At 72.4% G+C, this 52,653-nt stretch carries 60 protein-coding genes and 2 pseudogenes (2 of these 62 cut by a window edge); 26 read left to right on the plus strand and 36 right to left on the minus strand.

Annotated features, from left to right (window positions below; genetic code table 11):
- From sirA to ACFC1X_RS00280, 6 genes are all read right to left on the minus strand, one after another.
- A protein-coding gene (sirA, locus tag ACFC1X_RS00255; protein ID WP_376347352.1) for a sulfite reductase SirA crosses the window boundary here: on the minus strand, nucleotides 1-49 show its 5' end (the start). 1,649 nt of this gene lie to the left of the window's left edge; only the first 49 of its 1,698 coding nucleotides appear in the window; the start codon lies at nucleotides 47-49; its stop codon lies off the left edge, out of view.
- A 128-nt stretch (nucleotides 50-177) separates the two neighbouring features.
- Nucleotides 178-261, minus strand: coding sequence for a putative leader peptide (locus ACFC1X_RS00260; RefSeq protein WP_310887545.1), 84 nt, complete (start codon nucleotides 259-261; stop codon nucleotides 178-180).
- Nucleotides 262-434: 173 nt separating this feature from the next.
- Nucleotides 435-1,007, minus strand: a complete 573-nt coding sequence (locus ACFC1X_RS00265; protein WP_376347354.1) for a GNAT family N-acetyltransferase — start codon at nucleotides 1,005-1,007, stop codon at nucleotides 435-437.
- 90 nt (nucleotides 1,008-1,097) lie between these two features.
- Nucleotides 1,098-2,405 carry a hypothetical protein gene (locus ACFC1X_RS00270; RefSeq protein ID WP_376347356.1) on the minus strand — a complete coding sequence of 436 codons (1,308 nt, stop codon included), beginning with the start codon at nucleotides 2,403-2,405 and terminating at the stop codon, nucleotides 1,098-1,100.
- A gap of 183 nt (nucleotides 2,406-2,588) precedes the next feature.
- A complete protein-coding gene (locus tag ACFC1X_RS00275) occupies nucleotides 2,589-3,878 on the minus strand; it encodes a GAF domain-containing protein (protein ID WP_376347357.1) in 1,290 nt (429 codons plus the stop codon).
- Between the two features lie 242 nt (nucleotides 3,879-4,120).
- Nucleotides 4,121-5,764 (minus strand): acyl-CoA dehydrogenase family protein, encoded by a 1,644-nt coding sequence (locus tag ACFC1X_RS00280; protein ID WP_376347358.1) that lies wholly within the window; start codon nucleotides 5,762-5,764, stop codon nucleotides 4,121-4,123.
- A gap of 99 nt (nucleotides 5,765-5,863) precedes the next feature.
- Here ACFC1X_RS00280 and ACFC1X_RS00285 point away from each other — a divergent pair, with 99 nt between their 5' ends.
- Nucleotides 5,864-6,997, plus strand: coding sequence for a YihY/virulence factor BrkB family protein (locus tag ACFC1X_RS00285; RefSeq protein WP_376347360.1), 1,134 nt, complete (start codon nucleotides 5,864-5,866; stop codon nucleotides 6,995-6,997).
- 31 nt (nucleotides 6,998-7,028) lie between these two features.
- Here ACFC1X_RS00285 and ACFC1X_RS00290 read toward each other — a convergent pair whose 3' ends face one another.
- A complete protein-coding gene (locus ACFC1X_RS00290) occupies nucleotides 7,029-9,395 on the minus strand; it encodes a SpoIIE family protein phosphatase (RefSeq protein WP_376347362.1) in 2,367 nt (788 codons plus the stop codon).
- Nucleotides 9,396-9,529: 134 nt separating this feature from the next.
- Nucleotides 9,530-10,390, minus strand: coding sequence for an NmrA family transcriptional regulator (locus ACFC1X_RS00295; protein WP_376347364.1), 861 nt, complete (start codon nucleotides 10,388-10,390; stop codon nucleotides 9,530-9,532).
- A gap of 82 nt (nucleotides 10,391-10,472) precedes the next feature.
- On the opposite strand from ACFC1X_RS00295, the gene ACFC1X_RS00300 reads away from it, so the two are divergent.
- The gene (locus ACFC1X_RS00300) at nucleotides 10,473-11,405 is read left to right on the plus strand and encodes an AraC family transcriptional regulator (RefSeq protein WP_376347366.1); all 933 of its coding nucleotides are present in this window, start codon (nucleotides 10,473-10,475) and stop codon (nucleotides 11,403-11,405) included.
- A 10-nt stretch (nucleotides 11,406-11,415) separates the two neighbouring features.
- Nucleotides 11,416-12,105 carry a helix-turn-helix domain-containing protein gene (locus tag ACFC1X_RS00305; protein WP_376347368.1) on the plus strand — a complete coding sequence of 230 codons (690 nt, stop codon included), beginning with the start codon at nucleotides 11,416-11,418 and terminating at the stop codon, nucleotides 12,103-12,105.
- Here ACFC1X_RS00305 and ACFC1X_RS00310 read toward each other — a convergent pair.
- The gene (locus ACFC1X_RS00310; protein ID WP_376347370.1) at nucleotides 12,085-12,489 is read right to left on the minus strand and encodes a VOC family protein; all 405 of its coding nucleotides are present in this window, start codon (nucleotides 12,487-12,489) and stop codon (nucleotides 12,085-12,087) included. The two genes, ACFC1X_RS00305 and ACFC1X_RS00310, sit on opposite strands and share 21 nt — an antisense overlap.
- A gap of 119 nt (nucleotides 12,490-12,608) precedes the next feature.
- Here ACFC1X_RS00310 and ACFC1X_RS00315 point away from each other — a divergent pair, with 119 nt between their 5' ends.
- Complete coding sequence (locus tag ACFC1X_RS00315) at nucleotides 12,609-12,938, plus strand: hypothetical protein (RefSeq protein WP_376347372.1); 330 nt, start codon at nucleotides 12,609-12,611, stop codon at nucleotides 12,936-12,938.
- 12 nt (nucleotides 12,939-12,950) lie between these two features.
- Here ACFC1X_RS00315 and ACFC1X_RS00320 read toward each other — a convergent pair whose 3' ends face one another.
- Entirely contained in the window at nucleotides 12,951-13,361 is a 411-nt protein-coding gene (locus tag ACFC1X_RS00320; RefSeq protein WP_376347374.1) for a hypothetical protein, read from the minus strand.
- Complete coding sequence (locus ACFC1X_RS00325) at nucleotides 13,358-13,810, minus strand: SHOCT domain-containing protein (protein WP_376347376.1); 453 nt, start codon at nucleotides 13,808-13,810, stop codon at nucleotides 13,358-13,360. The genes ACFC1X_RS00320 and ACFC1X_RS00325 overlap by 4 nt, the downstream gene beginning before the upstream one ends.
- A gap of 87 nt (nucleotides 13,811-13,897) precedes the next feature.
- On the opposite strand from ACFC1X_RS00325, the gene ACFC1X_RS00330 reads away from it, so the two are divergent.
- Both ACFC1X_RS00330 and ACFC1X_RS00335 read left to right on the plus strand, forming a co-directional pair.
- Complete coding sequence (locus ACFC1X_RS00330) at nucleotides 13,898-14,470, plus strand: potassium channel family protein (protein ID WP_376347378.1); 573 nt, start codon at nucleotides 13,898-13,900, stop codon at nucleotides 14,468-14,470.
- Nucleotides 14,471-14,503: 33 nt separating this feature from the next.
- Complete coding sequence (locus tag ACFC1X_RS00335; RefSeq protein ID WP_376347380.1) at nucleotides 14,504-14,701, plus strand: hypothetical protein; 198 nt, start codon at nucleotides 14,504-14,506, stop codon at nucleotides 14,699-14,701.
- A 9-nt stretch (nucleotides 14,702-14,710) separates the two neighbouring features.
- Here ACFC1X_RS00335 and ACFC1X_RS00340 read toward each other — a convergent pair whose 3' ends face one another.
- From ACFC1X_RS00340 to ACFC1X_RS00365, 6 genes are all read right to left on the minus strand, one after another.
- Nucleotides 14,711-17,308 carry a LuxR C-terminal-related transcriptional regulator gene (locus ACFC1X_RS00340; RefSeq protein WP_376347382.1) on the minus strand — a complete coding sequence of 866 codons (2,598 nt, stop codon included), beginning with the start codon at nucleotides 17,306-17,308 and terminating at the stop codon, nucleotides 14,711-14,713.
- 270 nt (nucleotides 17,309-17,578) lie between these two features.
- Nucleotides 17,579-18,472, minus strand: a complete 894-nt coding sequence (locus ACFC1X_RS00345; protein WP_376347383.1) for an ABC transporter permease — start codon at nucleotides 18,470-18,472, stop codon at nucleotides 17,579-17,581.
- Nucleotides 18,469-19,389 (minus strand): ABC transporter ATP-binding protein, encoded by a 921-nt coding sequence (locus ACFC1X_RS00350; RefSeq protein ID WP_376347385.1) that lies wholly within the window; start codon nucleotides 19,387-19,389, stop codon nucleotides 18,469-18,471. Before ACFC1X_RS00350 ends, ACFC1X_RS00345 begins: the two co-directional genes overlap by 4 nt.
- On the minus strand, nucleotides 19,386-19,742 hold the full coding sequence (locus ACFC1X_RS00355) for a transcriptional regulator (protein ID WP_376347387.1): 357 nt from the start codon (nucleotides 19,740-19,742) through the stop codon (nucleotides 19,386-19,388). The genes ACFC1X_RS00350 and ACFC1X_RS00355 overlap by 4 nt, the downstream gene beginning before the upstream one ends.
- On the minus strand, nucleotides 19,739-20,236 hold the full coding sequence (locus tag ACFC1X_RS00360) for a hypothetical protein (protein ID WP_376347388.1): 498 nt from the start codon (nucleotides 20,234-20,236) through the stop codon (nucleotides 19,739-19,741). The genes ACFC1X_RS00355 and ACFC1X_RS00360 overlap by 4 nt, the downstream gene beginning before the upstream one ends.
- Before the next feature lie 103 nt (nucleotides 20,237-20,339).
- Complete coding sequence (locus ACFC1X_RS00365) at nucleotides 20,340-20,678, minus strand: STAS domain-containing protein (RefSeq protein WP_376347389.1); 339 nt, start codon at nucleotides 20,676-20,678, stop codon at nucleotides 20,340-20,342.
- A gap of 145 nt (nucleotides 20,679-20,823) precedes the next feature.
- Between ACFC1X_RS00365 and ACFC1X_RS00370 the strand changes: the two genes are divergently transcribed.
- Nucleotides 20,824-22,329 (plus strand): carboxylesterase/lipase family protein, encoded by a 1,506-nt coding sequence (locus ACFC1X_RS00370; RefSeq protein WP_376347391.1) that lies wholly within the window; start codon nucleotides 20,824-20,826, stop codon nucleotides 22,327-22,329.
- Here ACFC1X_RS00370 and ACFC1X_RS00375 read toward each other — a convergent pair.
- Nucleotides 22,286-22,468: a DUF397 domain-containing protein gene (locus tag ACFC1X_RS00375; RefSeq protein ID WP_376347392.1), complete on the minus strand. Its 183-nt coding sequence runs from the start codon at nucleotides 22,466-22,468 to the stop codon at nucleotides 22,286-22,288. The genes ACFC1X_RS00370 and ACFC1X_RS00375 overlap by 44 nt on opposite strands.
- Complete coding sequence (locus ACFC1X_RS00380; RefSeq protein ID WP_376347394.1) at nucleotides 22,465-23,283, minus strand: helix-turn-helix domain-containing protein; 819 nt, start codon at nucleotides 23,281-23,283, stop codon at nucleotides 22,465-22,467. Before ACFC1X_RS00380 ends, ACFC1X_RS00375 begins: the two co-directional genes overlap by 4 nt.
- Before the next feature lie 85 nt (nucleotides 23,284-23,368).
- On the opposite strand from ACFC1X_RS00380, the gene ACFC1X_RS00385 reads away from it, so the two are divergent.
- Nucleotides 23,369-23,803 (plus strand): ATP-binding protein, encoded by a 435-nt coding sequence (locus ACFC1X_RS00385; RefSeq protein WP_376347395.1) that lies wholly within the window; start codon nucleotides 23,369-23,371, stop codon nucleotides 23,801-23,803.
- Between the two features lie 6 nt (nucleotides 23,804-23,809).
- On the opposite strand, the gene ACFC1X_RS00390 is transcribed toward ACFC1X_RS00385, so the two are convergent.
- Nucleotides 23,810-24,082 carry a hypothetical protein gene (locus ACFC1X_RS00390; protein WP_376347397.1) on the minus strand — a complete coding sequence of 91 codons (273 nt, stop codon included), beginning with the start codon at nucleotides 24,080-24,082 and terminating at the stop codon, nucleotides 23,810-23,812.
- A 527-nt stretch (nucleotides 24,083-24,609) separates the two neighbouring features.
- Here ACFC1X_RS00390 and ACFC1X_RS00395 point away from each other — a divergent pair.
- Together ACFC1X_RS00395 and ACFC1X_RS00400 are read left to right on the plus strand one after the other, a co-directional pair.
- Nucleotides 24,610-25,638, plus strand: coding sequence for a YdcF family protein (locus ACFC1X_RS00395; protein WP_376347399.1), 1,029 nt, complete (start codon nucleotides 24,610-24,612; stop codon nucleotides 25,636-25,638).
- A 41-nt stretch (nucleotides 25,639-25,679) separates the two neighbouring features.
- A complete protein-coding gene (locus ACFC1X_RS00400) occupies nucleotides 25,680-25,901 on the plus strand; it encodes a hypothetical protein (RefSeq protein WP_376347400.1) in 222 nt (73 codons plus the stop codon).
- Here the strand turns inward: ACFC1X_RS00400 and ACFC1X_RS00405 are convergent.
- Complete coding sequence (locus ACFC1X_RS00405) at nucleotides 25,867-27,330, minus strand: MFS transporter (protein ID WP_376347402.1); 1,464 nt, start codon at nucleotides 27,328-27,330, stop codon at nucleotides 25,867-25,869. The two genes, ACFC1X_RS00400 and ACFC1X_RS00405, sit on opposite strands and share 35 nt — an antisense overlap.
- Nucleotides 27,331-27,530: 200 nt before the next feature.
- Between ACFC1X_RS00405 and ACFC1X_RS00410 the strand changes: the two genes are divergently transcribed.
- Entirely contained in the window at nucleotides 27,531-28,178 is a 648-nt protein-coding gene (locus ACFC1X_RS00410; RefSeq protein ID WP_376347404.1) for a TetR/AcrR family transcriptional regulator, read from the plus strand.
- A 155-nt stretch (nucleotides 28,179-28,333) separates the two neighbouring features.
- The gene (locus ACFC1X_RS00415; protein ID WP_376347406.1) at nucleotides 28,334-28,462 is read left to right on the plus strand and encodes an LPFR motif small protein; all 129 of its coding nucleotides are present in this window, start codon (nucleotides 28,334-28,336) and stop codon (nucleotides 28,460-28,462) included.
- A gap of 113 nt (nucleotides 28,463-28,575) precedes the next feature.
- Here ACFC1X_RS00415 and ACFC1X_RS00420 read toward each other — a convergent pair whose 3' ends face one another.
- Together ACFC1X_RS00420 and ACFC1X_RS00425 are read right to left on the minus strand one after the other, a co-directional pair.
- Nucleotides 28,576-29,466: a S1 family peptidase gene (locus ACFC1X_RS00420; protein ID WP_376347408.1), complete on the minus strand. Its 891-nt coding sequence runs from the start codon at nucleotides 29,464-29,466 to the stop codon at nucleotides 28,576-28,578.
- A gap of 155 nt (nucleotides 29,467-29,621) precedes the next feature.
- The gene (locus tag ACFC1X_RS00425) at nucleotides 29,622-30,206 is read right to left on the minus strand and encodes a DinB family protein (protein ID WP_376347410.1); all 585 of its coding nucleotides are present in this window, start codon (nucleotides 30,204-30,206) and stop codon (nucleotides 29,622-29,624) included.
- Between the two features lie 190 nt (nucleotides 30,207-30,396).
- Between ACFC1X_RS00425 and ACFC1X_RS00430 the strand changes: the two genes are divergently transcribed.
- Entirely contained in the window at nucleotides 30,397-30,903 is a 507-nt protein-coding gene (locus ACFC1X_RS00430) for a DUF6624 domain-containing protein (RefSeq protein WP_376347411.1), read from the plus strand.
- Nucleotides 30,904-30,950: 47 nt separating this feature from the next.
- Nucleotides 30,951-31,355 (plus strand): DUF6336 family protein, encoded by a 405-nt coding sequence (locus ACFC1X_RS00435; RefSeq protein WP_376347413.1) that lies wholly within the window; start codon nucleotides 30,951-30,953, stop codon nucleotides 31,353-31,355.
- Nucleotides 31,356-31,362: 7 nt separating this feature from the next.
- On the opposite strand, the gene ACFC1X_RS00440 is transcribed toward ACFC1X_RS00435, so the two are convergent.
- Nucleotides 31,363-32,544 (minus strand): epoxide hydrolase, encoded by a 1,182-nt coding sequence (locus ACFC1X_RS00440; protein WP_376347414.1) that lies wholly within the window; start codon nucleotides 32,542-32,544, stop codon nucleotides 31,363-31,365.
- 82 nt (nucleotides 32,545-32,626) lie between these two features.
- On the opposite strand from ACFC1X_RS00440, the gene ACFC1X_RS00445 reads away from it, so the two are divergent.
- On the plus strand, nucleotides 32,627-33,202 hold the full coding sequence (locus ACFC1X_RS00445; protein ID WP_376347416.1) for a CGNR zinc finger domain-containing protein: 576 nt from the start codon (nucleotides 32,627-32,629) through the stop codon (nucleotides 33,200-33,202).
- Nucleotides 33,203-33,217: 15 nt separating this feature from the next.
- On the opposite strand, the gene mmuM is transcribed toward ACFC1X_RS00445, so the two are convergent.
- The gene (gene mmuM / locus ACFC1X_RS00450; protein ID WP_376347418.1) at nucleotides 33,218-34,126 is read right to left on the minus strand and encodes a homocysteine S-methyltransferase; all 909 of its coding nucleotides are present in this window, start codon (nucleotides 34,124-34,126) and stop codon (nucleotides 33,218-33,220) included.
- Between the two features lie 163 nt (nucleotides 34,127-34,289).
- Here mmuM and ACFC1X_RS00455 point away from each other — a divergent pair, with 163 nt between their 5' ends.
- The 3 genes from ACFC1X_RS00455 to ACFC1X_RS00465 are packed head-to-tail and all read left to right on the plus strand — an operon-like array spanning nucleotide 34,290 to nucleotide 36,966.
- Nucleotides 34,290-35,129, plus strand: a complete 840-nt coding sequence (locus ACFC1X_RS00455) for a lysostaphin resistance A-like protein (RefSeq protein ID WP_376347420.1) — start codon at nucleotides 34,290-34,292, stop codon at nucleotides 35,127-35,129.
- Nucleotides 35,130-35,143: 14 nt separating this feature from the next.
- Nucleotides 35,144-36,310, plus strand: a complete 1,167-nt coding sequence (locus tag ACFC1X_RS00460; RefSeq protein WP_376348499.1) for a sensor histidine kinase — start codon at nucleotides 35,144-35,146, stop codon at nucleotides 36,308-36,310.
- A complete protein-coding gene (locus tag ACFC1X_RS00465; RefSeq protein WP_376347421.1) occupies nucleotides 36,307-36,966 on the plus strand; it encodes a response regulator in 660 nt (219 codons plus the stop codon). The genes ACFC1X_RS00460 and ACFC1X_RS00465 overlap by 4 nt, the downstream gene beginning before the upstream one ends.
- A 9-nt stretch (nucleotides 36,967-36,975) precedes the next feature.
- Here ACFC1X_RS00465 and ACFC1X_RS00470 read toward each other — a convergent pair whose 3' ends face one another.
- Nucleotides 36,976-37,512, minus strand: coding sequence for a hypothetical protein (locus tag ACFC1X_RS00470; protein WP_376347423.1), 537 nt, complete (start codon nucleotides 37,510-37,512; stop codon nucleotides 36,976-36,978).
- Nucleotides 37,513-37,629: 117 nt separating this feature from the next.
- On the opposite strand from ACFC1X_RS00470, the gene ACFC1X_RS00475 reads away from it, so the two are divergent.
- Nucleotides 37,630-38,121, plus strand: coding sequence for a hypothetical protein (locus tag ACFC1X_RS00475; RefSeq protein WP_376347425.1), 492 nt, complete (start codon nucleotides 37,630-37,632; stop codon nucleotides 38,119-38,121).
- Nucleotides 38,118-38,873, plus strand: a complete 756-nt coding sequence (locus tag ACFC1X_RS00480) for an isocitrate lyase/phosphoenolpyruvate mutase family protein (RefSeq protein ID WP_376347427.1) — start codon at nucleotides 38,118-38,120, stop codon at nucleotides 38,871-38,873. Before ACFC1X_RS00475 ends, ACFC1X_RS00480 begins: the two co-directional genes overlap by 4 nt.
- Here the strand turns inward: ACFC1X_RS00480 and ACFC1X_RS00485 are convergent.
- Nucleotides 38,870-39,442, minus strand: coding sequence for a TetR-like C-terminal domain-containing protein (locus ACFC1X_RS00485; protein ID WP_376347428.1), 573 nt, complete (start codon nucleotides 39,440-39,442; stop codon nucleotides 38,870-38,872). The two genes, ACFC1X_RS00480 and ACFC1X_RS00485, sit on opposite strands and share 4 nt — an antisense overlap.
- Before the next feature lie 74 nt (nucleotides 39,443-39,516).
- Between ACFC1X_RS00485 and ACFC1X_RS00490 the strand changes: the two are divergent.
- From ACFC1X_RS00490 to ACFC1X_RS00500, 3 genes and pseudogenes are all read left to right on the plus strand, one after another.
- Nucleotides 39,517-39,747 (plus strand): annotated as a pseudogene (locus ACFC1X_RS00490) (MFS transporter); the annotation flags it as partial.
- 108 nt (nucleotides 39,748-39,855) lie between these two features.
- On the plus strand, nucleotides 39,856-40,026 hold the full coding sequence (locus ACFC1X_RS00495) for a hypothetical protein (RefSeq protein ID WP_376347429.1): 171 nt from the start codon (nucleotides 39,856-39,858) through the stop codon (nucleotides 40,024-40,026).
- Complete coding sequence (locus ACFC1X_RS00500; RefSeq protein WP_376347431.1) at nucleotides 40,019-40,912, plus strand: sigma-70 family RNA polymerase sigma factor; 894 nt, start codon at nucleotides 40,019-40,021, stop codon at nucleotides 40,910-40,912. The genes ACFC1X_RS00495 and ACFC1X_RS00500 overlap by 8 nt, the downstream gene beginning before the upstream one ends.
- A gap of 5 nt (nucleotides 40,913-40,917) precedes the next feature.
- Here the strand turns inward: ACFC1X_RS00500 and ACFC1X_RS00505 are convergent, their stop codons facing one another.
- On the minus strand, nucleotides 40,918-42,183 hold the full coding sequence (locus tag ACFC1X_RS00505) for an FAD-binding protein (protein ID WP_376347432.1): 1,266 nt from the start codon (nucleotides 42,181-42,183) through the stop codon (nucleotides 40,918-40,920).
- 106 nt (nucleotides 42,184-42,289) lie between these two features.
- Between ACFC1X_RS00505 and ACFC1X_RS00510 the strand changes: the two genes are divergently transcribed.
- Together ACFC1X_RS00510 and ACFC1X_RS00515 are read left to right on the plus strand one after the other, a co-directional pair.
- Entirely contained in the window at nucleotides 42,290-43,609 is a 1,320-nt protein-coding gene (locus ACFC1X_RS00510; RefSeq protein ID WP_122618221.1) for a radical SAM protein, read from the plus strand.
- A 110-nt stretch (nucleotides 43,610-43,719) separates the two neighbouring features.
- Nucleotides 43,720-44,733, plus strand: coding sequence for a polysaccharide deacetylase family protein (locus tag ACFC1X_RS00515; protein WP_376347434.1), 1,014 nt, complete (start codon nucleotides 43,720-43,722; stop codon nucleotides 44,731-44,733).
- A 67-nt stretch (nucleotides 44,734-44,800) separates the two neighbouring features.
- Here the strand turns inward: ACFC1X_RS00515 and ACFC1X_RS00520 are convergent, their stop codons facing one another.
- The 7 genes and pseudogenes from ACFC1X_RS00520 to ACFC1X_RS00550 form a co-directional block, all read right to left on the minus strand.
- Nucleotides 44,801-45,499 (minus strand): polysaccharide deacetylase family protein, encoded by a 699-nt coding sequence (locus ACFC1X_RS00520; protein WP_376347435.1) that lies wholly within the window; start codon nucleotides 45,497-45,499, stop codon nucleotides 44,801-44,803.
- A gap of 368 nt (nucleotides 45,500-45,867) precedes the next feature.
- Nucleotides 45,868-46,692: pseudogene (locus tag ACFC1X_RS00525) on the minus strand (class II fructose-bisphosphate aldolase); the annotation flags it as partial.
- Between the two features lie 59 nt (nucleotides 46,693-46,751).
- Nucleotides 46,752-47,525, minus strand: coding sequence for a DeoR/GlpR family DNA-binding transcription regulator (locus ACFC1X_RS00530; protein ID WP_376347437.1), 774 nt, complete (start codon nucleotides 47,523-47,525; stop codon nucleotides 46,752-46,754).
- Entirely contained in the window at nucleotides 47,515-48,546 is a 1,032-nt protein-coding gene (locus ACFC1X_RS00535) for a D-2-hydroxyacid dehydrogenase (protein WP_376347439.1), read from the minus strand. The genes ACFC1X_RS00530 and ACFC1X_RS00535 overlap by 11 nt, the downstream gene beginning before the upstream one ends.
- Nucleotides 48,546-49,418: a carbohydrate ABC transporter permease gene (locus ACFC1X_RS00540; RefSeq protein ID WP_122618215.1), complete on the minus strand. Its 873-nt coding sequence runs from the start codon at nucleotides 49,416-49,418 to the stop codon at nucleotides 48,546-48,548. The genes ACFC1X_RS00535 and ACFC1X_RS00540 overlap by 1 nt, the downstream gene beginning before the upstream one ends.
- 47 nt (nucleotides 49,419-49,465) lie before the next feature.
- A complete protein-coding gene (locus ACFC1X_RS00545) occupies nucleotides 49,466-50,419 on the minus strand; it encodes a carbohydrate ABC transporter permease (protein ID WP_376347441.1) in 954 nt (317 codons plus the stop codon).
- A gap of 35 nt (nucleotides 50,420-50,454) precedes the next feature.
- Nucleotides 50,455-51,759 (minus strand): ABC transporter substrate-binding protein, encoded by a 1,305-nt coding sequence (locus ACFC1X_RS00550; RefSeq protein ID WP_376347443.1) that lies wholly within the window; start codon nucleotides 51,757-51,759, stop codon nucleotides 50,455-50,457.
- 198 nt (nucleotides 51,760-51,957) lie between these two features.
- Between ACFC1X_RS00550 and ACFC1X_RS00555 the strand changes: the two genes are divergently transcribed.
- Nucleotides 51,958-52,299 carry a hypothetical protein gene (locus tag ACFC1X_RS00555; protein ID WP_376347444.1) on the plus strand — a complete coding sequence of 114 codons (342 nt, stop codon included), beginning with the start codon at nucleotides 51,958-51,960 and terminating at the stop codon, nucleotides 52,297-52,299.
- Nucleotides 52,300-52,362: 63 nt separating this feature from the next.
- Here ACFC1X_RS00555 and ACFC1X_RS00560 read toward each other — a convergent pair whose 3' ends face one another.
- Nucleotides 52,363-52,653, minus strand: partial view of a DeoR/GlpR family DNA-binding transcription regulator gene (locus tag ACFC1X_RS00560; protein WP_376347446.1) — the 3' portion only. Its footprint extends 465 nt past the window's final position; only the last 291 of its 756 coding nucleotides appear in the window; its start codon lies beyond the right edge, outside the window; the stop codon is at nucleotides 52,363-52,365.

Raw genomic sequence — 52,653 nt, forward strand, 5'->3', positions numbered from 1 at the left:
CCTTGCGGCGGGGGGTCGCGGCGGAAGGCTCGGGTGGCGTGGCGGCCATGGTGTGACACGTCCTTCAAGGCAGACGGAAAGCGGCTCTGGCCTGCGCGCACGGGCGCATGGCAGACATGCGCGTCCTTGCGCGGGCGGAGGCTGATGCGGGGAATCCGGTAGTGCTGGAGGGGGCTCTCAGCGGGCCGGACAGATGGCGCTGGACATGCGGCCGAGGTCGACGTGCCGCCGACTCACCAAGGCAATTCCAGTTCCAGGCATGACGGAAGACTGGCACGGCGATCTGGACACAGTCCAGCTTCGTCCAAGATGCGGACACCCTTGTCCCGTAGAGCGAGACAAGGGTGTTGTGGATCACAGCGGGCGCCCGCCGGGCGGGAGGCCGGCCGGTCGGGCGGGGAGCAGGCGGGGACCGGGCGCGGATCGGGCGGGGATCAGGCGGGGAACGCCCCAGGCCAGGGCCCCGGCGTGGCCACGTCGGCCTCCTCCTCGACCTTGGTGTCGAAGAGGCGGAAGCCGCGGCGCTGGTAGTTGTCCATGGCGTGCTCGCCGTCCTTGCTGCACGTGTGCAGCCACACCCGTTTGGTCGTGGCCAGCCCCGGCCAGCGCTCCGCGAGGTCCCACGCCCGGGCGGTGCCGTACGAGAGGAGGTGGCCGCCGATGCGCCGGCCGCGGAACGCGGGGAGCAGTCCGAAGTACTCGATCTCCACCACGCCGTCGTCGCCGGCCGTCAGCTCCACGTACCCGGCGGGCGTGCCCCGGTCGTACGCGACCCAGGTCTCCACGCCGGGCCGGTCCAGGTGCTCCCGCCAGCGGGCGTGGCTCCAGCCGAGCCGGTCCGTCCAGCGGATGTCGCCGCCGACCGAGGCGTAGAGGAAGCGGCTGAACTCGGGGGAGGGCACCGCGGAGCGGACGATCCGCACGTCCCCCTCCGGGGCGGCGGCCGGCAGCAGGTCGGTGGGCGCCGTCTGCTCCAGGGACCAGGTGGTCACGGCGATGTTGGTCATGCCGGTCAGGGAATCATCCGGTTCGCGGATCTGTCGATCCCGGGCGGGCGGCCTCCCTTCCCGGGCGGGCGGCCCCCCTCGCCGCGCAGATCAGTCGAGCGCGTCCTCGATCGACCTCAGCGGCAGGGCGAACAGCATGCTGCCGGACTGGGACCAGACCTCGCCGGTCCGCGCCCAGTAGGAGAGGGAGCCCGCCTGTCCGCTCCAGCAGCGCTGCGAGCCGTCGGAGCCGCACTCGGTGGCCCGGGCGCCCTCGGTGTCCTGGCGCCACAGGGTGCCGCGTCCGTCGTGGCCGCCGGCCGCGCGGTCCAGGTACCAGTCGGCGCGGTCGGCGCCCGCCGGGCGGTGCGACAGCACGCCGCCGACCTCGGCCGCCCCGGTCTCGTACGCCTCCACCGCGGCCACGCGTCCGGCGGAGTCGGTGGCCGGGAGGCCGGTGCGGTCCGGGTCGGTGCTCAGCGGGTAGCGCCACAGCCGGGTGGGGCGGTCGCCGTCCGCGGCCACCCGCTCGCTCGCCACCAGGCTGTCGGGGCTGGTGCCGCGGTCCAGGGAGATCGCGCCGGGCCGTGCGGCGTCGTCGGTGTCGGGGAGGCGGTAGGAGGCGACGGCGGGCAGAACGTAGCGGTGTCCGTTGGCGGCCCAGCCGCCCGGCACCCGTCCGACGGCGGAGGCCGCGGTGGTGGCGCGCTGGACGCGGTCCACCTCGTACACGTACAGCGCGTCGCGGTCCCCGGCGGCGGTGGTGACCAGCAGCTTGTCCTGGTACCAGACCATGCCGGTGACGGGGGAGGCGAGCCCCCGGTAGTCGTGGCCGCCGTCGACCGGGACGGCGAGGAGTGCCGAGGTGTAGCCGAGGTGGTCGGGGTCGTCGGCGTCGACGAACGAGACCCGGGCGAGGCCCCCCTGGGGGGTGCCGTCGTCGCGGGACCAGGCGGAGACGATGACGCGGTGGGCGCCCCAGGTCCCGTCCTCGTCGGCGTCCCCGGAGGTGGTGACCGCGCCGGGCAGCCAGCCCTCGGTGTCGGCCTCGTCCCAGCAGTAGGCGCGGGTGGCTGCGGGGGAGACCGGCAGCGACTCCTTCTCTCCCGCGGTGCAGTCGGCGGCGTCGCGTAGGGTGCGGTCGGCGGAGTCGAGTACGGCGTCGACGCCCACCGGTTCGCCCATGGCGTCGGAGAGCCGGTCGAGCCAGGGCCCGGGGACGCGGTGCTCCGTGAGCCGCAGGGCGTCGGTCTCGGCGGCGGAGGTGAGGGGCTTGAGGGTGCCGGGGTCGTCGGCGACCGTGGCCTGCGAGGCGCTGATCAGCGTGGCGGCGCCGGTCAGGGCGAGGGCCGCCCCGGTCAGGGCCGCGCGCAGCGCCCGTCCCCGCCTGCGCCGGCGGTGTCTGCCGCGATGCTTCATGGAACCTCCACGGACACCGGACCAACTGCGCTCGACGGTGGACGCGTTGACCGAGGAGCGGATGGGACGGTCCGTAGAGGATGCTACGGCAGTCGGCGGGGTCCGCGGACGCGGACGTTGCAATTATGCGAAATCAACCCGTCTTTACGGCCAACCGGGGCGTTTGCCGGGATACCGCGTGCGTCAAGGCACGCCCAGCGTCGCCCGGCCCTCCCGGACCGCCGGAGCCGTGGAGTGGGGGAGCAGGTCGCGGGGGTCGGGTGGGAGGAGTAGCTCCACCTCCGCGGCTTCGCAGAAACGATACGGCCGGTGTTCCAGGTACGGGCCCAGATACCTGCGGACCCGGGACATCTCGGCCCGTACCGTCACCGTGCGGGCCGGGTCGCCGAACACGTCCTCGGCCAGGCCCGCGGCGCTGCGACCGCCCCGGTGCACGGCCAGCAGGTACAGCAACTCGGCGTGCCGGGGACTCAGTTCCCGGGTCCATTCCCCCGCTCCGCCCAGCACCCGCACCGACCAGCGGCGCGGCTCTCCGAGGTCCAGCACGATCCGGGTGGCACCCCGCGGCACCGGCCCCTCGGCGGCCCGCACCAGCCAGCCCCCGGCCAGCGGCTCCACGGTGCACGCCCCGACCGCCGGCAGCCACCTCGTCCCCGCCTCCGGCGACTTGGGCAGCGCCACCCGGTCCACGTACGGCATCCCCGTCACCGCCGCCGTCCAGCCGTTCCGGTCCGTCACCAGCGCCCGCCCCTCCAGCCGGGCCAGCACCGGCGCGGCCACCGCCCGCAGCCGCTCCAGCGACCGCGCGTGCAGTTCGCGCAGCCGGGCCTCGGCGAGCTTGGCCACCGAGTCGACCCAGGCGAGCGTCGCCGGGTGCATCGTCTCCAGCGGCCCGCTCACGTCGACCACGCCGAGCAGCCGGCCGCTGCGCGGGTCGGTGATCGGCGCCCCGGCACAGGTCCAGGTCGCCTGGGACCGGACGAAGTGCTCGGAGGCGAAGACCTGTACGGGCCGCCGGGTCACCGCGGGCGTCCCCACGCCGTTGGTGCCGACGACCTCCTCCCGCCAGTCCGCGCCGAGTTCGAACCCGAGCCCGTCCGCCCTGCGCAGCACCGGCGCGCTGCCCTCCCGCCACAGCACCCGGCCGTCCTCGTCGGCGACCACCATGATGTGGTGGGCGACGTCCGCGACCGAGAGCAGCGCCTCCCGCAGCACCGGCAGCACGTGCCGCAGCCCCGAGGACTCGCGCCGCCGCCGCACCTCCTCCGGCGACAGCAGCCCGGAGCGGACGTCGTGGTCGGGATCGACGCCGCTGCGCAGCACCCGCTCCCAGGACTGCTCGATCACCGGCCGCGGCGCCACCGGGGCCTGTCCGCCGGAGAGTCTGGCGGAGCGGACCTCACTGAGCATCCGGGCCGCACGCGCCGCGTCGACCGCGGCGAACTGCGTCACGTCCATCGGCGAGAGCGCCACAGGTCCTCGTCCTCCCGGAAGCCGGATGTTCGTCTCATAATGACCGCTTGCCCGTACTAGTGAGGGCACAGTCCGCACACAACCGACAGCAAGTTGCAACCCCCTGCAACCCTGGTGGACGGCCGGGCGGATGGCCAGACTTGAACCACGCCGCCCCGAGCGGCGTACGCGGCCTGAACAGGCCCGTGTGGCGGAGGTGGTGCCGTGTCGGCGCAGCACCACCTCCGCACCACCTGGCCGGATCAGGCCCCCGGCCGGGCCCGCTCCACCACCGACGCCAGGTCCAGGGTCGGCGGCAGCGTGCCGAAGGCCGCGCCCCCGTCGCCGCCCAGCCGCGCGGCACAGAACGCGTCGGCCACCTCCGGCGGCGCGTACCGGACCAGCAGCGAGCCCTGGAGCACCAGCGCCAGCCGCTCCACCAGCCGCCGCGCCCGCCCCTCGGCGTCCGCCAGGTCCGCCAGTTCCGTCAACAGGCCCCGGATCGCCGCGTCCAGCCGGTGATCGGCGCCGCGCGCCAGGCCCACCTCCGTCAGGTACGCGTCCATCGCCAGCGGCTCCCGCCCCAGCGCCCGCAGCACGTCCAGCGCCTGTACGTTGCCGGCGCCCTCCCAGACCGAGTTGAGCGGCGACTCGCGCACCAGCCGGGGCATGCCGGACTCCTCGACGTAGCCGTTGCCGCCCAGGCACTCGGCGGCCTCCACCACCACCGGAGCGCACCGCTTCGTCACCCAGTACTTCGCCGCCGGCACCGCCAGCCGCAGCAGCGCCCGCTCCCGCTCGTCGCCGTCGCCCGCGGCGTCCTGGGCCGCCGCCAGCCGCAGCGCGAGGGTGGTCGCCGCCTCCGACTCGATCGCCAGGTCGGCGAGGACGTTGCGCATCAGCGGCTGGTCGGCCAGCTTCGCGCCGAACGCCTCCCGGTACCCGCAGTGGTGCACCGCCTGCGCCACGGCCTGCCGCATCAGACCCGCCGAGCCCAGCACGCAGTCGACCCGGGTCGCCGCCACCATGTCGATGATGGCGGGCACCCCGCGCCCCTCCTCGCCCACCCGGCGGGCCCAGGTGCCGTCGAACTCGACCTCGGCGGAGGCGTTGGACCGGTTGCCCAGCTTGTCCTTGAGCCGCTGGATCAGGAACACGTTGCGGGTGCCGTCGGCCAGCACGCGCGGGACGAGGAAGCAGGTCAGCCCGCCCGGGGCCCGCGCCAGCACCAGGAAGCCGTCCGACATCGGGGCCGAGCAGAACCACTTGTGCCCGGTCAGCTCGTACGTGCCGTCCTCGGCCAGCGGCCGCGCCGACGTGGTGTTCGCCCGTACGTCGCTGCCGCCCTGCTTCTCCGTCATGCCCATGCCGAACAGGGCGCCGGCCTTCAGCCGGGCCGGCCGCAGCTCGCGGTCGTACACCTGCGAGGTCAGCCGCGGCTCCCACTCGGCGGCCAGGTCCGGGTCGGCACGCAGGGCCGGCACGGCGGCGTGCGTCATGGACAGCGGGCAGCAGTTGCCCGCCTCCACCTGGGTCCACATGAGGAACCCGGCCGCGCGCCGTACGTGCCCGCCCGGCCGGGTCCAGGCCGCGGTCAGACCGGCCGCGACGCCCTTGCCGAGGAGCCGGTGCCAGGCCGGGTGGAAGTCGACCTCGTCGACGCGGTGGCCGTACCGGTCGTGGGTGCGCAGGACCGGCGGGTTCGTGTTGGCCTGCTCGCCCCACTCCTGCGTCTGGAGCGACCCGCAGCTGCGGCCCAGGCCCGACAGCTCGGCCAGCGCCTCCTCGCGCAGCTCCGGTGCCAGGTGCCGTTCGACGGCGGCCGTCAGGGCCCGGTCGCCGGTGAAGACGTCGTGGCCGACCAGCGGCGGCGCCTGATTCGTCACGGTGTGGGTGCTGCCTGCCATGAACGTGAACCTATCGTGCCGGGGACCTGCGCGGAGTCGGCACCGGTCGGTGGGCGTCCGCGGATGAGTGCGACCCCCGGCGGCGGATACCTTTAGGTCGTGCAGCCAGCAAGTGAATCCCCCGAACGGCCCTCCGGCCGGCTTCATCGTGCCCGGGTCCTGTACCGGAACGTCTCCAAACGCAGGACCGCCTGGCTGCTGCTCAAGGACACGGTCAACTCGTGCATGGAGTACCGCATCCTCGGCCTCGCCGCCGAGGCCGCGTTCTTCACGCTGCTGTCGGTGCCGCCCCTGCTGCTGAGCCTGCTGGGACTGCTCGGCTACGTCGACTCCTGGATCGGCGCCGACACCACCGAGAGCCTGCGCAACAACATCCTGGACGCCTCCCGCGCCGTGCTCTCCGAGAAGGGCGTCCAGCAGATCACCGAGCCGATCCTGGACGACGTGATGAAGGGCGGCCGGCCCGACGTCATCTCCATCGGCTTCCTGTTCGCCCTGTGGTCGGGCTCCCGCGCGGTGAACGTCTTCATCGACACCATCACCGTGATGTACGGCCTCGACGGCGTCCGGGGGATCGTCAAGACCCGCCTGATGGCCTTCCTGCTCTTCCTGGTGGCGCTGCTGATCGGGTCCATCGCGCTGCCGCTGATGGTGGCCGGACCGGACGCGGTGGTGCGGATCGTGCCCTGGTCGACGACGGTCGTGCAGGTCCTGTACTGGCCGGTCGTGATCCTCCTGTCAGTGGCCTTCCTGACCACGCTGTACCACGTCTCCGTGCCGGTGCGCTCGCCGTGGATCGAGGACGTGCCCGGCGCGCTGGTCGCCCTCGGCATGTGGGTGCTGGGCAGCTTCCTGCTGCGCATCTACCTCACCAGCACCGTCGAGGGCCCCACGATCTACGGCTCGCTGGCCGCGCCGGTCGCCGTGCTGCTGTGGATCGGTGTGTCCGCGTTCGCGGTGCTCGTCGGGGCCGCGGTCAACGCGGCCATCGACCGGGTCTGGCCGGCCGCCGCCACCGCCGCGGCCCGCGAGGCAAACGAGCGGCTGCGCCAGGCCCAGGTCGCCGACTACGTGGCCCGCGCCTCCGCCAGCGGCGAGTCGGACCCCGACATGCCCTCGGAGTTCCCGGAACGCTGGTCCCGCTTCCTCCCCCCGGAGGACGTCACGGCCCGCCTGCGCACCCACGCGAAGCACACACCCCCCGCGAACCACGACAAGCCGGAGGCCTCGTGACCGGCGTCGTCCGCGCGGGCACCGGGCAACGCTAAAAGGCCTGCTCGGTCCAGATGGTCTTGCCGGAGTGGGAGTAGCGGGTGCCCCACCTCTGGACGAGCTGCGCCACGATGAACAGGCCGCGCCCACCCTCGTCGTCCTCGCCACTGTGGCGTAGATGCGGGGACGTGTGGCCCGCGTCGGCGACCTCGCACAAGAGGGTGCGGTCCCGGATGAGCCGTACCTGGATCGGTCCTTCGGCGTATCTGACCGCGTTGGTCACCAGTTCGCTGACGACCAGCTCGGTCGTGAAGGACAGTTCCTCAAGGCCCCAGTGGTGCAGTTGTCGGGTGGCAAGGTCCCGGACGCGGCCCGCGGCGACCGGTTCGGCGGGCAGTTCCCATTCGACGACCTGCGAAGTGTCGAGTTCGCGGGTACGGACGAGCAGCAGGGCGGTGTCGTCTGCCGTCGAGGCGCTCGGCACGAGCTCCGCCACGGCACGGTCGCACAGTTCTTCGAGGGGGGCGTGCCGGTCGCTGAGTACCTGCCCCAGGGTGTCGAGGCCGTGATCGATGTCATGGTCGCGGGCCTCGACCAGACCGTCGGTGAAGAGGGCCAGCAGGCTGCCCACCGGAAGTTCGATCTCCAGGGACTCGAACGGCAGGCCGCCGAGACCCAGGGGCGGGCCGGCCGGCAGATCCGGAAAGGTCACCCGGCCCTCCGGGTCGACGACCGCCGGTGGCAGGTGCCCGGCCCTCGCCATGACACAGCGTCGCGAAACCGGGTCGTAGACCGCGTACAGGCAGGTCGCTCCCGTGGTCACATCCGCATGGGTGCTGTCCGGCACACCCATCCCGCCCCACTGCTCCTCCGCCGACTGCGCCACCAGATCGTCGAGTCGCGACAGCAGCTCGACGGGGTCCATGTCCATCTGGGCGAACGCGCGTACGGTCGTACGCAGCCGCCCCATGGTGGCGGCTGCCTGCAGGCCGTGACCGACCACGTCCCCGACCACGAGTCCGACCCGGGTCCCGGAGAGCGGAATGACGTCGAACCAGTCACCACCGACTCCTGTCACGTCATCCGTGGGAAGGTAGCGGTAGGCCAGGTCGACGGCTGACGCCTCGGGCAGCTGCTGCGGCAGCAACTGACGTTGCAGCGCCAGGGCGGCGGTGCGCTCACGGGTGAACCGGCGGGCGTTGTCGATGGACACAGCCGTGCGGGCGACCAACTCGTCGGCCAGTGCGACTTCTCCGCCGTCGAAGGTGGCCGACTCCGCGTCGCGAATGAAGGTGACGAGTCCCAGCAGGCCGTTCCCGGCCCGAAGCGGTACGACCAGGGTCGTGTTGTCGAGCACGAGGCCGCCCGAGGAGAGGCTGCGGTCCTGCGGCGAACCGGCGGCGTACTCCACGGGTGAGCGGGCGGTGTCGGGCTGCCCGGTGTCCGCCCCCTCGGCCGAGCGGGCGGACACCCGCACCAGAGGCATGGCCGCGGTGCCGCTGGTGGCCGGTACCTCGCCCTCCAGGACCACCCGCGCGAGGTCGACCGTGACCGTGGAGGCGAAGGCCGGTACCGACACCTCGGTGATCTTCTCAGCGGTGACCACCACGTCGAGGGCGGTTCCGATCCCCCGACCCGCCTCGACGAGCAGCGCCAGTCGCCGCTGCGCCCTGTACCGATCGGAGATGTCGAACGCGTCCTCGCACACTCCGACGACCTGGCCGTCGGCGTCCTGGAGCCGGTAGTAGGCACAGGACCAGAGGTGCTCCGTGGCCGGATCGCTCGGCGGGCGGCCCTGGAAGTGCAGGTCGAGAAAGGGCTCGCCGGTGTCCAGTACGTGACGCATGACCGCGTCGAGCGTGGGCGGATGCCCCTTGGTCACGAATCTTCCGTCGGAGTACAGCTCATCGGCCCGGAGGCCGCGGAACTCGGCGAACGGTCGTCCGATCTCCCGCTCGAAGGCCGTGTTGCACCAGGTCAGGCGCAGATCGGCGTCGTAGATGGCCAGGCCGACGGGGGACTGGGTGGCCAGTCCGTGCAACAGTGCCAGTCGGGAGTCCCAGAGCCGGAGATCCTTCAGCTCCGTCGCGACGAGGACACGCACCGCCGTTCCGGCGCCCGGCAGCGGGCACCCGTCGACGGCGACGATCACCTCGGTTCCGTCCCGGTGCCGGGCGGCGCGTACGTCGTTCCCCCGGTAGTGGGGGAGGAGAGGGGGGAGGGAGGGCGTCGGGCCGGGCGGCAGGAACGTGGTCAGGGGGCGGCCGACGATCTCCTGCGACGGGTAGCCGAAGAGCCGCTCCGCGCCGAGGCTCCATCCGATGACCGTGTTCTGCGCGTCGGCGACCACCGTGGCCGCCCTGGTGACGTCGAGAGGGCCACGAAAGTCAGCACTCTGGTCCGTATTCCATGCGCTCATGGCGCCACACCAGCCCCGTTCGTCCCCTACAGAATCCGCTGTCTCCCGGGCAGGCACAACCGCAGCACCCATGCCCAGGCCGCATACGCCCGTGTCCGACCTACGCAGACGCGTCATCCGTCAAGGCGGCAGACCTAGGCCCCGCCGGACCGCTCCGGGTCCCACGTCCCCGTCGCCGCGCCCTCGCGGACGAAGTCCCCGAAGTCCCTCGGCGCCCGGCCCAGCACCTCCTCGACGCCGTCCGACAGATGGGCGTTGCGGCCGTCGAGCAGCGAGCCGAACAGCTCCACGAGGAACGCGGCCTCCTCCTCGGGCACGCCGAAGGCGGTCAGGTTCTCGCCGTACTCCCGCGCCGAGACCGCCCGGTACGTCAGCGCGCGGCCCGTCTCCTTCCCGATCTCCGCGACCGCCTCCCCGAAGGTCAGCAGCCGGGGCCCCGAGACCTCCAGTATCCGCCCGGCGTACCGGTCACTGGAGGTCAGCGCCGCCACCACAACCTCCGCGACGTCCCGCAGGTCCACGAACGGCTCCGGGACCCCGCCGGCCGGGAAGACCAGCTCCCCGCGCTCGCGCACCTCCGCGACCAGCGGGCCCTCGCTGAAGTTCTGCGCGAACCACGCGGACCGCACGACCGTCCAGTGCGCCCCCGCCTCCGCCAGCGCCTCCTCGGCGGGCCGCGCCCACTCCTCGCCCCGCGCCGACAGCAGCACCAGCCGCCGTACGCCGAGCCCGGCCGCCTCCCGCGCGAACGCGCCGACCGTGTCGGCGGCGTCGGGGGCGCCGACATCGGCGGGATGGACCAGGTAGGCCGCGTCGGCGCCGCGCAGGACGTCCGCCCAGGTCGACCGGTCCCACCAGTCGAAGCCGGTCGCCCGGGACGCCGCCCGCACGGCGTGCCCGCCCGCCCGCGCCGCCTCGGCCACCCGCCGTCCGGTACGCCCGGAGGCCCCCGTCACGACGATCGTCGTCTTCTCTCGCCTGCTCGTCTGTGTCATGACCTCAGTCAACTGCCGGGTGTCGCCCGCTCCCATCGTCGAACGGCTCGGCCGCATGTGCGTGCGTCTACGCTGTCCCGTCATGGACGCACTCGCCGGTCTGCTGGAAGGCCCCCGGGCTCGTGGGGCGTTCATGATCCGTGCCTGCTTCGATCCGCCGTGGGCCGTGCGGGTCGAGGACCGGGCGCCGTTGACGGTCATGCTCGTGGTCCGCGGGGACGCCTGGGTCGTGCCGGACGCGGGGGAGCGGGTGCGGCTGCGGGCCGGTGATCTCGCCGTCGCGCGCGGGCCCGAGCCGTACACCTGCGCCGACGACCCGGCCACCGCCCCGCAGGCGGTGATCCTGCCGGGCGGGGCGTGCAGTTACCCGGACGGGCGGCCCCTCAACGGCTCGATGGACCTCGGCGTACGCGCCTGGGGCGACCGGCCCGACGGCGCGGCGGTGCTGCTGATCGGCAGCTACCTGGTGCGGGGCGAGATCGGCGGGCGGCTCCTCGACGCCCTGCCCCCGCTGCTGTCCCTCACCTCCGACGCGTGGGACAACCCGCTCACCCCCCTGCTCATGGCGGAGGTCGCGCGCGACGAACCCGGCCAGGAGGTGGTCCTGGACCGCCTCCTCGACCTGCTGGTCATCGCCGCGCTGCGGGCCTGGTTCGCCGGGCCGTCCGGCGAGGCGCCCGCCTGGTACCGGGCCCTGGGCGACCCCGTCGTCGGCCCCGCGCTGCGGCTGCTCCAGGACGACCCCGCGCACCCGTGGACGGTGGCGTCCCTCGCCGCGAAGTCCGGGGTGTCCCGTGCCGCCCTGGCCCGGCGCTTCACCGACCTGGTGGGCGAACCCCCGATGGCGTACCTCACCGGCTGGCGCCTCGCCCTCGCCGCCGACCGGCTGCGCGACAGCGAGGACACCCTCGGCGCGATCGCCCGCCAGGTCGGCTACGGCAGCGCCTTCGCCCTGTCCACCGCCTTCAAGCGGGTGTACGGCGTCAGCCCGCAGGAGTACCGGACACCGGCGTAACCTGGCACGCGTGTACGCGGAACGGGCCTCCCGCCTGACCGGCGCCGTGGTGTGGACCAACACCCCGACCGAGCCGGAACCGGGACGGGTCCTGCCCGACGGCTGCATGGACCTGCTCTGGCACGACGGCCGCCTCCTGGTCGCCGGACCCGACACCCGCGCCCACGTCACCGAGGGCACCCCGGCCCCCTGGGCGGGCGTCCGCTTCCCGCCCGGCACCGCCCCCGCGCTCCTCGGCGTCCCCGCCGGCGAGCTGCGCGACCGCCGCGTCGACCTCACCGACCTCTGGCCGGCCGCCCGCGCCCGGCAGCTGACCGCGCGGGTGAACGCGGCCGCCGACCCGGCGAGCGGACTGGAGGAGGCCGCGCTGTCCCGGGCCGCCGAGGCGGCGCCCCCCGACCCGCTGCTGCGCCGGATCGTGGCCGCCCTCGACGCGGGCCGCCCGGTCGCCGCCACCGCCGACGAACTCGGCATCGACGCGCGCCTGTTGCACCGGCGCTCCCTGGCCGCCTTCGGCTACGGCCCCAAGACCCTGGCCCGGGTCCTGCGCCTGCAACGCGCCCTCGCCCTGGCCCGCGCCGGCACGCCCCTCGCCGAGACGGCCGCCCGGACCGGCTTCGCGGACCAGGCCCATCTGACGCGGGACGTGCGGGAACTGGCCGGCGTCACCCCTGGCGAACTACTCGGCGGCCGCGGCTAGCGGCGCGAACAGGTCCACACCGTGGCCGTCGGGGTCGCCCAGTACCGCGTACCGCTGGCCCCAGTCGGCGTCCCACGGCTTCTGCTCGCCGTGGCAGCCGGCGGCGGTCAGTTCGGCGTAGAGCGCGTCGACCTCGGCGGGGGTGTCGCACAGCAGGGCGAGCGAATGGCGCCCGCCCCCGGCCGGCGGCTGCCACCCGGGCATGAAGGACTGGACGGACTCCTCGGTGTCGAGCAGCAGCCGGATGCCGCCCGGCAGTTCGGCCTCCGCGTGCGGCTGCCCCTCGCAGCCGTCGGGGAACGCGAAGCCGAGCCGGCGGTAGAAGGCCACGGAGGCGGACATGTCGGAGACGACGAGGCTGATGGCGTTGAATCGTGCGGTCATGGCGCCACCGTAGGCAGGGTGCGCCGCCCGGGTCTTGAAGGAAACGGACACGGGCGCGTTGGCTCAGGAACTCCTCAAGCGATTTGATCCGGACGGGCCGTGGCATCGACGATGACCGCATGTTCGGACTTAGCAAGCCACCGGAACTCAACGTCCTCGTCCTGCGCGACGCCGACGTCATCGCCCACGGGATCCGCCAGGCGCTCGCCACGGCGACGCCCGAGGAACGGCCCGGCCTGGAGGCGGCCGCCGCCGTCGCCGAGCGGGCCGCCGCGGCCTCCGACGCGGAGCTGCGCGCCCGCTGGGTCCACGAACGCCTCGCCGCGGCCGGCCACGAGGGCCCCGTCGACTCCGTGCGGGCCGTCAAGACGCTGCGCGAGGCGGCACCCGGCCTCACCCTGCTCGCGGCCGTCCAGCTGACCAAGGACGCGGCGGCGCACCGCCCTTGAGGGGCGGCCGGCTCACTCGTCCTGCCGGACCACGCACAGCGCCCAGATGATGAACGCCGACATCGCGATCACCACGATCGACCAGACCGGGTAGTAGGGCAGGGAGAGGAAGTTCGCGATGAGGACGAGCGCCGCGACGCCGACCCCGACCACCCGCGCCCACAGCGAGGCGCGGAAGAGACCCAGCGCGACGAGCACCGCCACGACGCCCAGCGCGAGATGGATCCAGCCCCAGCCGGTGAGGTCGAACCGGAAGACGTACTCGGGCGTCGTGACGAACACGTCGTCCTCGGCGATCGCCATGATGCCCCGGAAGATCCCGAGCAGACCCGAGATCATCAGCATCACGCCCGCGAAGGCCGTCAGCCCGCCGGCCAGCGCCCCCCGGGACGTGTGCGCGCGTGCGCCGTGGGTCGCGGTCATCGTGCCTCCTCCGGTCCGGCCGGCCCGGAGCCGCTGAGCACCAGCTCCTTCGCCCTGCGGAACTCGTCCTCCGTGATGTCGCCGCGGGCACGGATCTCGGAGAGCCTGGCCAGCTCGTCCACGCTGCCGCTCCGCCCGTGCCCGCTCCCCGCCGTCTTGCGGATGTAGTCGTCGATCTCCTCCTGCCGGGCCCGTACATGGGTGTGCTCACGGCGGCCCATGCCCCTGCCCCGGGCGATCACGTAGACGAGGACGCCGACGAAGGGCAGGACGATGACGAACACCATCCATCCCGCCTTGGTCCAGCCACCGAGGTCGTCGTCGCGGAAGATGTCGGTCACGATGCGGAAGAGCAGGATGAACCACATGATCCACAGGAAGAACCAGAGCAGCGACCAGAAGACGCTGAGCAGCGGATAGTCGTACGCCAGAAACACCTGTCCGTCCATGTCCCACAGTGTCGCGACGGCGCGGGCGCACGGGATCACCCGCTCCGGGTGATCCGGCACGGCCGTGCCCGGCGGTGTGATGACGCTGTGGACGGACCGGTGGACGACCGGGCGGGTCCCGACCCGCCCACCGGGTCGGTGCCCCGTCGGCGGCGGGCGACGGCCGTGGCCCTCGCGCGGGCCGCGGCCGTGACGACCGGTCTGTTCGCCGCCTACTACCTGCTGCCGCTGGACGAGCGCCCCTCGGCCGCCACCTGGGCGGCGTTCGTGTGCGGCCTGGTCGCGGTCGTCCTGGTCTTCCTGTGGGAGATCCGGGCCATCCTGCGCTCCCCGCACCCCCGGCTGCGGGCCGCCGAGGCGCTCGCCGCCACGGCCGTGCTGTTCCTGGTGCTGTTCGCCGCGTTCTACTACCTGCTGGAGCGGGCCAGTCCGGGAACCTTCAGCGAGGCGCTGACCAAGACGGACTCGCTGTACTTCACGCTGACCACGTTCGCCACCGTCGGGTACGGCGACATCGTCGCCCGCTCCCAGACGGGCCGGCTGGTGGTGATGATCCAGATGGCCGGCGGCCTGCTCCTGGTGGGTGTGGCCGCCCGGGTGCTGGTGGGCGCCGTACAGACCGGTCTGCGGCGGCAGGGCAGGGAGACGCCGCCCGACTGACGCGGGCGCGCATCGCAGGAGGGAGGCGGTGTGATGCGCTACGAGATTCGTGTCGACGGCCATCTGTCGACAGCGCTGGCCAGGGCCTTCCCCGAGCTGGAGCACGTGGAGATGGACGGCCAGACGGTGCTGTACGGAGCCGTCGTGGACGAGGCGCAGCTGTACGGGCTGCTCGACCGCTGCCAGTCGCTCGGCCTGCGGGTCCTGGAGCTGCGCCAGCGCCCGGTGTGAGCCGCCGCCTCACAGCAGGTGCAGCTCCCGCGCGCGGCGCACGGCGTCGGAGCGCCGGTTGACGGACAGCTTGCGGTAGGCGTTCTTGAGGTGGGTCTTGACCGTGTTCACCGAGATGAACAGGTCGGCGCCGATCTCCTCGTACGACATCAGCCGCGCGACCCCGCTCAGCACCTCCCGCTCCCTCGGGCTGAGGTCCGGCACGACCGGTGCGGCGAGCGGCGGTGCGGGCGCCGGGGCCAGCAGCGGACGCACCCACGGGCCGGTGTCGAGCAGCGGGCGCCGCAGCCGCTCGCGCCGCGCCTCCCGCACGGCGTGGCCGACGAGCCGGCGGGCGGCGACGGCGTCCCCGGCGGCAGCGGCCGCCCGTGCCCTGAGCAGCGCGGCCCGCACCCGCACGGCCGGACCGGGATCGCCCCGCACGGGGAGCGCGTCGAGCCGCCTCAGCGCCGCCTCGGGAAAGCCCGCGGCGAACTGGACGCCTGCCGCTTCCACGGCGCACATCGCCAGGCCCGGCGGCACGCGTCGCAGCAGCGCGCAGGCCGCCCCACGGTCTCCTTCGGCCTGGTGCGCGGCGGCGGTCAGCACGGTGCGGTGCGCCTCCAGCCAGGGTGAGGCGGTCACCTCGGGCACCGGCCGCCGCAGGGCGTCGAACGCGGCGCGGGGCCGGCCGCGGGCCAGCAGCAGCCGGGCCGTGGTGGCGGCCCGGACCCCCGCGCACACCGGGTCCCGCACCGCCGGCTCCCCGCCGTCCGGCACGTCGAGCAACGCCTCGGCGCGTGCGAGTTCGTCGCGTTCCACGGCGACCGCCGCGAGCACCACGAGGGCGATGCCCGATCCGGACCGCGCCGGCAGACTGAACCGCCGCCGGACCGCCTTGGCCGCCAGGGCCCTGCTCTCGGCGGCCGAGGGGCGCCCGTTCAGGTAGTCGATCAGGGCGAGGTGGCCGAGCGCGTCCTCGCGGGCCGGTGCCGTCGCCGCCCGCTCGTCGCCGCCTGCCACGGCCGCCAGTTCGGCCCGTGCCTCGTCCAGCCGGCCGGCCCACAGCAAGGCGCAGCCCACATGGGCCCGCAGGAGGGCGACGACCTCGGGGTGCTCGTCCAGCAGCCCCTCCGGTACCTCGCCGAGCAGCTTCCCCGCGGTCCCGGCCGCCGTCGCCGCCCGCTCCGGCGAACCGGTCAGCCGCGCCGCCAGCGCCTGGAGCAGCGCCCCGCACATCCGGGTGGCCGCCGGGGCGTCCGCCGTCAGGGCCGGTTCGGCGTGCCGCAGATGGGTCAGACCGCCGTCGAGGTCGGACCGGGCCAGGCCGCGTGCCGCGCGGACCAGCTCCGCGGCCGGGGTGGTGGCCGTGGCGGGCATCCGCGCGAACAGGGCGGAGAGGTCGGCGGACCGCAGCCCGGTGAACAACTGACCGACGGCGAGGTCCCCGAGCAGCGCCCCGGCCGTGAACTCCCAGTCGTCGGCGGCGGCTCCGTGCCGCAGCGCCTCGGTGAGCCGCCCGTGCCGCCGCAGCCACACCGCCGCCCGCCGGTGCAGCTCCGCCTCCAGGCCGGGCAGCCGCTCACGCAGGTGGGCGCGGAGGATCTCCGCGAACAGCGGGTGCAGCCGGTACGAGACGTCTCCCAGGTACTCGACGAACGCGTTCTGCCGCCGCAGCCCTTCCAGTGCGGACTCGGCGTCCCGGCGCCCGGTCAGCGCGTCCGCCAGCTCGGGCCGGAAGTCGTCGAGCACGCTCACCCGCAGCAGCAGGCCCCGGGTGCCGGGGCCCTGCCGGTCGAGCACCTCCGCCAGCAGGAAGTCGGCGACGGCGGAGTGGCCCGCCTCGAACTCCTTCAGGTACCGCTCCGGATCGGGACTGTCCCGGGCCGCCAGCGCGCACAGCCGCAGCCCCGCGGCCCAGCCGCGCGTGTGCTCCACGAGCCCGAGCGTGGCGTGCCGGGCGAGCCGAAGGCCGTGCTGTTCGAGGAGCGCGGCGGCCTCGTCGGGGGTGAAGGCCAGGTCCGCGTTCCTGATCTCGGTCAGTCCACCGGACGCCCGGTAGCGGTGCAGGGGGAGCCGGGGCTCGTTGCGGGTGACGAGGAAGAGGCGCAGCCCCGGGCCCGCGTGGCGCAGGACGAACTCCAGCTGTGCGGCGATCTCCGGGTCGGTCACCCGGTCGTACTCGTCCAGCACCACGACCACCGGCCGGTCCCGCTCGCACAGCGCGCCGGCCAGGCGCGAGGGGAACATCGGGTCGACCCGGTCCCCGCAGGCGGGGGCCCCGACCTCCGGGGGCACCGGTTCACCGGCGCCGCGCAGTGCCTGCAGCAGGTAGGCCCAGAACGTTCCGCCGCCCTGGTGCCCGGCGTCGTTGGTGAGCCAGGCGACGGGCCGGCCGGCCCGGGCCGCCCAGTCGGCGACCAGCAGGGTCTTCCCGGCCCCCGCGGCGCCGCTCACCAGCGTCAACGGCGTGTCCAGGCCGTCGTCGAGGCGCCGGGACAACCGCCCGCGTCGCAGGAACGTCGGGGGGAGGGCGGGCACCGCCGTGCGGGTGCGCAGGAACGGGCCCGCCCGGGGCTCGTGCCCCGGCGCCGCCGGCTCTCGACCACTCTGCCTCTCCCCGGCCATGGCCCAGCACCACCTTCGTCGCCCCGTCAGAAGCGCGCCTGATCTCTCAGCATCGCAGCGTTCGCACGGCCCGGCGCGGCGACGGAAGCGCCGCCCGGCCCGGCCAGGGCCTGCCTGGGCAGGTCTGGTGCGCCCAGCGGCAAGCCGGAGGCGGGAGCCGACGCGATAGCGCCCCGCGAGCGCAGTCGAGCGCGGGGGAGTCGGCGCGTGACGACAACGCCGCAGGCGCGCGTGCCGGCCCCGCGTCCGCCGCGTGATCCGCCGGAGGCGCTACGCGGGCAGCGCGCCGCTCTGTTCCGCCTTGCGGTGGCGCGCGGTCAGGCGGGAGCCGGACTCGCGGCGGGCGGCGCGGCGCAGGAGGGGCACGGCGAGGAGGAAGCCGAGCACGGCCCAGGCGGTCAGGACCAGCGCGACCATGGGCAGCTCCCAGGAACCGGCGGCCTCGGCGGCCCGCGCGCTGTCCGGCAGCAGGGACGAACGCAGGCCCTGCGCCATCCACTTGAGCGGGAAGACGGAGGCCACCTGCTGGACCGGCACGGGCAGCGACGTCAGCGGGAACACCGCCCCGGAGGTGAACAGCAGCGCCATCGCGGGCAGCATGATCAACGCCAGTGCCTCGCGCGGGTTGGGCAGCACCGCGCCGATGGCCGCGCCCAGCGGTACGACGGCGAGCAGCCCGAGCGTGGTGACCCACAGCAGCGTCACCCAGCCGCCCGGCCCCTGCGGCAGCGGCCCGTCCACCAGCAGCGCGGCGAGTCCCAGCAGCACGGCCAGGGTCGCGACCGTCGTGACAACCACCAGCAGGCACTTGGCCACCAGGTAGGCCGGGATCCCGCCGGGCGTCGCGCGCAGCCGCAGCAGGGCGCCCTCCTCCCGTTCGGTCACCAGCATCTGCGGGAGGTTGATCAGCCCGATCTGGAACATCAGGTAGGCGGCGAAGCCCGCGAGCACCAGGTGCGCCATCGGCGTCTGGGTCCCGGGCACGTCGTCGCTGATGTATCCGGCGATGACCAGGGCCACGACCACGTTGCTGAGGTGGCCGGACATCTCCTTGGGGTTGCGCAGGAGGTGGCGCAGCTCGATGCCGCCGCGCAGGAACCCGGCCCGCCAAGGGGCGCGGACGGCGCGGCGCGCGCCCTCCCGCTCCAGGTGTGTCTCCGTCATGCGGCCCGTGCCTCGCTCTCCGCGATCCCGTCGGCACCGTCCGCACCGTCGGTACCGACGTCCGACCGGTGCACCATGTGCAGATACGTGTCCTCCAGCGTCGGACGCCGGACCTCCAGGTCGGCGATCGGGCCGTCGGCGTCCCGGTGCAGCTCCCAGACCAGCCGTGAGGGGTCCTCGGTGCGTTCGCGGCGGGGCGTGCCGTCACCGGCCGTCCAGCGGACCTCGGCGCGCGCGGCGGCCCGCCGGGCCAGCTCGGCGGGGGTGCCGTGGGCCCGGATCCGGCCGCCGACCAGCATGGCGATCCGGTCGGCGAGCCGCTCGGCCTCGACCAGGTCGTGCGTGGTGAGCAGGACGGTGACGCCCTCCTCGCGGGCCAGCCGTTCGACCAGGAGGTGGAACTCGCGGCGGGCCTCGGGGTCGAAGCCGGTGGTCGGCTCGTCCAGGAACAGCAGCTCCGGGCGGCCGACGATGCCGAGCGCCACGTCCAGCCGCCGGCGCTGGCCGCCGGACAGCCGCTCCACCTGCCGCCCGGCCTGCTCGGTGAGGCCGACCAGGTCCAGCAGCTCGGCCGGGTCGCGCGGGTCGGCGTAGTACGCCGCGAAGTGGGTCAGCAGTTCGGCGACCCGCCAGCGGCGGTGGTCGCGCCAGGACTGGAGGACCAGCCCGATCCGCGCCCGCCAGGCGTCGTCGCCCCGCTCCGGGTCGGTGCCCAGCACGCGGACCTCTCCGCCGGAGCGCTGCCGGAAGCCCTCCAGGATCTCGACGGTGGTGGTCTTGCCCGCGCCGTTGGGCCCGAGCAGGGCCAGGACCTCGCCGCGGTGCACGTCCAGGTCGACCCCGTGCAGGATGTCGACGTCGCCGTACGTCATGGTCAGGGCGCGTGCCTGGACCACGGGGGTGGGCCGCCCGGTCATCGTGCCGCCTCCGTGGGCCGCTGCGCCTGCGCATCAGCCGTCTCCGAGGCGTCGGGCGGCCCGGCGCCCTCGACGATCGCCCGGAGCGCCGCCACGTGCCCCTCGAAGGCGGTGCGCCCCCGGTCCGTCAGCCGTACCTTGGTGCGCCGCTTGCGGCCGGCACCCTCCTTCCGGATCTCCAGGTACTCGGCCTCCTCCAGGGTGTGCAGCTGCTTGGAGAGCGCGGAGTCGCTGAGCGAGAGGCTGTCGCGGACGAACGCGAAGTCCGCCCACTCGGTGGCGGCGAGCAGGGCGACCACCGACAGCCGGGTGGCGGGGTGGATCAGCTCGTCGAAGCCGCTGGGGACGCTCATCGGCCCGCCTCCGCACCGGCGCCACGGCCGCGCAGCGCGCCGGTCGACCAGCGCGTCGCCGGCCCGACGAACAGCACGAAGACGGCCGCCGACGCCGTCGCCTGGATCAGGCTGCCCACCAGCGGCGCCAGGGGCTCCACCAGCCAACCGGCCAGCAGCGTCGTCCCGCCGATCACCGCCGCGCCCCCGGCGAACGTCGCCAGGGAACGCCAGTCGTAGCGGGAGTGGTGCAGCCGCACCCTGCTCCTGCTGGTGTGCGTCACGGCCAGCCAGGCCAGCAGCGACAGGTACGCGACGGCGGCGAGCGCGACGCCCCACGGGGGCAGGTCCAGGCCTTGGGCAGCCAGGAAGAGCCACATGAGCGCGGCCGTGCCGTACGTCGCCCGGGGACCCCCGGACGCGGACCGCTCGACCTCGTCGTAGACCCGCTCCTGCGGCACCCGGATGCGCTGGAGGTCCTGCCATGCCTGTTCGGCGTTCACCGGTGTGCTCACAGCCACCGTCTCCTCTCCCCTGTTCTACTTGCCTGGCGGGAAAGTTACCTTTAACTTTCCCGCCAGGCAAGTCATGTTGGGTGAGGGAGTGGGACGCTGCGCGTCACCCCGTGTAGGTGACCACGGTGTCAAGACCGGCCTGTCGCAGGACCCGGTGGACGGCCGGGCGGGCACCCCGGACCGTGAGGCTGACCGGCTGGGACGCCCGGGTCACCGCCCGCATCAGCGCGTAGGCGGACGCCAGGTCGATGTGGTCCAGGCCGCTCATCTCCAGGGTCCAGTCGGTCGGCTGCCGCAGCCGCGGGTCCAGGAGCAGCTCCTCCAGGACCTGAAGGGCGTGGGAATCCAGGGTGCCGGAGAAGGCCAGCGCGGCGTGCTGCCCGCCGACCTCGACGATCCGGACGGGCGTGTTCTCGGTGGAGCGATGAGGGTCGGCGGTCACGACGGCCTCCTCGGCGGCACAGTGCGGGCGTGCGTGGCTTCCATTGTCCCCCAGCGTCGCCGAAGCGGACGGTCCGGAATAGACACGGTCGTCGTGACGCTGTGCCATGAGCGGTACGAGAGTGCGGCGAAGGGCTGGTGGGCGCATGACGGCAGACCGGACGAAACCCGTGGTCAGCACAGCACACGGGGCCGTACGCGGCCGCTACGAGGACGGGGTCGCCGTCTTCCGCGGCATCCCGTACGCGGCGCCGCCCTTCGGTCCCCGCCGGTTCCGCCCGCCCGTGCCGCCCGAGCCCTGGGACGGGGTGCGCGACGCCGGTTCCTTCGGCCCCACGGCGCCGAAACCGCCGTACTCCGAGGCCTTCGCCCAGTACCTCTCCGACCCGGCGATCGCCGGCGACGACTGCCTCAACCTCAACGTCTGGACCCCCGAGCCCGGCCCCGGCGCCCGGCTGCCGGTCCTGGTCTGGCTGCACGGCGGCGCCCTGACCAGGGGCTCCTCCGCCGTCCCCGTCTACGACGGTGCCACCTTCGCCCGGGACGGCGTGGTCTGCGTCTCGGTCAACTACCGACTCGGCGTCGAGGGCTACGGCCTGTTCCCGGACGCCCCCGCCAACGCCGGCCTGCGCGACCAGATCGCCGCCCTGGAGTGGGTGCGGGCGTCGATCGCGGCCTTCGGCGGCGACCCCGACCGCGTCACCGTCGCCGGCCAGTCCGCCGGTGCCATCAGCACCGGCGCCCTGCTCGCCGCGCCCCGGGCCCAGGGGCTGTTCCGCCGCGCGGTGCTCCAGAGCGGCGCACCCGAGGCCGCCGACCGCGACAAGGTACGGCGCATGGTCCGCCGGATGGCCGCCCGCCTCCGGATCCCCGCCACCGCCGAGGCCTTCGCCACCGCCGACCGGGGCCAGTTGCTGCGCGCCCAGGCCGAGGTGGGCCGGTTCAGCAGCCCCGTACTCGGCGGACCCGCCTTCGGCATCGTCGTCGACGGCGACGTCATGCCCGGCGACCCGCTGGACGCCCTCGTCGAGGGCGACGCCGCCCGCGACGTCGACCTGATGATGGGCTGGACCCGCGACGAGTACCGGCTCTGGCTGGTCCCCGGCGGCCTCCTCGAACGCGTCGACCGGCTCGGCGCGGTGGCCCTCGCGGGCGCGCGCGCCCGCTGCCACTGCGGCAACGAGGTCGTACGCGGCTACCGCGCGGCGCGCCCCGACGCCGGTGCCGCCGAGACGGTGGGTCAGCTGGTCACCGACCACCTGCTCCGCATCCCGCTGCACCGCGTGGCCGACGCGCGGCCCGGATCCTCGTACGTCTACGAGTTCGCCTGGCCGTCCAGCCTGCCCGGCCTCGGCGCCTGCCACGCCCTGGAACTGGGCTTCGTCTTCGACTCCGGCGACCTCCCCGACTCCCGCAAGCTCGCGGGCGAAGGTGCTCCGCAGGAGTTGGCGGACGCGATGCACGGGGCGTGGGTCCGGTTCGCGGAGTCCGGCGACCCGGGCTGGACGGCCTGGGACGCCACGCATCCCGTGCGGGTCTTCGGCGAGGGCGAGCCCTATGTGGCGTACGGCCCGCGCGACGCGGAGTTCGACCTGTGGAAGGCGGACGTCACCATGCGAGGAATGCGGTCCAGGCGCTTGGTGCGACGGTGATGTGCGGGGTGGTGTCGTCGGGGGGCGTTTTGGAGTCGCGGATGTGGATGGTGGTGGGTTCGGTGGCGACCTCTACGCAGTTGCCGCCTTCGCTCCCGCTGTAGCTCGACTTGAACCACCGAAGTGCGGTGCTGCTCATTGCTCTCCCAGGAGACGGTCCAGTAGACCCCGCGTGTCCTCGGGCGTGAGGGCCTGTGATCGCAGCATCGCACACTTCTGAGTGAGGATCGCCACCTCGTCGGGGTCAGCGATCAGTTGGCTGCCGCGCTGGTTCTCGGTGTAGGCGAGCCTCTGGTGTTCAGGGGTCTCCAGCAGCACGAACGGGCCGTCGAGTGACGCGTGGCTGCTGCGTTCCAGGGGCAAGACCTGAAGCATCAGACCCGGAAGCTCGGAGCAGGTGCGCAGATACCGGAGCTGCTCGGACCACACCTCCCTGCCCCCGATGGGTGCCTGCACGACCGGTTCCCAGACCACGAAGCAAGTGATCGGGGCATCCTTGCTCTGCAGAATCCCCTGGCGTTCGATGCGCGCCCCCACCAACCGGGCGATCGTGTCATCGTCATAGAACGGCACGCGGCTGCGGAACACCGCCCACGCGTACGCCTCCGTCTGGAGCAGACCCGGCAACACCTGGTTCTCGTACGACGAGATCACGATGGCCTCGCGCTCCATGTCCAGGAACTCCTCCGCCCACAGCGGGACCAGGTCCACCTCCGGCAGCTTGCTCAGGGCGATGGACAACGCGCCCTTGGTATCGAGGAGTTCGTCGAGTTGCTCGGCGAGATCCGGCTTCAGTGGGCGTCGGCCCTGCTCGATCGACGCGATCTGCTGCTCGCCGATGACGAAGCGCTCGCCCAGTGACCTCTGGGTGTGACCCGCGGCCTGCCGGTAGAGGGCGAGCAGCGCCCCCACCATCTTCATCGCGGAGGCGTTCCTCCGTGTCGTCGTCCCCATGAGGTCGAACTCCCCACCCACGCCCGTACGTCCACCATCGCGCGCCCGTACAAACCGGCCGTACGGCCCTGCGCACTGTCTCATCATGACCACGGAGCGTGACCCTCGTCACGTGAACACCGAAACTCAACCCCCGTCCCCACGCGAGCGCTTCTACCGTCGGGAGCGCCGGTCCGTCCCCGCCGCGAGGGCGTTCGCGAGGGAGGCCCTTGCCGCGTGGGGCGTACGCGGGCGCGTGGACGACGTCCTGCTGTGTGTCAGCGAACTGGCGACCAACGCTCTGGTGCACGGCGTACCACCCGGCCGGGGCTTCCTGCTGAGATTGGCACCCTGCGGAGACGGCGTACGCGTGGAGGTCCACGACAGCGGGGACGGCGTACCGGCGGTACCGCAGGCGGACGTCCGGGAGCCCGGGGAGGGCGGCCGCGGGCTGCTGCTCGTGTCGGAGCTGGCGGACAAGTGGGGCGTGGGGGAGCGGGATCCCGGCAAGGTCGTGTGGTTCGAGGTGGGTGACGCGTAGGGCGGGTCAGGCGGCCTGGTCCCAGTCCTCTGCCGGTAGGTCGTTGTGATCGTCGCAGGGCGGCCGGCCCGCGGCCTTCTCGCGCAGGCGCAGGAGGCCCCAGGCGAGCGCGGCGGCCGGGGTGAGGTACCAGGGCGCGGGCCAGATGAAGGGCCACCACGCGGCGCCCGGGTGGAAGAGCGCTTCGACGCCGGCGGTGACCATGGCGATAGCCAGGCTCCAGCACAGCAGCCGACCGGCCCACTGGACGGCGGTTCTGCGTCTTCCGGGCGCACTCATGGGGCGGGTCCTTTGCAGCAGGGGCGATTGCCGCGGGCTGGGGGACCACGCATGCAGGCGCGGCAAGTGTGCATGGTGTGAAGGCGGGTTCGCAGCACAGTTCGGCGCTCAACCATTGCTCTTGGACAATTTTCCAGCGGTGACAGCAGACCGTGACGGGCGCGAAGCCCTTGGTTACCGGCCCGAGGGGAGCGATCGAGTCAGGTCTGAATCTGGCCGAAATGTGACCATGAGAGACCACTTCTTGGGACGAAGCGTCTGTTTCATTCATTTCCGGCCAGGTTCTCCATGCAAGTCGATAACGGACCCATTACTTCCGCCCGCCATGCGTGTAGTTGACCCTCTTTCTTGCGGGTATGTCGGCGGGAAGCGGCAGGGCTTATTCCGGCCGGAATGCCTATGCGGTTCAGGGGGACGGCGGACCGTAGGTGGTCGCAGCCCGCGCCGCCGGCGGCTCCGGCGAAGCGGCCGGTGCGGGGCACCACGGAGGTCGGACGGGATCGCGCCGGGCCTCGTAGGATCGGCGCATGGTGGCCTTTGTACCGTCGTTCATCTGCTTCTTCCTCTTCTGCGCCGGTGTGGTTCGAGATCGCCGCCGAGTGAGCAACGCGGTTCTGCTGGGCCTGTCCGCCGTCTTCGCGGTGCTCGCGCTCGTGCTGCATGTGGCGTCCGGGCGGCCCCAGTTGGGACGCGACCTGGCCGTCGTGCTGCTGACCCTGGCGGGCGTGGGGATCGTCACGCTGGCGTGGTTCCTCATCGCCAACGGGGTCACCATGGTTCGCAAGGAGGGCAGGCAGGTGGCGAACCTGCTGTCCCTGGGGGCGGGCATCGCCCTGGTCGCCCTGCTCGCGCTGCTGATCACCGCGCTGGTGATGCACACGCACACGCTGGTGGTCGTGGCGGCGACGGCGGTGGCGCTCGCCGGATACGTGGCCTTCCTGTTCCTCTGTTTCCTCGTCTACGGGGGCCTGTACGGGCGTCTGCGTATCCGCCGCCGGGCGGACTACGTGGTGGTCCTCGGCTCGGGTCTCAGCGGCGGCACCACCGTGCCCCCGCTGCTGGCCGGTCGCCTCGACCGGGCCCGGAAGGAACACGCCAGGCTGTCGCGGAAGGGCCGGCGCCCGGTCCTGATCACCTCGGGAGGACAAGGGCCCGACGAGAAGCTGCCCGAGTCCCACGCGATGGCCGACTACCTGGTCACCCAGGGTTTCCCCGCCGACCTGATCGAACGCGAGGACCGCTCGACGACGACGGACGAGAATCTGACGTTCAGCAAAGCCTTGATGGAGCGGGCGAATCCGGACTACCGGTGCGTGATCGTCACGAACAACTACCACGTCTTCCGCGCCGCGATCACCGCCCGCCGCACCGGCATCCGGGGCCACGTGATCGGTGCCCCTACAGCCGCATACTTCTGGCCGAGCGCCATGATCCGCGAGTTCGTGGCCCTCTTGGTCGCCTACCGCCGCACCAACGCCGCACTCTTCCTGCTCGTCCTGCTGAGCGGCCTGTTCATCTGGTGGCTGGGGTGGCCGTCGCCGGGGGCCGTCACGTAGGGCTTCCTGTTCCGCACCCTGCTGAGCCAACGCCCAGGGCGGTGCCCGACCACACCGCCGCCTGCTCCGCCGCCAACACCGACGCCACCGGCAACGTCCTCGGCCTCGCCGACAGCAGCGGCAAGCGCACCCACACCTACGGCCCCACCGGCCTGCCGCGCACGACACCGACGGAGTCCGTCCCCCAGCCGTACCGCTACGCGGGCGCGTACGCCGACCAGACCTGCCTCAGGCTTGCTCTTCGGTGGCGTGCGAGTCGGTGAGGGTGAGCGCGCCGCCCGCCGCGATCAGGCCGACGAGCACGGCAAGCACGCCGTAGGTGATGCGCTCGCCGTGGAAGAAGGACTGCACGAGGCCGCTGCCCCAGGTGCCCGCGGGCAGCCGGGTGGTGACGAGCGCGGCGATCAGGGTGCCGACGGCGGCGGTGCCGACGCTGGTGCCGACCTCTTGGGCGGTGTCGTTGAGCGCGGTGCCGAGCGAGGTGCGGTTGGCGGGCATCGCCTCGACCAGGGCGATGGCACAGATGGTCATGACCGTGCGCAGCCCGACGGTCAGCACGACCATGCAGAGGGCGATGACGGCGTACCCGTGGTCGACGCCCCAGGCGAGGCCGGCCAGCGCCACGGTCAGGCAGGCCGCGCCGACCAGGCAGGCGACGCGGTGGCCGTACTTCTTGGCGAGCCACTCCGAGAGCGGGGTCGCCGCGATCATCGTCACGATGAGCGGCAGGTTCGCCAGGCCGGCCCGCACAGGGCTCCATCCGTAGGCGTACTGGAAATGGAGGATGAGCCCGAACATCACGCCGGCCATCGCGACGGACGTGCCGATCTGGGCGAGGGCGGCGCCGCGGACGGTGCCGTTGGAGAAGATTCCGAGGTCCAGCATGGGGGCCTTGCTGCGGCGCTCGTGCCACACGAACGCGATGCCCGCGGCCGCGGCGCCCAGGACCGAGGCGAGCGTGGCGGCGGAGCGCCAACCGTGCTCGACGCCGCTGGTCAGGGCGTAGCAGGCGAGGCCGATGGTGAGCACGCTCAGGGCGGCGCCCGGCAGGTCGAGCCTGTCGTCGGTGAGGTCCTCGCGCCGGTCGGGAGCGACGCCGAGCCGCACACCGATGGCCGCGATCAGGGCTATCGGCGCGTTGATCAGCAGAAGCCACTGCCAGCTCACGTGGGCGAGCGCGGTGCCGCCGAGCAGCGGGCCGAGGATGAACCCCGACATGCCGACGACGATCATCAGGGTCATCGCGCGCATCCGCAGCGCCTGGTCGTCGAACAGGCGGAAGACGAGCGAGTTGGTGATGGGGGCCATGGCGGCGGCGGCGATGCCGAGTCCGGCGCGCAGCGCGATCAGCTGCCCGGTGGAGTCGACGGCGATCACGGCGAGGCTCATCAGGCCGAAGACGGCGAGGCCGACGAGCAGGACGCGTCGGCGTCCGAGGCGGTCGGCCATGGATCCCGCCGTGAGCAGCAGGCCGCCGAACGTCAGTGAGTAGGCGCCGGTGACCCATTGCAGGGCGGTCGTGCTGCCGCCGAGGTCGCGGCCGATGGTGGGCAGTGCGATCGAGAGCAGTGTGTTGTCGACCATCTCGACGAAGAAGGCCAGGCAGAGCGCGGACAGCGGGATCCACGCCGCCCGCAGTGATCCGTAGGTACGGGTGGGGACGGGCTCGGTTTCGGTGGTGGTGCTACTCATGACCGGCCTCCTTTCTGCACGCTGAACGCCGGCAGACATCGAACGGCGTTCGTTCATGGAACAATGTTCGTTGTGCACCATAGAACCATGTTCGATAGAGAGGCAAGCTGTGCTTGGATGGATGGATGACACCGCCGCCCACACGTGCACGCTCCGCCACCGAGAGGCCCGCCCGCGGGCGCCGACGCGCTTCGCACTCCATGGAGGCCGTCCTCGACGCGGCCGTGGCCCTCCTCGACGAGGCCGGCGGTCCCGCGCTGACGTTTCGCGCCCTCGCCGCCCGGCTCGGCACCGGTGTCGGCACGATCTACTGGTACGTCCAGAACAAGGACGAGCTCCTCGACCGCGCCACCGACCATGCGATCAGTGGGGTCCTGGCCGCCGTGGAGGAGCACCCGGACAGCGACGACCCCATTGCCGATCTCCGCGCGATGGCCGTCGCCCTGTTCGACGCGATCGTGGACCGGCCGTGGCTTTCGGCGTACTTCATGCGCAACACCGACGTACAGGGCAACTCCCTGCGGCTGTACGAGCGGCTCGGCCAACAGACCCTGCGCCTCGATCTCACGTCGCGGCAGCGGTTCCACGCCGTCTCGGCGATCACGGGCGTCGTCGTCGGCACGGCTGCCGACCTGGGCGCGGAGATCCCGCAGGAGCTACTCGACGGCGAGGTGGACCGCGAGGAGTACCTCAGCCGTTTCGCCGAGACGTGGCGGTCGCTGGACGCCGAGGAGTTCCCGTTCGTACGGCACATCGCCGACGAGTTCGCCGGTCACGACGACCGGGACCAGTTCCTCGCCGCGCTGGACCTCACGCTGGCGGGCCTGCGCCTGCAAGCCGGCACCTGACCCCGGCACGACCGCCGGCGCCTTCGGAAGAGCTGCGGTTCGGAGTGAGGTCTCTGTGTTTTTGCCGTCGGTCGAGGGGCAACCGGTAGGCACAGCCTGTGCAGGAGTGCTCGGCTCGTGATGCAAGACAGCAAGATCCCGCTTGGAGGTCCCACATGCTGAAGGCCATTGCAGACGTTCTGCGAGCCGTTGGTGGAGCGATTGCCACGGTCGTCACACTTCCCTTCCGTGCCGTTGCGCGGCTCTTCGGGGGCGCGTCCGCGAGCGCTCACGGACGCCACTGACTTCTCCGCGTGGCGATTTTGCAGGGGCGGTACGGCCCATGGCCGTACCGCCCCTTCGTGCCTGTGGCCTGCTATTGCCTTGGTGGCGGATGGGCCACCGAGTTGAACAGAACTCAGATGATGCTCACGCCGTAGGCGCCGAGTGCCTCGGTGACCGGTTGGAAGAACGTCGTGCCGCCGGAGGAGCAGTTGCCGCTGCCGCCGGAGGTCAGGCCGAGCGCGGTGCTGCCGGAGAAGAGCGCGCCACCGCTGTCGCCGGGCTCGGCGCAGACGTTGGTCTGGATCAGCCCGCTTACTATGCCGTCGGCACCGTAGTTGACGGTGGCGTTGAGGCCGGTGACGGTACCGCCGTGCAGACCGGTGGTGCTGCCGCTGCGCTGGACGGACTGGCCGACCGAGGGGTCTCCGGCGCCGGTGATCTCCTGGTAGGAGCCGTTGTAGAGGGAGACACGGCCGTCGGCGGCGGCTCCGTTGGAGTGGCGGATGATGCCGTAGTCGTTGCCGGGGAAGCTGGACCCGGCCGTGGTGCCGATCGACCACGAGCTGCCGATGTTGGTGCAGTGACCGGCGGTCAGCGCGAACTTGGTGCCCGCGCCGTCCTGCACGTTGAAGCCGAGGGAGCACCGGGCTCCACCTGTTGTGATGGCCTCGCCACCGGCGATGAGCTTGGAGAACTTGCCGGGGGTGTGCTTGATCACGAGAGCGCCGGCGTTCGCGCCGGCCTCGCTCCTGATCTCGGCTATCTCGGCCTTGCTGACCGTGCTGTCGACCGTGACGACGACCTTGTCCGACCGGGTGTCGGTGTACCACGCGGTGCCGCCGACGTCGGCGGTGCGCACGGCGTCGTGCGTCTGGTTGAGCTCGGCGGCGCTGAACGTCTGCGGGGCCGGTGCGGCCGACGCCGTGGCGGCTGGGACCGCCAAGGCCGCGGCGGCCGCGAGGCCGGTCGCCATGGCGATGAGCCGTGCGCGTCTCGGAAGGCTGTGGGGGTGAGAGAGTCGCACTGGGAATCCTCCAGGTTGTGGGGAACCGGGGAGGGGGCGTTGGGTGGACGCCCCATGACACACCGTCAGGGCACAGCCGTGCCGTTGGTGTGATCCTGACAAGCGCTCTCCTCATGCTGCGCAGGGCGGCGCGTCTGCGCAAGACCCCCGCGCGGTCAAGGACAGGAAGGTGCGGCCGACTTGGCAGCCTGCTCGATCTTCGCGCGGTAGGCCGCACGGGCTTCCTCGTCGATCCGCTGCTCGTTCTCGGCACGCAACCCGGTCCGGCCGTCGAGGCCCTCGCGCAGGATGTCGGCGTGGCCGGCATGCCGGATGGTCTCGCCGAGGACGTGGACCATGATGGCGAACAGGTTCGTGTTGGGAGAGGGCTCCTGCCACCACGGCACGTGGCCGGGGGCGTCGAGGGGAAGCTCGCTGATCGTCGCGTCCGAGTGTTCCCACGTGCGCCGGTAGAACCCGATGAGCTGATCGCGGGTCTCGTCCTCGGCCGCCCACAGATCACTGCCGTTGTGGTCCTGCCACCGGCATAGCGGTTCCGGGGAGGGGCGGTCGAAGACCTCGCCGAAGTACCTGGCCTCGACGGTGGCCACGTGTTTGACCAGGCCGAGGAGGTTGGTCCCGGTCGCTGTCAAGGGTCGGCGGGCGTCGTACTCGGACAAGCCGTCGAGCTTCCAGAGCAGCGCCTCGCGGTCCCGCCGCAGTCTGCCGTGCAGATTGCGCTTCGCGAATTCATCGATCATGCGGCACGAGCCTGTCATGGGCGGTGCGTCTGCGGGAGTCTCGGGCTGCCTTCGGTGCGTTCGGGGGTAGATCCATTGTCCCCGCGCCCGGAGGCGTCTGTCACCGTTCTCCGGAATGATCTTTACGCCCTGTTTGCGCCTCTAGGCTTGCGGGCGGAGACAAAGCACGTATCCGACCTGGGAGTTGAGCGTGGCGTACGTCGTTGCCGCGATGGCGGTGGAACTCACGGACATGGCCGCGGCCGATCACCGGACCGCGGCCCGCGCGAACAGCGACGACCCCGCCGAGCAGTTGGCTTGGCGGCGGCTGACCGCCCGGCACGGCGACCGGCTCGGCGAGATCATGGCTGAGTACGGCTGGCCGACGGCGGAACTCGTCGGCGAGGAGGCCGCACGGGCGGCATGGCTGATCGCTCAGCACGCCGACCGGCAGCTGGACGTTCAGCGTCGTGCCCTCCAGCTGATGCGGCAGGCGGTGTCGGCAGGCTCGGCCGGCCCCCGCGAACTGGCCTTCCTGCGCGACCGCACACTGGTCAACGAGGGCCGCAAGCAGGTCTACGGCACGCAGATCGCCGGCGTGCAGGACGGGTCACCGGTCCCGTGGCCCTGCGAAGAGCCTGAGCGCATGGACGAACTCCGTGCGGAAGTCGGCATCGAACCCTTCGCCGAGTACGTCGCCAAGTTCTCCATGACCTGACACCCCGCCGCGCGGTGATCCGCCGGACGGGCCCTAGGGTGCCGTTCATGACGTTGGACGAAGACGGAGTGATATCCCCGCGGTTGCGGCCCGTGGAGGTGGCCCGACGAGCAGCTCTTTTCGGCCTGCTGGGCGTCGTGCTGCTCGTGGTGACGACCTTGAGCATCGCGGACCACAGCGACCGCGAAGGCTTCCTCGCCCTCGTCGGCGGTCTCGGCCTCTTCGGCGCGATCTTCCTCGTGGTTGGTGGTGGCTTCTGGTGGGCCAGTGCCGGGGACATCCGGCGCTGGCGTGACTGGCACACCATCACGGGGCAGGCCGCCTCGGTGACACTCGTGGGCCCGGTGTTTCTGCGCTCGGGGGTGTTCCTGCTCGTCCTCGGGGCCGCCGGGTTCGGCCTGTACCACCTCGTGGACGCCGCACCGTACGACAGCTGGCTGCACGGCCACTGAAGAGAGGTTACGTTCCACGCCCCGCGGCGGTCAGTACTGCCGCGAGGCCCTCCCGGAGGTCCTTGACGAAGTGGTCGGGAACCTCCAGGGACGGGAAGTGACCCCCGGTTTCGGGTGCACTCCAGCGGATGATCTGTCGGTATCGCTCCTGTGCCCAGGGGCGCGGGCACTTCTCGATGTCGCGGGGGTACATGCTGATCGCTGACGGGACGTCGACCCGGAGTTCGGGGTCCAGTGAGTTGTGGCTCTCGTAGTAGATGCGGGCCGCCGACGCGCCGGTGCGTGTCAGCCAGTAGAGCGTCACGTTGTCGAGAATGCGGTCCTTGGAGATCCTCTCGAACGGGCTGTCCTCCGTGTCCGACCACTCGGCGAACTTGTCCAGGATCCAGGCGAGAAGCCCGACCGGTGAGTCCACGAGCGAGTAACCGATGGTCTGCGGCCGGGTCGCCTGCTGTTTCGCGTACGCCGCGCGGTGGCGCCAGAAGTGGGCGGTTTCCTCGGTCCACTTGCGTTCGACCGCCGTCAGTCCGTCCGTGGTCAGACCGGGCGGCGCCTGCGCGAACGTACTGTGGATGCCGAGGACGTGCGCCGGGAACCTGCCGCCGAGCACCGTGGTGATATTGCCGCCCCAGTCGCCGCCGTGGGCCGCGAACTCGCCGTAGCCGAGCCTGCCCATCAGTTCCACCCACGCGGCCGCGATCTTCTCGGTTCCCCACCCGGTGGTGGCCGGTTTGTCGCTGTAACCGAAGCCTGGCAGCGACGGGGCGACGACATGGAACGCCGGCGCGTCCGCGTCCCTCGGATCTGCCAGTTCGTCCACCACATCGATGAACTCGGCGATGCTGCCCGGCCAGCCGTGCGTCATGAGCAGGGGGGTGGCATCCGCGTGCGCCGACCGGCGGTGCAGGAAGTGGATTCCCAGACCGTCAATGGTCGTGCGGAACTGGCCGACGCGGTTGAGGCGCTCTTCGAACGACCGCCAGTCGTACCCCGTGCGCCAGTAGTCAACGACATCGACGAGGTCGGCGAGCGGCACGCCCTGCTCCCATCGGTCCCGGCCGGGCGCGGCGCGCCGGACCGTCTCCGCCTCCGGCAGGCGCGCCGCGGCCAGTCGCGCGCGCAGATCGTCGAGTTCGGCGTCAGTCGCGTGGGCTTCGAACGCTCGCACGTCGCTGTGTGGACGGGACATGAGACCTCCTGGCCATCGCGGAACCGGCTAAGACGGTTCTAGCAGCCCTGCGAGCCGTGCCGCAACCGGCTAAGGTGGTTCCATGCGTGCCGCGTTTCCTGACTTCCGCCTCGGTAAGGTGCTGGCCACCAGCTTCACGGGGACCCTGTCGGAGCGTCATGGCGACGCCGTGGAGCGCATTCCCACGCCGCAACGGCTCGTCGACTGGCTGGCGGTGTACGACCTCGCCGTGGACTCCTGCACCGCCGCCCAACTCGACCTCGCCCGGGAATTGAGGGAGTCGATCCACGCCGCCGCGACGGCGGCCGCGGTCCAGGACGCGCTCCCCGCGTCCGCTGTCCAGGTCATCAATGACCGCAGCGCTCAGGGCCGGGCCGCGGCGGTCCTGACGCCCGAGGGTGAGCGGCGATGGCGGCTCAGCCCGGCCTCCCGCGTGGAAGACGCCCTCAGCGTGATCGCCGCCGACGCGATCAGCGTCATCGCGGGCGAACGGGACGGAAAACTGGCCCTGTGCGCGTCACCCACCTGCCGAGCCGCCTTCTTCGACACCAGCCAGAGCCGCACCCGCAAATGGTGCGACATGAACACGTGCGGAAATCGTCAGAAGAAGGCGCGATTCCATGCCAACCAGCGGAAGAGCCCTGGGTCGGCGGAGTGACCCAGGCGCGTCTCCTCACTCCCGTGCCGCCGCCGACGCGATCGACCTGATCGTGTCCGGGCCCACCCGGCAGCAGCCGCCGATCAGCCGGGCACCGGACGCCCGCCAGGCCCGTACCCGCTCGGGCGTGAAGGAGGAACGCCCCCGCCAGGACCGGGCCACGGCGTCCCAGGTCTCCCCGCTGTTGGGGTAGGCCACGACCGGTTTGCCGGTGACCCGGGCGGCGGTCTCGACCGCACCCGGCACGTCCTCGGGGGCGCAGCAGTTGACGCCGACCGCGATCACCTCGTCCGCGTCGGCGGCCAGGGCGAACGCCTCCTCCAGCGGCTGCCCGGCGCGGGTGCGGCCGCCCGCGACCGTGTACGACAGCCAGGCGGGTACGCCCAGCCCGCGCACCGCCCGCAGCAGCGCCACCGCCTCGTCGGCGTCGGGGACCGTCTCCAGTGCGAGGACGTCGGGCCGGGCGGCGGCCAGTACCTCCAGCCGGGGACGGTGGAAGCGCTCCAGAGCGTCCAGGGTGAGCCCGTACCGGCCGCGGTACTCCGAGCCGTCCGCGAGCATCGCGCCGTACGGGCCGACGGAGGCCGCCACCCACAGCGGGCGGTCCGTGCGCGCCCTGCGCGCGGCCTCGCGGGCCAAGTCAACGCTGAGTGAGAGGAGTTCGGCCGACTGCTCGTGGCCGAGGCCGCGCCGCGCGAAAGCCTCGAAGGTGGCCTGGTAGCTGGACGTGATCGCCACATCGGCGCCCGCCTCGAAGTACGCGAGGTGCGCCTCGGTGATCGCGCCGGGCGCCTCGGCGAGCAGCCGCGCCGACCACAGCTCGTCGCTCAGATCGTGCCCGGCGGCCTCCAGCTGGTTGGACATCCCGCCGTCGAGCACGAGCGGGCGGCCGGAGGCGAGGGCGGCGGCGAAATCGCTGGTCATGGCACGAGGCTATGCCCGGTCCGGCGGCGGGCCCGGGAGCTTGTCCCCCGTGCGAGCTACGGCCAGGTGTCCACCGTGAGGTGACGATCTCCCGCCGCCGGATCCGTAGCGTCCTGATCGGCCCGGGACGCCCCGGTCGCGGGCCTCCCACGAAGGAGTCCCCGTGAGGTTCGTCTGGCAGTTCCTGGCCGCCCTGGCCATGTACGCGATAGGCGGAAACGCCGTCAACGCCGTGAAGGAGAACGACTGGCTGACGCTCGTCGTCGGCCTCACGGCGGCCGCGCTGGCGGTCCTCGGGTACGCGTGGGTGGTCCGGCGGACCGAGCGACGGCAGGCCCTGGACGTGGCCCGGGAGGGCGCGGCGGTCAAGGCCGGCTGGGGGACGCTGATCGGTGCCGGGATGTTCGGCGCCGTCATCGTGAACCTCTTCTCCTCCGGGTACTACGAGGTCGACGGCCTGGGCTCGGTGGAGGGCGCCCTGGGCCTGGTCGGCTTCATGGCGGCCGCCGCCGCCATGGAGGAAGTGGTGTACCGCGGCGTCCTGTTCCGGATCACCGAGGAGCACGTCGGCACGTACGTCGCGCTGGTCCTGACCGGCGTCGTGTTCGGCCTCTCGCACCTGCTCAACGAGCACGCGACCGTCTGGGGCGCCCTCGCGATCTCCATCGAGGCCGGGTTCATGCTCGCCGCCGCCTACGCCGCCACCCGCAGCCTCTGGCTGACCATCGGCGTGCACTTCGGCTGGAACTTCGCCGCGGCCGGCATCTTCAGCACCGAGGTCTCCGGCAACGGCTCCAACCAGGGGCTGCTGGACGCCGCGACGGACGGCCCGAAGCTGATCACGGGCGGCGAGTTCGGCCCCGAGGGCAGCGTGTACGCGGTCGGCTTCGGAGCCCTGCTGACCCTCGTCTTCCTGTGGCTGGCCCACCGGCGCGGCCACATCGTGGCGCCCGGGGCTCGCCGCGCGGCGCGTGTCAACTCCACCGCTACACTGCCCCGATGACCGCTCGCCGAGGGATGCCGGAGATACCGGCGATACCCGAGCTGTGGCGACGGCTCGACGTCACGGTCCGGGACCTGCCGCTCGGAGTGCTCCTCCTGGTCGCGTCCCTGCTACCGGCGCTGCGGGGCAACGGCACCGAGATCGGCGGTCTGCCCACCCGCTCCGCCGACCTGCTCGCCGGTGTCGCGGCCGTCCTCCAGTGCCTCCCGCTCGCCGTGCGCCGACGGTGGCCGCACCTCTGCCTCGCCCTCGTCTCGATCGGCTTCGCCCTCGACCAGATCCGGGGCTACCACCTCTTCGCCGGAACCGCGCTGCCCATCGCACTGCTGAGCGCCGGTTCGTATCTGGAGCGGTACCGGCGCGCGACCCTGGCCGCCGCCTCCGTGGCCTTCGTCGCCCTCTCGGTCGAGCTGTACCGGCGCGGACCGGGCGAGCCGGTCGCCGAGTTCGTCACGTTCTACCTGGCGCTGGGCCTCGCCTGGGGCATCGGCACCTGGATGCGCTCCGCCCGGGCCGCGGAGGCCGAACGGCGGGGACGGGTCGCCGAGGACGCCCGCAACGCCGAGCGCACCCGCATCGCCCGCGAACTCCACGACGTCGTCACCCACCACGTCACGGCGATGGTCGTCCAGTCCGAGGCCGCCCGGTACCTGACCGCCGCGCCCGACCGGCTCGACCAGACGCTGGCCGCGGTCAGCGACACCGGCCGCCGGGCCATCACCGACCTGCGGCACCTGCTCGACCTGCTCAACCCGGACCACGGCACCGACCGGAACGCCGAGCCCAGGACACCGCCCGTCGGCCGGGTGCTCACGCTGGTGGAGCAGACCCGCAGGGCCGGTCAGCCGGTGGAGTTCACCGAGGAGGGCACACCGGCGGCCGCGACCGGCAGCGCCGACCTCGTGGCCTACCGCGTCGTCCAGGAGGCCCTGACGAACGCGCTCAAGTACGACCACGGCGGCCGGACCTCGGTCCTGGTCCACCACGGCGAAAGGGAGATCACCGTGCGGGTCGGCACGGACGGCACCGGCTCGGGCGCCGCGTCCCCCGGCGGCAGCGGGCGCGGCCTGGCCGGACTGCGGGAACGGGTCGACGTCCTCGGCGGCGACTTCAGCGCGGACCGCCCGGAGGGCGGAGGCTTCGTCGTCCAGGCCCGCATCCCGGCGGGGAGTCCGTCATGAGCGCCCCGATCCGCGTCCTGATCTGCGACGACCAGGTGATGATCCGCGCCGGCCTCGCGACGATCGTCGACGCCCAGCCCGACCTGGAGGTGGCGGGCGAGTGCGGCGACGGGCAGGCCGCCGTCGACCTGGCCGCCGAAGTACGGCCGGACGTGGTCGTCATGGACGTACGGATGCCGGTCATGGACGGCATCGAAGCCACCCGGCGGCTGGCGGGCGCGGGGGTGGAGCGTCCCGTCAAGGTCCTCGTGGTGACCACGTTCAACCTCGACGAGTACGTCTACGAGGCGCTGCGCGCGGGCGCGAGCGGATTCCTGCTCAAGGACGCGCCGCCGGACCGCCTGCTGCACGGCATCCGGACCGTGGCGATGGGCGCGGCGCTCCTCGACCCCGACGTGACGCGCCGCCTCGTCGGCCGGTACGCCGCCCGCATCCGGCCCGTCGGCGGCCCCGCCGAGAACCTCCCCCTCACGCCTCGCGAGACGGAGGTGCTGCGCCTCATCGCGGACGGCCTCTCCAACAGCGAGATCGCCGCGGCCCTGGTGATCAGCCCCGAGACGGTCAAGACCTTCGTCTCCCGCATCCTCACCAAACTGGACCTGCGCGACCGCGTCCAGGCGGTGGTGTTCGCCTACCGCCACGGGCTGGCCACCTGACGCGGCCGATCAGGTCCGCAGCCGGTGGCGCATCTCTGTCAGGCGCCGGTCGAAGCGGAGGTTGTACCAGGCCAGCCAGCCGATGAACGCCACCGCGAGGGCGAGGGCGAGGCTGCCGGCGGTCACGGAACCGGAGACGAACCCCAGGACGGACGCACCGAAGAAGATCACGGCCAGCATGGGGAACGCCCACCAGCGGTTGCGCCGCAGCCGCCGCTGACGGGAGTCCACCAGCGCGGCCATCTCCCGGCGCCGATCCGGGTCCTGGGGCGGCCGGCCGCCCTTCAGTATCCGCCGTTCCATGGCGGGCACGTCCTCGGCGTCGGCGCCGGTGTCCCGGGCGTCGTCGCGCCTGCGGCGGCGTACCAGGAACACGATCCACGCACTCATCAGCGCGGCCCCGATCAGCGCGGACGGCCACGAGTCGAGCCCGCGCGTGATCAGACGGACCACGACGCCCGCCGCCAGCGCGATCACGCCGATCACCGACAGCTTGTCCCACCAACGCCGCTCGTAAGACCCTTCGCCCCGCTCGGATCTGTTCATGGTCGCCTCTCGGTCGGTCGGATCGGGGGGTGACGTCACGTGAGCGTCCGGATACCCGCCCATCGCCGACGAACACTTCGGCGTCCGCCGAAGCAACCCGCCCATAGCGTCGGGGGCATGAGCGACACGCACACCGCAACCTCGGCCCCCGCCCCCGCCTCCGCTCGTGCCAGACCGGCCGACACCGTCACCGGCATGGTCGAGCACGTCCTCGCCCTGGCCGCCACCTGGACCCGCTGGGACGGGGAACCCGTCCACGTCGACGGGCGCGTCTACACCCCGCACAAGGCCGTACGGCGGGTCGCCGACCACCTGGTCGACCATCTCGCCGAGATGGAGGCGCGGTTGGCGGGCCGGCCGACCCAGCCCGACCACTGGCACGCCTCCGCCACGACCACGGACGCGGACCGCGCGCCCTTCACACCGGACGACCTCGACGAGGCCCGCAGCCGCCTCACCCGGCTTGCCCGGATCTGGGCCGACCGCCTGGACGCGCTCACGCCGCGGCAGCTCGACGACTCGCCCGGCGAGGGCTGGAGCTTCCGCGAACTCGCCCGGCACCTGGGGGAGTCCGTGTACTACGCCGACGCCGTGGGTGACCTGTCGTGACCGCCTTCGCCGCCCTGCACCGGCCGGGTGAGCCCCTGCTGCTGCCGTGCGCCTGGGACCACGCGTCCGCGCACGCGCTCGCCGCGCGGGGCTTCCGGGCCGTGGGCACCACCAGCCTCGGTGTCGCGGCGGCGAGCGGGCTGCCCGACGGCGCGGCGGCGACCCGCGACGAGACGCTGCGGCTGGCCCTCACCCTGGGCTCCGGGCCGTTCCTGCTGACCGTGGACGCCGAGAGCGGCTTCGCCGACGACCCCGATGACGTGGGGGAGTTCGCGCGGCAACTGGCGGCGGTCGGCGCGGTCGGCATCAACCTGGAGGACGCGCTGGGCCCCGCCGACCGGCACGCCGCGAAGATCGCCGCGGTCCGGTCGGCGGCCCCGGACCTGTTCGTCAACGCCCGTACGGACACGTACTGGTCGGGCGACGGCGACCCCGGGGAGACCGTGCGGCGCCTGGAGGCCTACCGCGAGGCCGGTGCCGACGGCGTCTTCGTCCCCGGCCTCACCGACCCCGCCCGGATCGCGGCCCTCGCCGCGCACTTCGACGTCCCGCTCAACGTCCTCCACTCACCCACCGGACCCACCCTCCCGCACCTCGCCGACCTCGGCGTGGCCCGAGTGAGCCTGGGTTCGCTGCTGTACCGCAGGGCGCTGGGCGCCGCCCTGGAGACGGTGGCCGACATCGCCGCGGGCCGGCCGCCGCGGGGCACGTCACCGGCGTACGAGGAGGTGGCCGCGCTGAGCGGCGGCTAGTCCGCGCGGGGCCAGTTCTCCAGCGCGACGTGCAGCGCGTCCACGGCCCGGTCCCAGGACGCCTGGACGGCACGCGGGGCGCCGAAGCCGCCGGTGGCCTCCAGGGCGCAGAACCCGTGGAAGGTGGCGCGCAGCAGGCGTACGGCGTCGGTGAGGTCGGGTTCGGTGAGGCCGTAGGCGCGGAGCATGCCGTGGGTGATCTCGGCGGTGCGGCGCAGGGCGGGGGAGTCGGCGACGAGGGACTGGTCCATGCGGATCTGCGTCGCGGCGTAACGGCCGGGGTGCCGCAGGGCGTAGGCGCGGTAGGCGCCCGCGAAGGCGGCCAGCGCCTCCTTCCCGGCCCGGCCCGCGACCGCCGCCGCGATCTCGTCGATCAGCTCGCCGCCGGCCAGCAACGCGACCCGCACGCGCAGGTCCTGGAGGTTCCTGACGTGCGTGTACAGGCTCGCGTCCTTCACCCCGAAGTGCCGGGCGAGCGCGGAGACGGTGACGCTCTCGAAGCCGCTCGCGTCGGCGAGGTCGGCGGCGGCCGCGACCACACGGCCGGTCGTGAGGCCCACTCGGGGCATGCGCCACCTTCCTGACTCTCCGGACTCTCCGGGACTCCTGGAGATCCCGGGCCTCATGCTAGGCCAGCGGTCACGTGCCCGCGGTCGCCCTGCTGAGCGCCGCCTTCCTCGCCTGCGTCGGCATGGCGGGCACCTGCTCGATGTCCCTGCGCCAGGAGGTGACCCCGGAGCACCTGCTCGGCCGCGTCACCTCCGCCTTCTGGACCCTCCAGTACTCGGTGGCCCCCATCGGCGCCGCGGTCCTCTGCGTCCTCATCGCGACGGTCGCCCTGCTCACGCCGATCCGGGGGGCGGGGCGGGCATAGAAACATCGGGGGCTGCGTAAAGAATCCGGCGGCGGCACGCCTCTCAGAGGGTGTACGGCCGCTGCTTCACCGTGAGGCGCTGACAGGCCGCAGACTGGAGGAGGTCCGGTGGAGTTGACGGGTGTCGGGGTCGTGGTGTTCCTGGTGCTGCTCTTCGCGGCGCCGCTGAGCGGCGTGCTGAAGAGCATCGCGTTCCGCAACCGCGCGGCGGGCAGGGCCGAGATGATCCGTGCCAGGAGCGAGCGGGCAGGCAAGGGGAAGCGGGGGCGGCATGGCTGACCAGGAGTGCGTGGCTGATCAGGAAGGGGGCAGGGCGCGGCGCGCAATGGAGCTGGGCACACTGGTCGGGGAGCGGTACGGGCAGATGGTCGGCCTCGCCCGCAAGCGGTTGCGTGCTCACGGGGTCCCGGCCTCGTCGGCGGAGCCGGAAGACATCGTGCAGAACGCACTCAAGTCCGTGCTGGCAGGTACCGGACCCATCGAGCACATGCGCGCGTACACGTACAGGGTCATCGAGCGCGAGGCGAAGCGGGCGGTCGAGCACTTCTACAGCGGTCGCGGATACGCGTCGCTCGACGCGGACGTGCGGTTGGAGGACGAGCCGACGGTCCATCCAGTCGCCGAGGCCGAGCTGCGGCACGTCGTCGCCGAGGCCGTGAGCACCCTGCCGCGTCAGCAGCGCAGAGTGATGCTGCTGACACAGGATCTGGGGCTGACCCAGGCGGAGGCGGCGCGGGTGCTGGGGGCCGCGCCGGGGACGGTGGGCGTCCACGCGCACCGGGCGATGGTCGCACTGCGCGTGAGTCTCGTCGGCTTGGGCGTGACCCTGGTCGCGGGGACCGTCGGAAGCATGAGGTTCGGCGTGCGGGAGATCATTCCGGCTGCGGGCGTGGATACACCGATCGAACTCGCGGTCGCACGAAGCCTCTTCATCACGATGGGCGTCGTCCTCGCCGTGTTGGGGTTGGCGATCTATCTGCCGGGCCGGCGATCCCGTACGCCCCTGCGTCGCATGGGCGTCCGACTGCGGAAGCTGTTGGCACGACTCGTCGACGGCGCACCGGAGCGGGAGAACGACGAAGGTGCATCCAGCTTCATCCCCATCGGCACCCCGCTGGGCGGGAGCAGTGCTTTCAACATGCCCGGCGGTCCTCTTGTCGGCTAGTCCTGTCACCTCACGGTTGAACCCAGCACCCCGCGCACGAACGCGTTGCCGAACTTCCCCGCCGGGTCCAGCGTCTCCGCCAGCGTCCGGAAGTCGGCCAGCCGCGGGTAGAGCGCGCGCAGTTCGTCCGCCGGGGTCGTGAAGACCTTCCCCCAGTGCGGCCGGGCGGCGAACGGGGCCAGTGCCCGCTCCAGGCTGCGCACCACCGGCAGTACCGCCGCCGTGTCCTCGACCCAGGTGAAGTGGGCCGCCACCGTGTCCCTCCCGTAGGACGGGCTCAGCCACTGCGCGTCGGCGGCCACCGTGCGTATCTCGCAGGTCTGGAGGACCGGCGCGAGGACGTCCCGGATCGCGTCCATCGCGTGCAGGGCGTCCAGCGCGTGCTCGCGCGGCATCAGGTACTCCGACTGGAGCTCGGCCCCGCTGCTGGGCACGAAGTCGGCGCGGAAGTGGGGCAGGCGTTCGTGCCAGGGCCCCGGCACCCCGAACTGCTCCGTGCAGTTCACCGCGGGCATGCCCGGTACCGGGTGCGTCTTCTCGGTGGCCGGTGCCGCGTACGGGAACTCCGGCAGCGGCTGGTCGGTGCGCCGCTTCAGCCACACCTGGCGGAAGCCGGGCGCCCGCCAGTCGGTGAAGAGGCTCACGCTGTACGCCGACGCCATCAGTCTCTCGAACGTCGCCGTGTCGAGGCCGGCCAGTGGCAGCTCGGTGAAGACGTGCTGCTCGACCTCGTAGGCCGGCTCCAGGTCGAGGGTGAGGGCCGTCACCACTCCGAGCGCGCCGAGTGACGTCACCGCGCTGCCGAACCGGTCGTCGCCGCGTGAGAGGACCAGCGTCGAGCCGTCCGCCGTGATCAGCTCCACCTCGCGCACCTCCGACGCCAGCGAGCCGTTGCCCACCCCGGAGCCGTGCGTGCCGGTCGCCACCGAACCGGCCACCGAGATGTGCGGCAGCGACGCCATGTTCGCCAGCGCCAGGCCCCGCGCGTGCAGCCGCCGGGCCAGCTCCGCGTACCGGACCCCGCCGCCCACCCGCACCGTGCGGGCCTCCGTGTCGACGTCCATCTCGGACGGCAGGTCGGCCAGCGACAGCAGGACGCCCCCCTCGCCGGGCTCGGCGATCTCGTTGAAGGAGTGCCCGCTGCCCAGCACCCGCAGCCGCGCACTCTCCGCCACCAGGGCCCGCAGCGCGGCCGCCGAGCGCGGCCGCAGCAGCTCCCTGGCCGTGTAGGTGATGTTGCCGGCCCAGTTGGTCACCGTGACGTCGCTCATACCGCGGAAACCTACCCGGCGCGCCTGGAAGGGGCCCCGGGCGGGAAGCCGCACGCCCGGGGGCATACCGTGAGAAGTCGAACGCCTGAGCCGGGAGGAGACACGGATGGGCAGCCGTACCGCGCTGGTCGAGGATCTTATGGAGCGCTTTCCGCACGTACCGCGGGAAGCCGTCTTCAAGGAGGACCTGCTCCGCGGCGGGGTGGCCTTCGACCCCTCCGCGCTGAGCGACAACGAGTCCGGCGAGGTCAAGCCGAAGTCGTACTTCATCTTCTCCTTCGACCACGGCACCCTGCCGGAGCTGGGCGAGGCCGCGCTGCGCCGCCCGCCCGAGGAGATCATCCTCACCGGCGGCCCCTACGACCTGCGCCGCACCGTCGTCTCGGTGCGCGTGAACCCGTCCTCGCCGTACCGGGTCGCCTCCGACGAGCACGGCCAGCTCGGCCTCTACCTCGACGGCAAGCGCATCTCGGACGTCGGCGTGCCGCCGATGCCGGAGTACTACCGCCACAAGCTCGCCAACGGGAAGTCGGTCATGGAGGTGGCCCCGACCATCCAGTGGGGCTACCTGATCTACCTGACCGCGTTCCGGGTCTGCCAGTACTTCGGAGCCAAGGAGGAGTGCCAGTACTGCGACATCAACCACAACTGGCGCCAGCACAAGGCGGCGGGCCGCCCCTACACGGGCGTGAAGGACGTCGACGAGGTCCTCGAAGCGCTCGACATCATCAACACGTACGACACGGCCAAGACGTCCACCGCCTACACGCTCACCGGCGGCGCGATCACGTCGAAGGTCCAGGGCCTGGACGAGGCGGACTTCTACGGGCGCTACGCCAAGGCCATCGAGGAGCACTTCCCCGGCCGCTGGATCGGCAAGGTCGTCGCCCAGGCGCTGCCCAAGGACGACGTCCAGCGCTTCAAGGACTACGGCGTCCAGATCTACCACCCCAACTACGAGGTGTGGGACGAGTACCTGTTCAAGATGTACTGCCCGGGCAAGGAGCGCTACGTCGGCCGCGACGAGTGGCACAAGCGCATCCTCGACTCGGCCGACGTCTTCGGCGCGCGCAACGTGATCCCGAACTTCGTGGCGGGCGTGGAGATGGCCGAGCCCTTCGGCTTCAAGACGGTCGACGAGGCCATCGCGTCCACCACCGAGGGCCTGCGCTTCTTCATGTCGCAGGGCATCACGCCCCGCTTCACCACCTGGTGCCCCGAGCCCACCACCCCGCTGGGCAAGACCAACCCCGACGGCGCCCCGCTGGAGTACCACATCCGGCTGCTCCAGGCCTACCGGCAGACGATGGAGGAGTTCGGTCTCTCCTCGCCTCCCGGCTACGGCCCGCCCGGCGCCGGCAACGCGGTCTTCTCCGTCAGCTCCTTCATGGACAGCCTGCCGGAGGACGCGCCCGTCGAGGTGTGAAGCGAGGTCTGAAGCGAGCAATAGCGCGCAACTTCTGCGCGTTATTGCCTGTGTGTGCGGTGCGTACCAGAGTGGAGTGACCGACGCACCGCACGCACAGGAGAACGCCCATGCCCGATCCCAGCCCCGGCGCCACGCGGGCCCACGACGCCCTGGAGGCCTCCCGGCAGCTCGTCGCGCGGCGCAAGGGGGTCCCGATGGTGGTCTCCCTGCGCGGCGCCCGGCAGGCGGCCACGCCGGTGACGAGCAGCGCGGACGTCCGCCTGGCCGACCTCTTCGAGACCTTCCACCGGGAGCTGCACCCCGGCGGCGCCGACGACGAGACCGCGCTCATCGAGACCCTCCAGGCCGTCGCGTACGACCGCCTCCTCGGCGGCGAGCGCGGCCCGCACACCTCCTCGGCGGGCACGTCGGCCGCGCTCCCCGGCCCCGCCGCGATCGGCTACGACGCCACCCTCTCCGACCTGCGCGCGGGCCGCTTCCTGCGGGTGATGAACTACCACAACACCCCGCCGGGCATGCGGGACGAACTGGTCGCCGAACTGACCGCGCTGGCCCGGGACTACGCCCTCGTCACCCCCGACGACCTGGACCGCTTCATGCGCACGGGCGAGTGGCACCAGGACCGGCCCGCCCTCCTCGTCGCGGTCTACGAGGGGTACCGCGACAACTACGACGTGGCCGCCGCCGCGTGCGAGGAGGCCGGCGTCACCGGCTGGTTCTTCGTCTGCACCGCCTTCATGGACACCCCCGCCGACCGGCAGTACGACTTCGCCCTGGACCACCGCATCAAGCTGGTCGACGAGAACCCGCGCGGCGAACGCATCGCCATGACCTGGGACGAGGTGGCGGACCTGCACCGCAGGGGCCACGTGGTCACCCCGCACACCGCCTCCCACGAACTGGCCGAGCGCGTGGTGACCGTGGAGGACGTGCACCGCGAGGTGGTCGAGCCCAAGCGGCTGGTCGACGCGGCCACCGGCGGCGACGCCGCCTGCACCGCCTGGCTGGCCGGCACCCACTGGACCGGGCGGGGCACCGCCGACCGCGCCCTCGTGGACGCCGGGTACCGGTATCTCTTCAGCAACACGATGGTGCAGCGCCTCCAAGACCCACGGGACTGACCCCCGTACGGCGAAGGGCCGGGCGCACCCCAGGTGCCCCGGCCCTTTCGCCGTACCGCCCGACGGGTCAGCCGAGGTACTGCACCATCGTGTTGCTGAACTGGTAGCGGTAGCCGGCCTCCCGGACGGCCGCGTCCACCCTGGGGTTCGTGCCGAACGGCGTGCCCCACAGGAAGGCGGTGCAGGCCGCGTCCTGGCCGGTGACCTCGTCCATCCGCCGCTTGGGCTCCAGGACCTCGTACCGGATCGCCTCGTCGGTCTCCAGGGAGGCGGCACTGGCGTGGCTCGCGGTGTGCGGGGTGACGACGTGGCGCGTGCTCAGGTCCGCCACCTGGTCCCAGGTCATGGCGAGCCGGTCGCCCTTGCGGTCCTCGGGGACGAGGTCGATGTTGTGGGCGTTCGCGTAGTCGAACTGCTCGGCCACCGGTACGTCGAGGAAGGCGGTGCAGATGAAGAACCAGCCGGTCAGGCCCGCCTCCTCGGCGAGCGGCGCGGCCACCTCGGCGTTGTTGCGATACCCCTCGTAGAAGACCGGGATGATGCCGGGGCGGGACTTGTGCCACTCGCCCGTGGTGCGGAACGCGTCCAGGTCCTCCAGCGTCACCGGGTCGAACCGCTCGGCGAGGGAGTGGAGTTCGGCCCTGACCTTCTCCGTGTCGGCCTCCGGCGTGTTGTGGTAGTTCACCACCCGCAGGAACCGGCCCTCCTGGAAGGCGCGCTCGTGCGCGGTGAAGCTCGCGCCCGGGATGTCGGCGTGCTGGGTCATCGCTGCTCCTCGGTGTTCTGTGCGGCGGCCGGTGCCTGCGGGGTGAAGTGGGAGACGGCCATGACCTGGAGGACGTCGATCAGCGCGGGTTCCGCGTCGTCCGCGCACTCCGGCGAGAGCGCGGAGCGGTAGTGGCCGAGCAGGGAGGCGAGCCCGGCGCCCTCGGCGCGCACCGCCTCCTCGGCCGCCGGCCGCGCCTCGACGCTCTGCAGGGCCAGGAACATGGGGATGCCCTCGCGTTCGAGGGCGCGTTCGCCGGCGTCGGTGAGCACCTGGCGCGGGTCGGCGACCGGCTCGGGACCGGTGGGGGCGGAGGGCATGGGTGAGCCTTTCTCGACGGGCCCGGCGGGGGCCGGGGACGCGGGGGCCAGGAGACGTAGTTGCGCGGCGGCCGCTTCGGACGCGGCCTCGCGGCCGGCGGCCAGGTAGCGGCGGGGGTCGACGCGGTCGGTGGCGGCGAGCGCCTCCCGGACGGCGGCGGTGAACGCGGTGTTGAGATGCGTACCGAAGTTGATCTTCCGCATGCCGTTGCGCACGGCCTCGCGGAGTTCGGCCTCGGGCACGCCCGACGACCCGTGCAGCACCAAGGGGACGTCCACCGCGTCCCGCAGCCGGGCGATCAGGTCCTGGTCGAGGCGGGCGGTGCGGGTGGTCATGGCGTGCGAACTGCCGACCGCGACGGCCAGCGCGTCCACGCCGGTGGCGGCCACGAAGGCGGCGGCCTCGGCCGGATCGGTACGGGCGGTGGCGGCGTGCACGCCGTCCTTGCCGCCGATCTCGCCCAGCTCCGCCTCCACCCACACGCCCTGGGCGTGCAGTCGCTCGGTCACCTCGGCGGTGACCCGTACGTTCTCGTCGTGCGGGAGCTTGGAGGCGTCGAACATCACCGACGTGCATCCGAGGTCCGGGGCGGCGAAGGCCAGTTCGGGGTCCTCGATGTGGTCGAGGTGCAGGGACAGGGGGACCCGGCAGCGCCGGGCCACCGCGGCGCAGGCGGCGACGATCACGGCCGGGTCGTCACCGTGGTAGCGGACCGCGTTGTGGCTGACGGCGAGGATGGCGGGCAGGCCGGTGCGCTCGCAGGCGGCGGCGATCGCCTGGGCGTGCTCCAGCGTGATCACGTTGAAGGCCAGGGCCGCCGTGTCGGAACGGATCGCCAGGTCGACGACGTGGGAGGTGGCTGTCAGAGGCATGGCTTATGGCTTCTCTTCGGTCTCTTGCATGGGGGCGGGCTGCGGTCGGCGGACAGCGGTCAGGCGTGCAGGACGCGTCCGCCGCCGGCCGCGAGGGCTGCGGGCACGGGGTGACCGGGCGGGGCGTCGGTGACCAGCGTGCCGACCCGCGCCAGCGGGGCCAGCCGGACCGGCCCCCGGCGGCCGAGCTTCGACTCGTCGGCGAGGACCACGATGTCGTGCCCGGCACCCAGCAGCGCCCGGTCCGTCTGCGCCTCGTCCACATGGGCACCGGTCAGACCCGCCTCGGCGTGCAGGCCGTACGCGCTGCTGAACACCTGGTCGATCTGCAGCTCGCTCAGCGCCAGCTCCGCCAGGTGACCGAGGAGGGACTGCTCGCGGTGGCGCAGGACGCCGCCGAGGACGATCACGTCGGTCGAGGAGCTGGCGGAGAGGATCTGGGCGATCGGCAGGGCGTTGGTGACGACGGTCAGCCCCCGGCGCTCGGTGAGCCGTTCTGCCAGCGCCTCGGTGGTGGTCCCGCCGCTGATCAGGATGGTGCTGCGGTCCTGGATCAGCGACAGCGCGGTGTCCGCGATACGCCGCTTCTGCTCGGGCTGTTCGGCCGCGCGGACCGGCTGGTCGGGCTCCACGGAGTCCGCGAGGACGGTGGCCCCGCCGTGCACCCGGCGCAGCAGTCCCTGCAGTTCCAGGTCCCGCAGGTCCCGCCGGACGGTGGAGGGGCTGATGCGCAGCAGCCGGGACAGCTCCACGACGTTCACCGCGCCCCGGCTGCGCAGCCGGTCCAGGACGGCGTGATGGCGCTGGGGGGCGAGGAGGAAGTCAGTAGCCACGGCCGCGGTCCACCAGGTTGAGCAGGTCCGAACCGGCCAGGTGCCGCTCGATGTTCTCGCCGACCAGCCGCAGCACCTGCTCCTCGTAGTCCGGCGCGAAGCCCGCCACGTGCGGGGTCAGCAGGACGCCCGGCTCGGTCCACCAGGGGCTGTCGGCGCCCAGCGGCTCCTCGTCGAAGACGTCGAGCGCGGCACCGGCCACGTGCCCCGAACGCAGCGCCCGCAGCAGTGCCTCCTCGTCGACGATGCCGCCGCGCGCCACGTTGACGACCATCGCGCCCTCCTTGAGCGCGGCCAGGGCGTCGGCGTCGACCATGTTGGCGGTCTCGTCCGTCAGCGGGCAGGTGACCACCAGGTAGTCGCAGCGGGCGAGGAAGTCGTGCAGCCGGTCGGGGGTGTAGATCTCGGCGTCCGCCTCGTCCCGGGCGGCGGCGCCGAAGAAGGCACCGGAACGGGCCGCCTTGCCGCGCTTGAGGCCGAGGACCTCCATGTGGTGCGCGCGGGCGAGCCGGCCGATCTCCTGCCCGATCCGCCCGTACCCGATGACGCCGAGGGTGGCGCCCCGCAGGGAGCGCGGCATCAGGGTGTTCCACCGCTCGCTCAGGGACGGCCAGACGCCGGACCGCTGGACGGCCACCGCGCGCGGCAGGCGGTGCGCGAGACCGAGGACCATCATCATCACGTACTCGGCCATCGGCACCGGCGAGATGCCGCCGATGGAGGTGATGGGCACCGGCAGCTCCCAGGCGGGCGTGCCCTTGAGGTGGTCCGCGCCCGAGGTGTCCAGCTGGATCCACTCCAGGGCCGGTGCCTGGCCGGGGCCGGGGAAGACCCCGCCGGTGTGCAGGACCCGGGTGCGCCGCCACACCTCGTCGGGGACGTCGGCGGCCTTCTCCGCCGTGATCTGGGTGATCTCCAGCCCCGGCACGCGCTCCCGCAGGCGGTCGAGCCAGGCGTCGGAGAAGGACAGGGTGCTGAGGTAGTGGACGGGGGCGTGGGCAGGGGTGCCGGCAGAGGTCATTACTTGATTCCCGATCGTGCGAAACCCTGGACGAAGTACTTCTGGAAGCACAGGAAGATGACGACCATGGGCAGGACGGACAGCAGCGCGAGCGCCATGATCGCGCCGTAGTTGGCGGTGTACTCGCCGTTCACGAACTGCATACCGACGGAGAGCGTGTAGAGCCGCGAGTCCTTGAGGACGGTCAGCGGCCAGGCGAAGTCGTTCCACTGGTACAGGAACGTCAGCAGCGACAGCACGGCGACCAGCGGCTTGCACAGGGGCAGCACCACGGTCACGAAGGTGCGTATCTGGCCGGCGCCGTCCATGCGGGCGGCCTCGAGGATCTCGTCGGGGATGCCCAGCATGAACTGGCGGGCGAGGAAGATGCCGAAGGCGGTGGAGGAGGCGGGCAGGATCACGGCCCAGAAGCTGCCGAACAGGCCCATGCCGCTGACGAGTTTGAACTGCGGCACCATCAGGACCTGCACGGGCACCGTCATGGTGCTCAGCAGCAGCAGGAAGACCAGGCTGCGGCCCCGGAAGCGCATCTTGGCGAAGACGTAGCCGGCCAGCAGGTTGACCGTGACGGTGACCGCGACCACGCAGCACGTGATCACCGTGGAGTTCATCGCCCAGGTCCACACCGGGAAGGCGAAGACGGTCCGGAAGTTCTCCAGGGTGAGGTCGCTCGGCCACCAGTGGAGGCTGGTGGTGTGCAGGTCGGACAGCGGCGAGAAGGCGGTCAGCAGCATCCAGTACAGCGGGAGCGCCATGGCCAGCCCCGCGAGCGCCGCCGCCGCGACCCGCAGGTACTTCAGGCGCTTCGCGCGCCGCTGCCGGGCGCCCGGGCGGGTGTCCGGACCGGGGAGTTGCGTCGAGATCGTGGACATCGGGGGTCCTTCGGGACGGGACGGAGGAACGGGGAGCCGGGGGAGGGTCAGCCGACCGTGTCCCGGTTGCGGCTGAAGCGCCACTGGAGGGCGGTGAAGGCCATGACCAGCAGGTAGAGCACGATGCCGATCGCCGCCGCGTAGCCCTGCTGACGCCCTTCGAAGCCGTTGCGGTACGCGTACGTGATCATGACGTCGGTGGCGTGGCCCGGTCCGCCGAGCGTCATCACGAAGACGGTGTCGAAGACCTGGAACGAGTAGATGACGTTCATGATCAGCAGGAAGAACGTGGACGGCCCGAGCATGGGCACGGTGATGTTGCGTACCTGCTGCCACCAGCCCGCGCCCTCCACCCGCGCCGCCTCGTACAGTTCGGGCGAGATGCCCTGGAGTCCGGCCAGGTAGATGACCATGTTGAAGCCGACCCGCATCCACAGCGTGATCAGGACGACCGACCCCATGGCCGCGGTGCCGTCGGTCTGCCACGGCAGCGCGTCGATCCCGACCGTGCCGATCAGCTTGTTCAGCAGGCCGATGTTCTCGTCGAACATCAGGGTGCCGATCAGTGCCGTGGCGACACCGGAGATGACCATCGGCAGATAGACGAGGGTGCGCCACAGCGGCCGGGCCGGCATCACCGAGTTGAAGAGCAGCGCCAGACCGAGGCCCATCGCCATCTCGACGGGCACCGTCGCCACGCAGAACACGGCGGTGTTCGCCACGGTCCGCCAGAAGACGGGGTCCTCCACGAGCTGCCGGTAGTTGGCAAGACCGGCCCAGCTCGGCGAGGTCAGCCCGGTGCTGTACTGGAAGCTCAGCACCAGGGCCATGACCAGCGGCACCAGGAGGAAGACGGTGACCAGGGTCAGGTTGGGGGCGAGCATCGTCCAGGCGGCGAGGGTCTCGCGCATCCGGGCGGCGGACCTGGTCCGGCGCCGGCCCGGGGGCGGGGCGGGTTTCGCGGCCGGTGACGTGCGGGCGGGTGAGGTGACGGTGGCCATGGCAGCTCCGTGGCGGGAGGAAGAAGAGGAGGAGTTCACTGGGCGGCGATGGCCGCGCGGGTGGCGTCGGCGATCTTCTGGAGGGTCGCCTCGGCCGACTGGCCGCTGACGAAGGCGGCCTCCAGCTCGTCCTGGAGCGCGGCGTTGATCCGTCCGAAGAAGGGCACGGCGACCTCGCCGGTCATGGCCGGGGTGAGGGTCGTGGCCTGGTCGGCGAAGACGGGCATCAGATCGGGCCGTTCCGCGTAGTCCAGGCGGCTCTGGAGCAGGGCCGGCCGGGTGGGCAGGACCACGGTCTCCTCGCAGTAGCGCCGCATCATCTCCTCGCTCACCAGGAACTTGAGGAAGTCGGCGGCCAGTTCGGGGTTCTCGGTGGTGTGGGTGGCCACCACGGCGTTGCCGCCGAGGTCGGTGGCGGCGATCCGGTCGCGCGGCTGGTACGTGACGCCGTACAGGTCCGGGTCCAGGCCGCCCGCGACGATCTGCGGCAGCAGGAAGTCACCGGCGAAGGCCATCGCCGTGGTACCGGCGTTGAAGAGGGAGTCCGGGTAGGACGCCGTCTTGACCGAGCTGTTGGGCGGGACCCAGCCCTGGCGGAAGAAGTCCTGGGTGAAGCGCATGGCCCGCAGCCCGGCGGCCGATTCGAGGGCCGGAGCGCTCAGATCGCGGGTGAGCAGATGACCGCCGGCCTCCCACAGCCAGGTGAGCCAGCGGAACGCGCCCGCCTGCTGCCACCCGTAGGTGAAGGGATAGACGTGATCGAGCTTCTTGCTCAGTCTTGCGCATATCTCGCCGAACTCGTCCCAGGTCCAGGCGTCTTCGAGTCGCCGGGGCACCTCGGTGATGCCCGCGCGCTCGAACATGTCCTTGCGGTAGAGGACGGCGGTGGTGTCGGTGTGGTGCGGGACCGCGTACGGGCGGCCGTCGTGGCAGACCGCCTCCCACAGCGCGGGCAGGAACGACTTGCGCTCCGCCTCGCTGAAGTACGGGGACAGGTCCAGGAGTTGGTCGCTCGCGCTGTACATGCCGAGGTTGGCGTAGTCGCAGCGGAACAGGTCGGGGGCGCGGCCGCCCGCGAGCAGGGCGTCCATGTTGGTGTACATCTGCTGGTACGGCTCGACCTTGATGTGCACCCGGATGCCCCGGTTGCGCTGCTCGTAGGTCCGGGCCAGTGACCGGAAGGACGCGGTCTCCGCCTCGGTTCCCCAGAGCGCGAAGGTCAGCGTGTCCGGTCCCGTGCTGCCGGTGTTGGAGGGCGTGAAGCCCGAGCGACGCGCGAATCCGACCGCTCCGGCTCCGGCCACGGCTGCGCCGAGCAGCGCGCGCCTGGTGACAGACATGCCGCAATCCTCCAGGTGTCAAGGGCGGGTTCCGGCCTGATCTGCAGCCGGCGATGACTGCTTTCTATCCCTCTCGCCAAGAGCAGTCAATAACAAGCAAGTCATGCTTTCTTTTGCTCATTTTCCCTTGACGCTGTGCGGGGGACCGCTTAGCGTCGGCGCATCCCCCGAGTGATGAGCGATGAGACGAGGTAGGGCATGCCGGTCATCCAGGTCACCGCCCCCAGCGCGGGCCCCGATCGGGACGCGGCACGGCTGACCGCCCTGTGCCGGGCTGTCGCCGCGGAGCTGGGTCTGCCGGACTCCGCGGTGGTGGCCGTACTGGCCCCGGCGGCCGTCACGGTCACCGGGGAGGCGTCCGTCGCCGCCTGGCCGCTCGCCGTCGTGCACGGCTCGGAACGCCCGGCGGCGGCCACGGACGCCGCGCTGCGGGCGCTGGGCCGGACCATGGCGGGGGAGTGGGGCGTGCCGCTCGACGGGGTCTGGACGGAGTGGAGCGCCGGACGGCTCGTGCCGGTCGCCGGGGCCGCACGCGGCTGAGGCGGCTGACGCGGCTGACGCGGCGGTGGGCCGGGGTCGCCCGGGGCCGGTCGGCCCTGCGGGTCAGACCCGGACCACGTCCACGCCGGCGGCGGCCAGCGCGGCCACCTCCGCCTCGGGCGCCGAGCCGTCGGTGATCACCCGGTGCAGGCGGGCGGACGACGCCACCCGCACCGGCCCGGAGCGCCCGAACTTGGAACCGTCCACCAGGACGGTCACCCGCTGCACCTTCGACAGCAGCCAGCGGTCCGTCTCGGCCTCGTCCACGTGCGCGCCGCTGATCCCGGCCGCGTTGATGCCGTACGCGCCGACGTACGCCTCGTCGATGTGCAGTTCCTCCAGCGCCTGCCGGGT

It is taken from the genome of Streptomyces sp. NPDC056128 (genome assembly GCF_042263835.1).
Taxonomy (GTDB): Bacteria; Actinomycetota; Actinomycetes; order Streptomycetales; family Streptomycetaceae; genus Streptomyces.

Excerpts from the sequence above, each read along its gene's own strand:
- ACFC1X_RS00260 (WP_310887545.1), bottom strand. The coding sequence starts at position 261 with ATGCCTGGAACTGGAATTGCCTTGGTGAGTCGGCGGCACGTCGACCTC.
- ACFC1X_RS00265 (WP_376347354.1), bottom strand. The coding sequence starts at position 1,007 with ATGACCAACATCGCCGTGACCACCTGGTCCCTGGAGCAGACGGCGCCC.
- ACFC1X_RS00270 (WP_376347356.1), bottom strand. The coding sequence starts at position 2,405 with ATGAAGCATCGCGGCAGACACCGCCGGCGCAGGCGGGGACGGGCGCTG.
- ACFC1X_RS00280 (WP_376347358.1), bottom strand. The coding sequence starts at position 5,764 with ATGGCAGGCAGCACCCACACCGTGACGAATCAGGCGCCGCCGCTGGTC.
- ACFC1X_RS00290 (WP_376347362.1), bottom strand. The coding sequence starts at position 9,395 with ATGAGCGCATGGAATACGGACCAGAGTGCTGACTTTCGTGGCCCTCTC.
- ACFC1X_RS00295 (WP_376347364.1), bottom strand. The coding sequence starts at position 10,390 with ATGACACAGACGAGCAGGCGAGAGAAGACGACGATCGTCGTGACGGGG.
- ACFC1X_RS00300 (WP_376347366.1), top strand. The coding sequence starts at position 10,473 with ATGGACGCACTCGCCGGTCTGCTGGAAGGCCCCCGGGCTCGTGGGGCG.
- ACFC1X_RS00310 (WP_376347370.1), bottom strand. The coding sequence starts at position 12,489 with ATGACCGCACGATTCAACGCCATCAGCCTCGTCGTCTCCGACATGTCC.
- ACFC1X_RS00315 (WP_376347372.1), top strand. The coding sequence starts at position 12,609 with ATGTTCGGACTTAGCAAGCCACCGGAACTCAACGTCCTCGTCCTGCGC.
- ACFC1X_RS00320 (WP_376347374.1), bottom strand. The coding sequence starts at position 13,361 with ATGACCGCGACCCACGGCGCACGCGCGCACACGTCCCGGGGGGCGCTG.
- ACFC1X_RS00325 (WP_376347376.1), bottom strand. The coding sequence starts at position 13,810 with ATGGACGGACAGGTGTTTCTGGCGTACGACTATCCGCTGCTCAGCGTC.
- ACFC1X_RS00335 (WP_376347380.1), top strand. The coding sequence starts at position 14,504 with ATGCGCTACGAGATTCGTGTCGACGGCCATCTGTCGACAGCGCTGGCC.
- ACFC1X_RS00340 (WP_376347382.1), bottom strand. The coding sequence starts at position 17,308 with ATGGCCGGGGAGAGGCAGAGTGGTCGAGAGCCGGCGGCGCCGGGGCAC.
- ACFC1X_RS00345 (WP_376347383.1), bottom strand. The coding sequence starts at position 18,472 with ATGACGGAGACACACCTGGAGCGGGAGGGCGCGCGCCGCGCCGTCCGC.
- ACFC1X_RS00350 (WP_376347385.1), bottom strand. The coding sequence starts at position 19,389 with ATGACCGGGCGGCCCACCCCCGTGGTCCAGGCACGCGCCCTGACCATG.
- ACFC1X_RS00355 (WP_376347387.1), bottom strand. The coding sequence starts at position 19,742 with ATGAGCGTCCCCAGCGGCTTCGACGAGCTGATCCACCCCGCCACCCGG.
- ACFC1X_RS00370 (WP_376347391.1), top strand. The coding sequence starts at position 20,824 with ATGACGGCAGACCGGACGAAACCCGTGGTCAGCACAGCACACGGGGCC.
- ACFC1X_RS00375 (WP_376347392.1), bottom strand. The coding sequence starts at position 22,468 with ATGAGCAGCACCGCACTTCGGTGGTTCAAGTCGAGCTACAGCGGGAGC.
- ACFC1X_RS00380 (WP_376347394.1), bottom strand. The coding sequence starts at position 23,283 with ATGGGGACGACGACACGGAGGAACGCCTCCGCGATGAAGATGGTGGGG.
- ACFC1X_RS00385 (WP_376347395.1), top strand. The coding sequence starts at position 23,369 with ATGACCACGGAGCGTGACCCTCGTCACGTGAACACCGAAACTCAACCC.
- ACFC1X_RS00390 (WP_376347397.1), bottom strand. The coding sequence starts at position 24,082 with ATGAGTGCGCCCGGAAGACGCAGAACCGCCGTCCAGTGGGCCGGTCGG.
- ACFC1X_RS00395 (WP_376347399.1), top strand. The coding sequence starts at position 24,610 with ATGGTGGCCTTTGTACCGTCGTTCATCTGCTTCTTCCTCTTCTGCGCC.
- ACFC1X_RS00405 (WP_376347402.1), bottom strand. The coding sequence starts at position 27,330 with ATGAGTAGCACCACCACCGAAACCGAGCCCGTCCCCACCCGTACCTAC.
- ACFC1X_RS00410 (WP_376347404.1), top strand. The coding sequence starts at position 27,531 with ATGGAGGCCGTCCTCGACGCGGCCGTGGCCCTCCTCGACGAGGCCGGC.
- ACFC1X_RS00415 (WP_376347406.1), top strand. The coding sequence starts at position 28,334 with ATGCTGAAGGCCATTGCAGACGTTCTGCGAGCCGTTGGTGGAGCGATT.
- ACFC1X_RS00425 (WP_376347410.1), bottom strand. The coding sequence starts at position 30,206 with ATGATCGATGAATTCGCGAAGCGCAATCTGCACGGCAGACTGCGGCGG.
- ACFC1X_RS00435 (WP_376347413.1), top strand. The coding sequence starts at position 30,951 with ATGACGTTGGACGAAGACGGAGTGATATCCCCGCGGTTGCGGCCCGTG.
- ACFC1X_RS00440 (WP_376347414.1), bottom strand. The coding sequence starts at position 32,544 with ATGTCCCGTCCACACAGCGACGTGCGAGCGTTCGAAGCCCACGCGACT.
- ACFC1X_RS00445 (WP_376347416.1), top strand. The coding sequence starts at position 32,627 with ATGCGTGCCGCGTTTCCTGACTTCCGCCTCGGTAAGGTGCTGGCCACC.
- mmuM (WP_376347418.1), bottom strand. The coding sequence starts at position 34,126 with ATGACCAGCGATTTCGCCGCCGCCCTCGCCTCCGGCCGCCCGCTCGTG.
- ACFC1X_RS00460 (WP_376348499.1), top strand. The coding sequence starts at position 35,144 with ATGCCGGAGATACCGGCGATACCCGAGCTGTGGCGACGGCTCGACGTC.
- ACFC1X_RS00465 (WP_376347421.1), top strand. The coding sequence starts at position 36,307 with ATGAGCGCCCCGATCCGCGTCCTGATCTGCGACGACCAGGTGATGATC.
- ACFC1X_RS00470 (WP_376347423.1), bottom strand. The coding sequence starts at position 37,512 with ATGAACAGATCCGAGCGGGGCGAAGGGTCTTACGAGCGGCGTTGGTGG.
- ACFC1X_RS00475 (WP_376347425.1), top strand. The coding sequence starts at position 37,630 with ATGAGCGACACGCACACCGCAACCTCGGCCCCCGCCCCCGCCTCCGCT.
- ACFC1X_RS00485 (WP_376347428.1), bottom strand. The coding sequence starts at position 39,442 with ATGCCCCGAGTGGGCCTCACGACCGGCCGTGTGGTCGCGGCCGCCGCC.
- ACFC1X_RS00500 (WP_376347431.1), top strand. The coding sequence starts at position 40,019 with ATGGCTGACCAGGAGTGCGTGGCTGATCAGGAAGGGGGCAGGGCGCGG.
- ACFC1X_RS00505 (WP_376347432.1), bottom strand. The coding sequence starts at position 42,183 with ATGAGCGACGTCACGGTGACCAACTGGGCCGGCAACATCACCTACACG.
- ACFC1X_RS00510 (WP_122618221.1), top strand. The coding sequence starts at position 42,290 with ATGGGCAGCCGTACCGCGCTGGTCGAGGATCTTATGGAGCGCTTTCCG.
- ACFC1X_RS00515 (WP_376347434.1), top strand. The coding sequence starts at position 43,720 with ATGCCCGATCCCAGCCCCGGCGCCACGCGGGCCCACGACGCCCTGGAG.
- ACFC1X_RS00520 (WP_376347435.1), bottom strand. The coding sequence starts at position 45,499 with ATGACCCAGCACGCCGACATCCCGGGCGCGAGCTTCACCGCGCACGAG.
- ACFC1X_RS00535 (WP_376347439.1), bottom strand. The coding sequence starts at position 48,546 with ATGACCTCTGCCGGCACCCCTGCCCACGCCCCCGTCCACTACCTCAGC.
- ACFC1X_RS00540 (WP_122618215.1), bottom strand. The coding sequence starts at position 49,418 with ATGTCCACGATCTCGACGCAACTCCCCGGTCCGGACACCCGCCCGGGC.
- ACFC1X_RS00545 (WP_376347441.1), bottom strand. The coding sequence starts at position 50,419 with ATGGCCACCGTCACCTCACCCGCCCGCACGTCACCGGCCGCGAAACCC.
- ACFC1X_RS00550 (WP_376347443.1), bottom strand. The coding sequence starts at position 51,759 with ATGTCTGTCACCAGGCGCGCGCTGCTCGGCGCAGCCGTGGCCGGAGCC.
- ACFC1X_RS00555 (WP_376347444.1), top strand. The coding sequence starts at position 51,958 with ATGCCGGTCATCCAGGTCACCGCCCCCAGCGCGGGCCCCGATCGGGAC.